A 57671-nucleotide genomic window follows, 5' to 3' on the forward strand; every position below is an offset into this window, starting at 1 on the left:
TTGGGATGATCGCCGCCGTGGCCGTGATATGGCTCATCCCTCCACGTACTTCGCGCGAAGGAAGAACGCAAGTCGCAGCGGAGTAGAGCTATTCGCGATAAAATTTTCCTTGGCATGGAACTGCAAGGCTGCGGCACCGCACTCATTACACCTTTTCGCCCCGATGGCACGCTTGACGAAGCGGCCCTGGTGGCGCACGTCAATTGGCAGATTGCAAACGGCATTAACCTGCTGATCCCCTGCGGAACCACCGGCGAAGCGGCAACGCTGAGCGAGCAGGAGTGGCTCCGCGTGATCGAAGTGACGGTGCAAACCGCTGCCGGACGTGTTCCCGTATTCGCTGGCGCGACGCACAACGCCACGCATCAGGCCGTGCTGAACGCGAAGAAGCTGGCGGGCATCGACGGACTGACCGGCATTCTGACGGCGAACCCGTACTACAACAAGCCCGGACAAGAGGGCCAGTACCAACACTTCAAGGCCATCGCGGAAGCCGTAGACATGCCCATCATGCTCTACAACATCCCCGGCCGGACCGGCACCAACCTGCTGCCGGAGACGATCCTGAGGCTTGCAGAGCTGAAGAATGTTGTTGCAGTGAAGGAGTCGAGCGGCAACATGGTGCAGATCACCGAGCTGCTTACGCAGGCCCCGCGCTCGCTGCGCGTGTTTGCCGGTGACGACTCTCTGGCTCTGCCGACGATCGCTGTTGGCGGCACAGGGTTGATCTCCGTCGCGTCGAACGCGATTCCTCAACAAATGTCCGCCATGGTGAACGCTGCCGTCGATGGTCACTGGGCAAACGCCCGTCGCATCAACCGCACGTTCTTTGAGTTCATGCAGGCAAACTTCATCGAGCCCAGCCCTGCCCCGATTAAAGCCGTGATGACACTGCTGGGACGTGGCAACGAAACTCTGCGGCTGCCGATGGTGCCCGTGAGCGCGACGACGAGACGCAAGCTGGAAATGATTCTGGGCGAACTGGCTTTGCTGCCCGAGACGCCGCACGCCGGCAAACGAATGTTCTAGCTCCGAAGACACGAGAAAACGCTAACGACCAGCAAGCGCTCAACTGCTCCAGATACCGCGGTTGAAGAGGGAGCGCTGCGCTGAAGAGAAACGAAGGAGAAAAATATGAGCACGAATACGACCTTGCAGGAAACGATTGAGCATTGGTTCGCCGCTGGCGCCGAGGCTGTGGGCAATGCGGACGCGATGACGGCGTTCCTCCAACTGCGCGATGCGCTGGAGGCTGGTGAGCTTCGCTCGGCGGAGCCCGATGCTTCGCAGGCAATCGGCTGGCGCGTGAACGCGTGGGTGAAGCGCGGCATCCTGCTGGGCTTCCGCCTCGGCTCGCTGGAAGAGATGAACGGCAAGCACGCAGAAGGCGGCTCGATTCTGAGCTTTGTCGACAAGGGCACCTACCCGGCACGCCGCTGGGCTCCTGAGCAGGGCGTGCGCGTGGTTCCTGGCGGATCAAGCGTCCGCTCGGGTGCCTACCTCGCCAAGGGCGTCGTGATGATGCCGCCTGCGTACGTCAACGTCGGCGCGTTTGTCGACGAAGGCACGATGGTGGACTCGCACGCCCTGGTCGGCTCCTGCGCGCAGATCGGCAAGCGTGTGCATCTGTCTGCAGCAGCGCAGATCGGCGGAGTGCTGGAGCCAGTGAACGCCTCCCCTGTGATTATCGAAGACGATGTGCTGGTAGGCGGCAACACTGGCGTTTACGAAGGCACGATCGTCCGCACCAAGGCTGTGCTCGCTGCCGGAACGATCTTGACGCGCGGCACACCGGTCTATGACCTGGTGAACGGCACCATTCTGAAGGCGACCGCCGAAACCCCGCTCATCATTCCGGCAGGAGCCGTTGTGGTTCCGGGTTCGCGTGCCGTTTCAAGCGGCCCGGGCAAGGAGATGGGCGTCAGCGTCTACACACCTGTCATTGTGAAGTACCGTGACGAGAAGACAGACCTGTCGACGGCGCTCGAAGACCTGCTGCGGTAGTCGACGAAGCGAAAGTATCGCAAAACGATTCAACAGTTTTTCACACAAACCTTAAGCCCAACTGAATCTTGCCGTTTCCTCTATTCGTCACACGGGGAAACGGCATTTCGTTTTGCCCCGCCCGGAGTCGAGGGTGAGTGTGTTCTCAGGAGAAAAAATATTGGCTAAGCGATTAGTGCTGGCTACAGGATTGGGGCTTATCACCGCCCTCCTGTCAGGATGTGGCACGACCTCTACGGTGACGAACTGCCCGGCTCAGCCGCTGGCGAACACGGCAAGCTCCGGCAGCAACTTCACGCTTACGCCGTCGAACGCCATCGTCACGGTCTACCCCGGAGAGACGACGAGCATCCCTGTGAACGTGAACTCCGTAAACGGCTCGACGGGAACCGTCACACTCGCGCCGACAGCTCTGCCCCAGGGCGTGACAATCAGCGGTGGTACAGCGACCATTGGGACGACCACCAACCTTACGATCACCACCTCGATCGATGTCGTGAAAGCGTGCTTCACGGGCCAGATTGGCTACTGGACCGCAGACCGTGCGCTGACGATCTCCGGCTCAAACTCCACTGGAACGGCGACGACGCAGCTGGATATGGATGTCGAGCTGGAGAACAAAACGTTCCAGCCTACGACCAACTACCTTCCGGTGATGCGTATTACGACGACCGATGCCGCCCCGGTCACGAGCGAAGATGACTACGTTACAGGGTCGATGACAATTACGGATTCGACAGACACCTCCAACAACTACTCCGGCACGCTCGGCATTAAAGGTCATGGCAACACGAGTTGGGAAGAGCCCAAAAAGCCCTACCGTCTGAACCTGGACTCCAAGGCCGCCCTGATAGGAATGACGTCAGACAGCAACTGGATTCTCCTGGCGAACTACGACGATAAAACGATGCTGCGCAACGATGTCAGCTTCCAGATGTCCCAGCTCTTCGGGATGGCGTGGACACCAAGCAGCGTCTTCGTTGAAATGTACATGAACGGCGAGTATGAGGGTGTTTATGAGTTGACCGAAAAGGTCGAGGTATCAAAGGCCCGTTTAAACATCGGCTCCATGGATGACACCGACATCAGCGGCGAGGACCTGACAGGCGGCTATCTAGCCGAGATCGACCACTACGATGGCGAGACACTCATGATTCTTAGCCAAGTAGGCTTGCCCATTGGGCTCGACGACCCGGACCCGCCAGCAACCGAGCAAGCCACCTACTTCACCACGGCCCTGAAATCTGCTGAAGGCTCAATGTATGACGAGACAAACTGGCGGAGCACAACCAACGGCTGGCAGGCTTACTGGGATTCAGGTTCCGTTGTGAATTGGTTTCTCGTTGAAGAGTTAGCAAACAACCTGGACGCCTCCGACTCTTCGAGCGATTACTTCTACAAACCGCGTAGCGACCCCAAGTTCTACCGCGGACCTGTTTGGGATATGAACCTGGGCTACGGAAACATCAACTACTCTCCAACTGTCAGCCCAACAGATAACTACATTCGGTATAACGCCCTCTGGTACAAACGTCTTTTCGATGATCCAGCGTTTACGAGCATGTTGAACGCTCGCTGGCAGGTTGTGCGCACAAATGCCCAGACATTGAACAGCTATATCGACACTCGCGCGGCTGTTCTGCAAAATGCGCAGGCGAACAACTTTGCACGTTGGCCTAACCTCGGCGAAAGAGTGTGGCCGAACCCTGTCGCCCTCGGCTCCTATCAGGCAGAAGTAGACGCCATGAAGACGTGGATCACAAAGCGTCTGGCGTACATGGACAGTACCTACGGCACAAATTAGTTCCCGTACTCTTCAACGCAACAAGGCCGCCCCGGTTTTAGGAGCGGCCTTTTTGTATTGAATCGTTTTGCCTAATGCTGGATCGTCACCGTGCCATCCAGGGTGCGGGTGAACTTGTGCAACAGCGCGCCGTTGGGATCGAGATGACGAAGAATCATCTCTGTTTCCGTAACCTGCAGGTGGCTGAATCCATGGATCTCCTGGATGTAGCCTGAGTGCTTCTTTGGCGGAATCGGATAGAGCGTTGCGCCGCCACCGCCGGACATGAAGAAGCTGGTGGCAAGCCCGGATATCTCGATGTGCTGCATGTCATGGTCATGCCCGGCAATGTAAAGCGGCACGTTGTACTGCTGAAAGAGCGGGCCCCAGTCACGGATCAAGGTCTGGTTATCCCCGTGCTGTCCGTTGGAGTACAGAGGATGATGCCCGAGCACAACCGTGAACGGTGTGGTCGTGGGCAGAGCAAGCTCAGCTTCCAGCCACTCGATCTGCGCCAGTCGCTGCGCATCGGACATGACATAGTAGTTGCCCGAAGGAGGAGGCTGCGCCGGTTCGTTCGGCATGTTGCTATCGAGGCAAAGGAACGTGACGAGCGGGTTTGTCGCAGGCAATGAGATGCGGTAAGACTGCGCCGGCATCGTCCAACGCGTTGTGTTGTCGAGCGCGTACTGCAACTCGGCCTGATACTTGCTGACTGGCGCGACCTGATAATCGTGGTTGCCGGGAATCGCAAGCGCGGGGCAATCGAAGATGTCTTCTGGATACATGGCTTCGAACTGCGTGATGAAACGCGAACTAGCCGACCCGCCTTTGAGGTTGCCGTAGAAGTTATCGCCCAGCAGCAGCAGACCATCCGGCGTGAAGCCGTGCGTCTGCACGTAGCTCTTCATGCCAAACGCCACGGAAGCCTGATCGTTCGGCGTACCGTCTTCGCCCCAGTCTCCCACCATCAGGAAGTGCGAAATGCCGCCGGTTACGGGATCGACCTTGCCCGCCGTGGCGTTGATACCAGTACCGCAGCCTGCGAGCAGGCTGGCCGCGCTGAAGGCAAAGGAACGTTCCAGAAACTGGCGACGGGTTATCTCTTTTTTCGGATCGTCAGGCATAAGCAGGGTTCAGAGGTAGCTCTATTGTAGGAGTCGAATCGCTTTCGGTGAAGCCTAACGCGTAACGGTACGCAAACGTTTTTCCGGGAACTTCGCAGCACCACAACGCGTACCTGGAAATGTAAGACGTGCTGGAAGAGCTTCCGGTGTACGTCTCCAAGGAGTGACACCATGCGGCTTTTGCTCTTCATCCTGCTGCTGATCGTCTGCTGGCCCGCAGCTCTTGTCGTGGCGGTGCTCTACCCGATCCTCTGGCTGCTACTGCTTCCTTTCCGCCTTATCGGCGTCGTGACGAGCGGCGTTTTTGATCTGCTCTCAGCGATTTTCACGTTACCTTCGCGCGTTCTGCGCGGAGCCTAAGTGTTTCCAAGACCGCTGCAGTTCAGCGAAGTACGTTGTGATCCACTGCACGTCTCTTCGACGGGAGGAAAGTGTTACGTTGCTCACGTCTCATTGAGTTGTGCGCAGAGTCATCCTGCTGCGATAAACTGAAGATCCATGGCTAGTGAAAAACTGCAAGTAATCCCGCTCGGGGGCCTAGGTGAGTTCGGTATGAACTGCCTGGCGCTGCGTTTTGGCGACGATATTCTCGTCATTGACGCGGGCCTCATGTTCCCCGAAGAAGAGCTGCTCGGCGTCGACATCGTTGTGCCCGACATCAGCTACCTGATCGAGAATCGCGACAAGGTTCGCGCCATTTTGCTGACACACGGCCACGAGGACCACATCGGCGGACTGCCGTGGATCCTCAGCGAGCTGAACGTGCCAGTCTATGGCACGGAGTTCACGCTGGCTTACGTCGAAGGCAAGCTCGAAGAGCATCGCCTGCTCGATGATGCCGATCTCGTCGAGATGCTGCCCGGACGGCAGTTCACAATTGGGCCCTTCTCGGTTCGCCCGATCCGCGTAACGCATTCGCTGGTGGACTGCGTCGCTCTCGCGATCACGACGCCCGTCGGCATCGTGCTGCACACCGGCGACTTCAAAATCGATCTCAGCTCTCCGGACGGCCATCCGTTCGACCTGCAGGCGTTTGCTGACCTCGGCAAGCAGGGCGTCCTGCTGCTGCTGCAGGACTCCACGAACGTCGATCGCTCCGGCTTCACGCCGGGTGAGCGTTCCGTGATCCCACGGCTCGACGACATCTTTGCCGCGACCAAGAAGCGCCTGTTCTTCTCCTGCTTCTCGTCCTCGATTCACCGCATCAAGATCGCGATGGACCTGGCCTACAAGCACAATCGCAAGGTTGCGCTGATCGGTCGCTCGATGGATAACTCCACCGAAATCGCGCAGGACCTCGGCTATATCGAACCGCCGCCAGGACTCATCATCCATCCCAGCAAGATCCGCGAGTATGCCCCGCACGAAGTGTGCGTGATGATCTCCGGTACGCAGGGTGAGCCGATGAGCGCGCTCTCGCGTGCAGCTGTGGACAACCACAAGTTCGCGAAGATCGAGTCCGGCGATACCGTGCTGCTGTCCTCGCGCGTGATCCCCGGCAACGAAAAGTCCATCTATCGCGTGATCGATCACCTCGAACGCCGCGACGCACGCGTGATTCATGACGACGGCACAAACGGCCTGATCCACGTCTCCGGACACGGATCAAGCGAAGAGCTGCGCATGATGATCAACCTTGTGCGCCCGAAGTTCTTTGTGCCCGTGCATGGCGACTACCGTCACCTGAAGCGGCACATGGAGTTGGCTATCTCGACCGGCATCCCGGAAAAGGTGATGCTGCTCGAAGACGGAGATGTCTTTGAGACGAACGGCCGCGAGGGAGAAAAGGTTGGCAAGGTAACGACTGGACGGGTTTGCATCGATAACAACTCGACCGCAGACGTTGTGCTGGATACGGTCATCCGTGATCGTAAGCACCTTGGAGCCGATGGCCTCTTCCTGCCAATCATTGCGATTAACAAGCGTACTGGCCAGATTGAGGGTTTGCCCGAGATTTCGACGCGCGGCTTTGCGGCGGATGATCCTGAGCTGCTGCGCAACGCCCGCGATGTGGTGTCGCGTACGATCGAGCAGTCTTCCCACGAAGAGCGCCAGGACTATGGCGTGATGAAGGACAAGGTTCGCGGCGATCTGAAGCGCTTCCTACAGAAGAACGCGAACCGTCGTCCGCTGATCATGCCGATCATCCTCGAACTCTAACTCCCTGTTCTAAACACACAAAGGCCGCGCTTCTCAGCGCGGCCTTTGTGTGTTAGTTCCCTACTCTTCGTTCGAGGTAAGCGTGGGCGCTTGCTCCAGCGGCTTACGGGCGAAGTAGTACAGGCTGTAGGCCAGCGCGGCGAACGCCAGCACGCTCACCCAATCCTTGTGCAGCGGATTGCTTTCGCTGAAGCGCGGAATGGTTTTTTCCGTGGCCGCCTCGTAGAGCTTCACGCAGACACCGAGCAGGCCCATGATGCCGCCCGCTGCAATAAGCCCGGAGGCGTAGAGCGAGCCAGGAGAAACCTCTTCGCTCAGTTCGTCGTGCGCAGTCTCTCCGCTCGAACGGCGCACCGCCTCGTCTACCAGCCAGCGCACGACTCCACCGCAGAAGATCGCGAGGGTTGTGCCGATCGAGAGATAGGCTCCGACCGCAAAGGTCAGCGAGCGGATGCCCAGCAACTCAATGCCGATCACGAGCGTGACGCCAAGCAGCACGAGGCTCCACGGCAGTTTGCGGCTCAGGATGCCGTTGATGACCGTAGCCATCAGACGACCTTGCGGTGCCGCAGCCTTTTCGCTGCCAATGCCCTGCACCCACTGCACTTCGATCTCGTGCGTTGCCGGGTTGTAGAGGTACTTGCCGTCCTCAAGCGTTGTCGATCCGATAGCGTTCAGCAGAACGTAGCTACGAGCGTTCTGCATCTCGGTGTGCGAGGTCTGGCCGCCGGGCGACTTCAGCGTCAGCGTAAAGTGATCGCGCTTGAACTGCCCCTGATTGGAAACGCCGTCGGGCAGTGCAGCCAGTGAAATCTGGCGCGCGACGGGAAGCTTCTGGAAGCTTTCAAGCCCCTTGTTCATCGCGTTCAGCGTCGCTCCGATGGAGAACGTCGAGATGATGACGCCGATCATCAACGCGACCTGCTGCTTCCACGGCGTTGCGCCGATCAGGAAGCCGGTCTTGAGGTCCTGCGAGGTATCTCCGGCGTTCGACGCGGCGATGCAGACCATGCCACCGATGGTGATGGCCAGCGCGCCGAAGGCGGGCGCGGTCCAGCCTTTGACGAGGAAAATGGCAGCCGTCGCCATCAGCGTGGCGATCGTCATGCCGCTGACCGGCGAAGAGCTAGAGCCAACGATGCCCACAATGCGCGCCGAGACTGTGACGAAGAGGAAGCCGAAGACCAGCACCAGCAGCGCTGCGGCGATGTTTGCCAGAAGGCCGACCTGAGCGCCGGGGACGGGCTTGAAGTGTAAGAAGATCACGATCATCAACAGCAAAACGGCGCTGCCGCCAAAGATCACCCAGTTGGGCAGGTCATGCTCGGTGCGCAGAGTCGCGCCTTCCTTCGTCGCCGTCGCAGACTTCTTGCCGAGCGAGCCTTTGAGGGCTCCGACGATCGTGGGGGCCGTACGGCAGAGCGTAATGAGACCGCTGGCGGCCACCGCTCCCGCGCCCATCGGGCGAACGTAGGTCTTCCAGAGCGAAGAAGGGTCCATCATGCTGATGGGAATCGTTCCGGGATAGAGCGGGCCAGCCAGATGCTTGCCGAAGAAGACGATAGCAGGCATCAGCACGAGCCAGGAGAAGACACCTCCCGCGAGCATGACTGCCGCAATGCGGATGCCGATGATGTACCCCACGCCGAGGTACTCCGGCGTGACGTCGGCGCGGATGGCAGCCCCCTTGAGGATCTGCTGGCCGCTGGGGTCAAAGTTCGGCTGATAGTTTGGGGTCGCCGGAAAGAGGCTGAGCAGACTCTCGTTCTGGAAGAGCGTGTAGAGCCCGCCGAGGCCGAGGCCAAGGAAGACCCGGCTGGCGAACGACCCACCCTGCTCACCGGCCTTCAACACATCGGCGCAGGCCGTGCCTTCGGGATAGGTCAGCGTGCCATGCTCTTCGACAATGAGCTGACGACGCAGCGGGATCATAAAGAGCACACCGAGCCAGCCACCAAAGAGCGCCAGCGCAAAGATGCGGAAGCTCTCCAGATCGAAGCCTAGGAAGATCAGAGCAGGCAGCGTGAAGATGACGCCGGAAGCGATCGACTGGCCCGCGTTGCCGGTCGTCTGGACAATATTATTTTCGAGAATCGACGCCTTGCCAAAGGCGCGCAGAATCGAGATCGAGAGGACCGAGATAGGGATGGAAGCGGCTACTGTAAGTCCAGCACGAAGACCGACATACACCGTAACAGCACCAAAGATGATGCCGAAGATCGAGCCAAGAAAGAGCGCGCGGAAGGTTAGTTCTTTGGGGCTCTCACTGGGGGGGACAAAGGGGCGAAACGTGGTGCGCTCGGCCATGGTGCAGGCATCTCCTAGCAACGGTTGCGTTTGCAGGGAGTGTATCAGTGAGGGCTTAGTAAAGCCCTGCCTTTGTCTGGTTTAGCTCGCCGCTTCCAGCGTCCGGCCGAAGCGGCTGACGATGGCAAGGCGCTCCCCACCGAGGATGCGCTTGGTCTGGGCGCGTGCATGGTTCGCCCACGGTCCCTGCGGGTCCAGGTGTGAGTACGCCGTCCAGTGCTTCAGCGCGCGACGCGGCTCCTGCAGGCGTTCAAAGGCCAGCGCAAGGTTGTAGTGGGCGTCGGCATACTGCGGAACGAGCACGAGAGCGCGCTCATAGGCTTTGATCGCCTCGGGCAGCTTCTGCATTTCGTCCAGCACGTTGCCGAGATCGAAGAATGCCAGCGCGTAATCAGGATCAGCCTCGGTGGCCTGCCGGTAGAAACGCTCTGCGGAGAGGAAGTCTCGCTCGTTGTAGAAGATCGTCCCGAGGTTGATCGACGCAGCAGCATGCCGTGGATCAGCGACCAGGATCTCCTTATAGAGCTTCTTGGCTTCATCCAGCGTGGTGGGAGCTTCTTCCAGACGCACAGCCCGCAGGAACATCTCCTGCAACTGACCGGGATGAGGAAGAGCCTCAAACGCGTTGCGCTGCACGACAGCGATCTTCTGTGAGGTGTAGTCGAAGTCAAAGCTGAGCTGGCGGGTCATGGGGTCAACCAGCGCCCCACCTTGCCGAAACGCGACGCGCGAACCGTTCGAAACGGCCACGGACTCCATCAGAGGGTTCGCCATGCCGGCGACACGCTGCATGGCGTGGACCGACTCGCGAATGCTCTTGACCGAGATGCGGGTCTTGGCAAGGTCACGAAGCTTGCGCAGCTGCACCAAGTGATCGAAGGTGTACTGCTCAGAGGCTACGACCAGACCGGCACGCTCCCAGGCGGCCAGCTGGCGGGAGGGCAAGCGAAGGATACGGAGAACGTCTTCCCGGCGATATCGGCTCACGGCGCTCGTCTTTCGGATGCTCAGGTTCAACAACCACTCCCAGCCGAATCCCGCTTGGCTGGATTCCTTGAGATGGAGTATGCGGGGAGTTATTGCCACATTCAAGCGTTTCATGCATGGCAAAGCAAGATATCCGTGGATAACTCGAACCAAGCGTGGTTCCGCATGGCTTTTCAACAGAAAACGATGTCGCTGGTGATGTCAGCCGCTTTCCGCAGCCAAGGAACGTAGACTGTGCCGGTGATGAAGAAGAAGACATGGCACGCCGTGTTGGTCCTGGGAGTCAGTTCTCTGCTGATGGGATGTCAGTCGCCTGCACCGGTGAGAACGAGCGGTGGCATCGAGACGCATTACTCCCCTGCCGAAAACCTCGAAGCCATCGACACGGCGTTGATTCGTTCTGCCACGAAGACGATCGACCTCTGCGCGTACAGCCTGACGGATCATGCGCTGGGACAGTCGCTGATGGAGGCCGCAGGGCGCGGCGTGCAGGTGCGGATCTACATGGACCAGGTGCAGACGCAGGGTGAACTCGCGCGCGAAGACCGCAAGAGTTCCACGGAAGACGATGAGGCCGACACGACGAGTTCGCTGCTGGTACTGCGCGCACTGCAGAAGACGTCGAACGTCCAGATCGAAGTGAAGCATTCGAAGACACTGATGCACCTGAAGAGCTATGCCGTGGATGGAGCGACGCTGCGTTCAGGCTCGGCGAACTTTTCGCCTACAGGAGAGAAGCGTCAGGACAATGACCTCATCCTGACGCACGATGGCGCGTCCGTGGATCGCTTCGAGCGGAACTTTGCCGTTCTGTGGGCGCGACGGGATAACGTCGGACTCGATGAGCTGAGAAAAAAGTAACTGCGCGAAGAAGAGCCCCTGCTACTCGGTAGAAGGAGGGCCATTCTTCCAGGTGCCTTCACTCTTATGTTTGCCGAGAGTCTCCTCAGCCGCGTGGCGGTACTCGAGAAGATGCGTCTTGCACGCCGTAAGGTCCGTGCCGTCGATGGCCTGAATGCGGCAGGACGTGAGCGTAAACATCAGGCTGTCGATGGCAGAAAGAACAAGCTTCTCGTTGTCGGTGTAGGCCATGGAGGCCAGGTTGGTGCGCGTGGTCTTCAGATTCGCCATCTGTGAGTCCAGAGCAGCAGGCGCAGCACCAAGATCCACCGCTTCGGCGGCATCAAGCGTACTTTCTGCAGCCGTGACGTAGGTGTTGCTCAGGGGATCGTTGGCTGGCCTGGGTGGAGGGGCAAGCTGCGCCATCGCCGCTGAGCAACCAGCCGCAAAAACGAAGGAAAGGAAAATGATTTTCATGTACGGCAAATCTCCTTCAGACCACTCGCAGAATACTGCGACACGCCAGTGTCAGACCCACGGAAAGCAGCTCAGGTTGCTCTAAGTGCCATCATTTGGATTTCCACTGCCTTTCCCGTAGAATGGTCTAGGAGCAATTGGCCGACGTAGCTCAGTTGGTAGAGCAGCTGATTCGTAATCAGCAGGTCAACGGTTCAAGTCCGTTCGTCGGCTCCATTCTGCTTCATCCCCTCACAAATTACTCGATCAGCTCGATCTCGCTCCGCTTCATGGTTTGCGATGCGGTGTTTTCGTGCATCTCACTGTCTCGAGGGTATTTGCGATGAAGAATTCACTCCATAAGACGGTCGCGTCTGTTGCTATTGCTTCCTGCATGGTTCTAGCAGTTGGCTGCAAGAAGACAGCAGACAACTCCTTGAACTACCGGACAGCCATCAACGACTACTACACGGCACATCCAGCCTGCCTGTGGTCCACTCCGCAGAAGTTTCCGATGCAGATCGACACCTCCGACGCCGAGAAGACCGGAGGCTTTGATGCCCTGTTCAACCAGGGCTTGCTGAATCGAACGACAAACGAGAAGAAGACCATGATCGTGATGAGCAAGCAGGTCACAAACTATGATCTCTCCGACAAGGGGCGCGCAGCCTGGACAGCGGATACGACCGACCCCAGCTCTGGGAACTTCTGCTACGGACATCGCAATGTGTCCTCGATTGACAGCTCAACGCCGAACAACGGTGACGTAGGCTCAACCACTCAGGTGGGCTACCACTGGGCCTTCGGAGATGCCGCCGGATGGGCAAAGGCTGCTGGCGTGCAAAGCGCCTTCCCTGCCGTCGCCACAAACATGGCTGGCAACGGTGCTGCGACGAAGACGCTGACCGATACGAGTTCTGGCTGGAAGGTCACGAGCCCGGCTTCCGCCGCTGATGGCAGCATTGTGGAGTAAGCGTACGCACCAGAAGAGAAAGGCCGCCCAGAAGATGGGCGGCCTTTCGTTCGTCTGCACGAAAACTAACGCATCGGCACAAACTTACCAGCGCAGGGATCGGGCAGGCCGCCCGTTGGTGTGGTGACGTTGCCAGCGCTCATCTGCAGATGAACACTCGGGTTCAGCTTTGCGGCCGCTCCAAACGGGATGTTCGTCCACGGCACCAAGACCTTCAGGTCAGCGAAGGCTACGTGGACCTGCTCCGGCTTGATGCCCTTGATCGTGACGTCGCGCAGCGTCACCTCGGTGCGATGCTCGTCGTTGAGGCCAGAGATCAGAACGTCGCCGGGCGTTTCGCTGTAGATGTTCTCCAAAGAGATGCGCTTGTAGTCGGGGATTTTGTCACCGGTATACTTCGGGTCAGCAAACGGTTCGACCGTCTTGTTGGTGTACCAGGGCGAGATGGCGATTGGGATCGGTACATCCCGCATGCAGACGTTGCGATACACCAGATCGTGCACCGGGCCGCCGCGCTTCACGTTGCTTTTGATACGGATGCCGGAGGTGGTGTGGTCTTCGACAAGGCCGTCGACAAGCAGGAAGCTCTGCCCGAGCACGGTCTCCGAGCCGATGCTCATTCCGTGGCCAGAGTAGAAGTGGTTATCGAGCACGCTCATATGGCTGACACCCTGCTTGATGGCGATATTGTCGTCGCCGTTGTCGATCCACGAGTGTGCGATGGTGATGTTGGTAGAGGTTCCGGGATCGATGCCGTCGGTGTTGCGAGCGTCCTGCGTCTTGTCCGTCGGCGTCTGCAGGTGGACTCCCCAGGCGGTGAAGCCGTCGGTGTGACCCACGGAGACGTGGAAGTTCATGCTGTTGTGCAGGGTGATGTTGTAAAAGGTCAGGCCGTCGGCGTGATCGGCGACGATCAGCTTCGGAGCGAAGTAGAGGTCGTCGTGTGGCTCGGACTTGCGAGCGAGCTGCCACCAACTGTAGTCATGGCCGACGAGTTGGTGATAGCCGCGACCGTCAATGACGCCGTCGCCCATCAGCCCGGCGTTCTTTGCGTTGCGGATGCTGAGAAACGGTCGGCAGCCACCTTTGGGGCGAGCAGCCTGGTTGGTGGAGAACGTGGGCAGGTTCGTCGGGCGAGGTATAGCCGTACCACAGAGGCCCAGCTTCTTGCCATCGACCTCCACGTCGTAGTCGGCAGGGTTAACCGAGGCGTAAAGCGTTACCTTCTTGTCGATCAACAGCGTTACGCCGTCCTTCAGCTCCAGCGGGCCACTGAGGAAGCTGTTATAGCCGGGATTCCGCAGAACCGGGTCTTTCAGCACAGGCATGGCCAGCTCCACAGCTTTTCCTGCGCCACAGGTGTCTATCGCCTTTTGGATCCGCTCCGTGTCCGCGTGATCCTCACGCTGGACAAAGCCGCCTTTGCTATCGGCGGTCAGCGACGCGACAAGACGGGTACAGACCGGCGGCACCTTCGGCTCAACCACTGCGCGAGTGTCCTGAGCGTGTGTAACGGCTGCGAGAGAAGCAAAACAGAGAGCGGCGACAAGAAAGGTTCGCATGGCACCTGACAAACTAGCACATTGCTGTCAGACAGGTCATGCCGTCAGCGGCCCGCCCTCCTCGACGTCCTCTCCCTGAACGCTCCTCACCGCCAAGAGGCAGGGAGAAAAGATCATCAGCAAGGCGGCAAAGAAGACGGCAAGGTTGTGCATGGACTCTCCGGGGCGCGTGCGCGTGCGCTTTCGGAGTTATCGGCGAGCAAAAGCATCTGATGAGCCGCAGTTTCTGCCGCGTTTTCCACAACGCTTCTGGAAAGCGAAAGGGCCGCCCGGCAACAGGGCGACCCTTTCTTCTATGGGAGGCAGTTCCAACGGAGGCAAAGCCATTAGAACTCTCTAGGTGCAAGAGTATGGTCGGTGGTGGGTCATGTCAAGGTATTCCTTCTGGAAAACGCAAGGCCTTTTTTTGCAATTACTTAGCTGAAATAGCTACGTCATTCCCCATTTTCTTTGGGTTTTTCCGGGGCAGCTTGGGAATTCTCCTTCTGGAACTTCGGCGGGGCATTCTGGTTGGCCAGATGCAGGCGGAGGAACTCAGGTTCTACCGCCGCAGGCTTGCCCCGGAGCACGCGAATGGCCGCTCGGCCACCTCCGAGGAAAAGTCCCAGAAGAACCGCTGCCGAGCAAAGGATGCCGGCAAGGACGGCGATGTTGGCCAGCAGGCTGGCCGTCTTGCGAACCTCACTCTGGAACTCCGGAGGAGGCGCTCCTGCGTCTGTCGTCGCCATCATCTTGAGATGGATGCCGGCGATGAACTTCGTCGCCACTTCCCGCGGATAGGTTCCGCTGGCGACCAGAACGAGCGTGCCATCACGACGCGCGCTGACCTCCGTGAACTTCGACCCCAAGCCAGGGAAGATACCGTTCAGGTGCTTCAGGTTCGCGTCCGCGATCTGCGGCGTGGGGTAGAGCAGCAGCGTGAGCGTTTCTTCGCCGTGCTTGTCCTTGTAGGCTGCGGTAACGGCTTCAGCGCTCTTGTCCCAGCCGAGGTTCGCAGCAGGCAGCACACCGCCCTGCGCCGAGTATGTCGCAGGGCCGAGAGCGTAGCGAACGCTGCCAGGGAGGAGCCATTTGCCCGGAGGAACGTTGGGAAGCAGAGGCGGCAGAGCCTGCGCTCCGCGGACAGCAGGAAGCGAAGCCGCCAGTGCCTTCAGGTCGCGAATGCGGGCTTCGTCCTTGGTCGTAGAACCGGTGTCACGAGCGACGGGGAAAGCGAGCACGACGACGGATCCCTGCTGGAAGAGCAACGCGCCGTCAGCATAGGCACTGTGTGCTCCAAGGAGTTTGTCGTCAGCCGAACCGGACGTACGCAGCAACGTGAACGCCGCGAAGGCTCCCGAAAAGTCGGCAAATTGGACAGCTTCGACGTGAAGCTTGCCGTCGGCGTTCTGGAAATCCGACACCTGAGAACGCTGAGGATTGTCTTCCGCGAGCGCAGCTTTGTTGGCGTTCACCAGCGACATCGCAGGCTCATCAGGAGCGGACGCAGGCGTCGCGGTCTGCCAGCTTCCAAAGCTGGGAGGCAGCAACGAGTCGTGCGCCGGAACAAGATTCGTGGTGGTGCTTTGCGCGGTCGCGACAGAGGCAACGACTGCAAGAAGGCCGAGAGAAATAAAAGAGCGAGCAAGCTTCATACGCTATGGGAGAGAGTACACCGCAGGTCCTTCCCTGCCCGGCGGCGACAGCTAGTGCATTAGACACCGGAGAGGTCGAGTTAGAATCAGGCTTATGGGTATGCGCATCGGTCTCGGGTTTGATTCACACGCGTTCAAGGCGGGAGTTCCGCTAGTCATTGGCGGTCTCAAGATCGAACATCCCGAGGGCCTGGCCGGACATTCTGACGGCGACCTGTTGCTCCACGCCATTACCGACGCCTTGCTGGGCGCAGTTTCAGCTGGTGACATCGGTACGTTCTTTCCGCCGACCGATCCCAAGTGGAAGGGTGCGGATTCGACCGTATTCCTGCAGACGGCGCTGGAAGAAGTCGCCCTCGCGGGCTACAAGATCGTCAACCTGGACTGCGTGCTGATCATGCATCGGCCGAAGATTGTGCCGATCGCCGAAAAGATGCGCGAACGCGTCGCGGACCTGCTTGAGATCGACATCAAGAACGTCAGCCTGAAGGGCAAGACGCCTGAAGGCCTGCCGCAGGATGGCACGGCCGTGGCACACGTTGTCGTGTTGCTGGAGTCGATTAAGCTGCCGGACGAGCACAAGAAGCTGACGCTGCACGCAGAGACGCCCTCTGATGCTGATATCGACGGCGTGTTGAGCACGATCGCGACGCAGCCACATGACATCTCCGCGCTGGGCCGCAAGGTTCCGGCGTTTGATCCTGAGGATTTGACCTAGGTCCGAAGCGTACGAACGCCATACTTTTTGAAGATGGCATCACTGGTCACGATCACAAGACCTTCAACCTGCGCCTGAGCGATCAAGAGGCGGTCGAACGGATCTTTGTGATGATCCGGCAACTCAGCGGCGACTTCACAATGCGAAGCCTGGATCGGAAGCATGGCGAAAGCATTCTTCGTCGCTACTTTTTGCGGGGAGCCGCTAAACGCTAACTTGCCTTTTGTTCGCTTGGTCGAAATCTCCCAAGAAGAAACTGCACTAAAAAAGACCTCGTTGGAGAGGTCGCTAATCTCATCTCTCCATACCGCAGGCAGGCGAGTGGAATCCTGAACGTACCAGAAGAATGCGTTCGTATCGAGAAGAAGCTTCACGGTTAAAGGCCCATCTCTTCCAACTCGTCATCGGTCCAGACGGGTTCCTCAAAGTCAGGTGCCACGTACGTCACACCGAGCTGGTTCTCGCCCCAGTCACGCCTCTTCTTCAGTTCAGGCGTACTGATGATCGGCACGAGCTTTGCCATGGGCTTACCGGCTTTTGCAATGACAATTTCTTTGCCACCTGCAGCCTCCTCCACCAGGCGGGACAGGGCCGTCTTTGCTTCATAGAGGTTGTAAGACGCCACCGCTGCTTTCTTAGCCATACCTGAATCATTCGCCGACTTGGTCAAGTTGGTCAAGCTGTATTTTGACTGGAATCGTTTCGCTTTCTCGGGTAGATTGGCTTCATCATCAGGAGGATGTCCAGATGGACCCGGTTCAGACGCAGCAGCAAGCCATGCACGCCTTTGCAGTTCTTATCCCGATGATTCTGATCTTCTGGTTTGTCGCGGCAGCCATCATCATCATTCCTTTCTGGCAGATCTTCAAGAAAGCAGGCATGGCTCCCGCGCTTTCGTTTCTGATGATTCTTCCGCTGGTGAATCTAGTGATGATCTATGTGCTGGCGTTCTCGCAGTGGAAGGTGATTCCGGCGATGCGGATGCCGTTCGGCCAGCCCTATCCGCCGCAGCCTCCGTACCCACCACAGGCTTACCCACCACAGGCTTACCCGCCGCAGGCCCCTCCGGCGTATGCTCCGCCGGCCGCGTACGCTCCGCCAGCCGCCTATGCGACGACGCCTGTGGCGGCTCCGGACACTCCTGCACAGGTTCCTGAGTCCCAAAACCCGCCAGAGGTGTAGGTGCGAGTAAGATCAGGGGTGGAACGATTTATCAGCAATGACCTCTGAAATGACCCCTGCCTCCTCTGCGCGCAAGACGCGCGTTCGTATTGCGCCCTCGCCTACCGGCGATCCGCACGTCGGCACGGCCTATATCGGCCTGCTCAACTACCTATTCGCCCGGCAGCGCGGCGGCGAGTTTGTGCTGCGCATTGAAGACACCGACCGAACCCGCTTCGTCGCCAGCAGCGAGCAGATGATCTTCGACGCTCTGCGCTGGGTCGGGCTGGAGTGGAACGAAGGCCCCGATGTCGGTGGCCCGTTTGGCCCCTATCGCCAGAGCGAGCGCACCGAGATCTACCGCGAGTACTGCGACAAGCTGCTCGCCAGCGGCCACGCCTACCGCGCGTTTGAGACGCCGGAAGAGCTGGACGCGGAGCGCAAGGAACAGCTCGCCGCCAAGCAGCCGCCGCGCTACAACGGTCGCTCGCGCTATATGAGCGACGAAGAAGTGCAGACTGCGCTGGCTGAAGGCAAGCCCTTCACCGTGCGCCTGAAGGTGCCGTCGGAAGGTTCGATGACCTTCCGCGACGAGCTTCGCGGCGACATCACGTTCGAATACTCGAACGTGGATGACCAGGTGCTCCTGAAGTCTGACGGCTTCCCAACCTATCACCTGGCGAACGTCGTTGACGACCATCTGATGCAGATCACCGACGTGATCCGTGCCGAGGAGTGGATCTCATCCACGCCGAAGCATGTGCTGCTGTACAAGGGTTTTGGCTGGGAGATGCCGAAGTTCTGGCACATGCCGCTACTGCGCAACGTCGACAAGTCCAAAATTTCCAAGCGCAAGAACCCGGTTTCGCTGAACTACTACCGCGACTGCGGTTATCTGCCGCAGTCGATGCTGAACTTCCTCGGCCTTCTGGGCGGCGGCATGGCGCAGCTTACCGAGCAGCAGATTGTTTCGAGCGGCGCAAGCACGAAGGAGTCAGACATCTTCTCCCTGCAGGAGATGGAAGAGCGCTTCGACTTCGCACGCATCTCGCTGGGCGGACCGGTCTTCGACATCGTGAAGCTGAAGTGGCTGAACGGGGAGTACCTGCGCAAGCTTTCGCCGGAAGAGTTCTTCACCGAGATGCGCAAGACCGTCTTCTCCGACGAGTACCTCCGCGCTATCGCGCCGCTGGTGCAGAACCGTATTGAAACGCTTGGCGGCTTTGGCGACATGACCTCGTTCCTGTTCAGCGACAACGTCATGCCAGCCGAGAGCGTCTGGCTGCCGAAGAAGCGCACCGTCGAAGAGACGCTGGCGTTTGCAGGCGAACTGCTCGCGACGCTTGAAAAGGCTGAGTGGGACGGGCCCTCGATTGAAGCAGCGATGAAGCAGCTTGGCGAGGCTCAGGCGTGGAGTGTGAAGGAAAACTTCATGCTGCTGCGTGCGGTCCTTACCGGCTCCGCGCAGTCACCACCGCTCATGGAGTCGCTGATCGTCTTTGGCAAGGCACGTTCGCTGGACCGCGTTCGACGCTTTATCGAGGCACAGAAAAAAGTTCGACGGTAGCAGCATCTGAAGGCTATGCTTGCGAAACATGAGCCTTCAGACGCTTTCACCGATCGGATTCATTCCGACCAACTATCCAGCCGAAGCCCGAGCCTTCTACGAGAAGACGCTCGGGCTTTCGTTTGTCTCGGATGACGGCTACGCGCTTGTCTTTCGCATGGCTGGCGGGGTGATGCTGCGCATCGTCCGCACAGGCGCCTTCACGCCACTCCCCTTCACCGTCTTTGGCTGGGAGACGGCGCAGATCGAATCTGACATCGACGAGCTTGCCGCAAAAGCTGTGGTGTTTGAACGCTTCGGGTTCTTCGAGCAGGATGCTCGAGGTATCTGGACGGCGCCGAACGGCAATAAAGTCGCGTGGTTCAAAGACCCCGACGGCAATACGCTGTCACTATCGCAGCACTAACTATTGCGCCTGAACGGTGAACGTTACAGGCAGCGTTCGCGGCGGGAAGCAGCTCGCCGTATCGCAGGCCTGATAACGCAACGTGCCGTGCACGATCGTCGTACCTTTGGCGGCCTGCACACGCAAGTGCACGCGGAACTCACCCTCGTACACATCCAGCAAAGCGCCTGCGCCGATATTCAGCTTGAAGGGCTTGCCAGCTGGGTAGTCGATGCTCTGCACATGCACCCCGGCGGCCAGGTCGAGCTTCAACACCGTTGGCAGCATGAGCTCGTCCTTCGGCTTGTGCGAGTTGATGTGCAGACCGGGGCCGACGCGAAAGCGAAGCTCCAGATCGTCGCCCCGATTGGCGGTGACGAGAAAGTGATCGTCGATCAGCTCCACATGCTGACGAACGCCAGGGCGCTGTGCCGACGGCGTGTCAAAGTGAATCTCCTGTGCCACAGCTGGTACAGCCAGCAGGGCGAGAATGGCGAGCCGCTTCACTGAATGCCCAGCGCCTTCTTGATGTTTGCCTCGACCTCGTCCTTGGACGGAGCGCCGGGGGTCTGCACCACGACGCTGCCGGAAGCATCGACGTAGTAGGTGCTCGGCAGGTAGTCACCCAGGCCAAAGGCCTTCTCGATGTCGCTGTCCGCGATCAGGATCGGGTAGGTTACGCCGGTCTTCTTCACGGCTGTGGCGATGTCGTCGTGGCTCGCGCCTTCTTCATCATCGATGCCAACCACGCGCAGCCCCTGAGCTTCGTACTTCTTCGAAAACTCCTGGAACCACGGCATCTCCAGCTTGCAGGGGCCGCAGTACGTTGCCCAGAAGTTGATGATCACCGCATGGCCCTTCAGGTCTGCCGAAGAGAACGACTTGCCGTCGAGCGTCTTCAGCTTGAACGCCGGTGCAGCCTTGCCGCGGAGGTCACGACCAAGCGAGTCTGAAGGAGCATCGCTGGTGATCGTTCCGTTTCCGTTGGCGTCCTTGCTCAGAGTCAGGTGCGTGGCACGCGCGTGCTCCATCTGCTCCTGACGCTGGTGATAGTTGTAAATACCTGCCCAGACGATCAGGCCAAGGCCGGACAACATCAACACAACCATGCTCGCTCGACGCAACACTCGGAGACACCTATCCTTCTGCGCCGGTCCGCAAGGAGGGCGCGAACTTAAGTGTACCGCTCTGCTAGCATCAGCTTGCGTCCGATGAACGATTCAACCGAAACCGTGAACGACTCTCCTGCCGCGCTGGTGCGCGTGGAGATTGCTGCGCTCGAAGCCCTGGCCGAACGCCTGGACGGCCCGATGCGCGAGGCGTTCGACCGCGTCATCAACCTCTTTGTAGAGGCTGTGCGCTCGCGGCGCCGCGTCGTGCTGACCGGCATCGGCAAAAGCGGGCTGATTGCACGCAAAATTGTCGCCACGCTGGTTTCCACCGGCACACCATCGCTGTACCTGCACCCGGCAGAGGCTTTGCATGGCGACCTGGGCTATGTGCGGCGCGGCGACGTGCTGCTAATGCTCAGCTACTCCGGCGAGACCGAAGAGCTGGTGCGTTTGCTACCCGCCATGCAAAAGATGGGGCTGACGCTGGTCAGCATCACCGGCGACACGACTTCGACGCTCGCTACCGCAAGCGCACAGGCGCTGAATGTGGCTGTGGACCGCGAAGCCTGCAACCATCAGCTTGCTCCCACCGCTTCCACGACAGCCATGCTGGCGCTGGGCGATGCGCTGGCCATCGAAACAAGCCGAAGACTGGCGTTTCAGCCTCAGGATTTCGCAAAATTCCACCCCGGCGGCCAGCTTGGCCGCAAACTCGTTACGGTGCGGCAGTTAATGCACAGCGGCGACGACCTGCCTGTCGTTCCTCCGACCGCGGCCATGCCGGCGCTGATCCACGAGATGAGCGCCAAGCGGCTGGGCATGACCACTGTGCAGGCCAAGGGCAAGCTGCTGGGCGTGCTGAGCGACGGCGACCTGCGCCGCCTGATGGAGCGCAACGGCCCACACACTTTCCACAAACAGGCCAACGACGTGATGAACACCGAGCCGCGCACCGTTTCGCCAGACACCCTGGCCGGGGACGCGCTCGCGATCATGGAAGAGCACAAGATCACGGCGCTGGTCGTGACCGCCGACGGAACGCCGCACTCTGCCGTGCTGGGCGTGGTGCATCTGCACGATCTGTGGGAAGTCGGACCAGCAAAGAAGTAACGCACGGCCCGGCTTAGTACAATCAACGCTGTATGCAACGTTGGTCGCAACTCTTCATTCCTACACTCCGCGAAGCTCCGGCTGACGCGGAAGTCGCCAGCCACAAGCTGCTTCTCCGCGCCGGATACGTGCGCCAGCTCGGCGCTGGCATTTACAGCTACCTGCCGCTTGGGCAGCGCTCGCTGAACAAGATCATCGCCATCGTCCGCGAAGAGATGGACAAGATCGCGCAGGAGTTCTTCCTGCCCGCGCTGAACCCCGCCGAGGTATGGCAGGAGTCCGGACGCTGGACCGGCATGGGCGACAATATGTTCCGCCTGAAAGACCGCAAGGGTGCCGAGCTCTGCCTCGCGATGACGCATGAAGAGATCATGACCTCCATCGCTCGCAACGAACTGCGCAGCTACAAGCAGCTCCCGCAGATCTGGTACCAGATTCAGACCAAGTTCCGCGACGAACCACGTCCTAAGAGCGGCCTGCTGCGTGTGCGCCAGTTCACGATGAAGGACGCCTACTCGTTCGACCTCGACCAGGCTGGTCTGGACATCAGCTACGACAAGCACGACCGCACCTATCGCCGCATCTTCACGCGCTGCGGTCTGGAGTTCGTCGCGGTCGAAGCCGACTCCGGCTCCATGGGCGGTTCGCAGTCGCAGGAGTTCATGGTCTATACCGAAGCGGGGGAAGACCTGATCGCGTCGTCTGCCTCCGGCTACGCGGCGAACCTGGAGAAGGCTACATCGAAGCTGGCGGTCGTCGCCGACCTCGAACCGACAGCAGAAGCTCCCGAAGAAGTCCACACCCCGGGCTTCCGCACCATTGACGAAGTGGGAGCGTTCCTCAAGACACAACCGCACCACCAGATCAAGACGATGGCCTACATCGTTGAACATCCGGAGTCCGATCAGAAGCAGATCAAGACCGTTGGTAAGACACGCGCTGTCGTGGCCTTCCTGCGCGGCGACCACACGTTGAACGAGACCAAGCTGGGCGCGATTGCGCTGGGTGAAGTGCGTCCGATGACGTCCGAAGAGATTGCAGAGACCTTCAAGGCTCCTGCTGGCTACCTGGGCCCGATCGGCCTGGAGCCTGCGCCGCACCCGCGCAAGCCCGGTGTGCTCGTCGTTCTCGACGCCTCCCTCGAAGGCCGCACGAACATGGTCGCCGGTGCGAACAAGGAGGAGTACCACCTCCGGAACGTGACGCCGGGCCGCGACTTCAAGCCCACCGTTATTGCTGACGTGCGCAACATCAACGAAGGCGAACTAGACCCCGTGGGCGGCGAACCGCTGCGACTGGGTAAGGCTGTCGAAATCGGCCACATCTTCAAGCTTGGCTATAAGTACTCCGACGCCATGGGCGCGCGCGTGCTCGACACGAACGGTAAGGAAGTTACGCCGATCATGGGTTCGTACGGCATCGGTCTCGAGCGCATCCTGACGGCTGCCATCGAATCAAGCGCAGCCAGCTTTGCCGCAGCGAGCAAGGACGATCCCAAGGCCACAGAGCAGTATGCTCTGCCGCCTTCTATCGCTCCGTTCCAGGCAGTGGTCTCCGTCACCAACGTGAAGGAAGCTGATCTGGTTGCCGCAGGAGAGCGGGTTGCCAGCGACCTAGATGCTGCACGCGTCGACGTTCTGCTGGATGACCGAGACGAGCGCGCAGGCGTGAAGTTCAAGGATGCCGAGTTGATCGGCGTTCCCTTCCGCGTGAACATCGGCAAGAAGCTGAGCGAAGGTCTCGTTGAAGTCGTTGATCGCCTTGCAGGCACGACGACCGACGTTGCTCTCGAAGCAGCCGCCGCACACGTCCAATCGCTGATCGCCGCGAACACGAAGTAGCGGCGCATCCAACTCTTCAGCAGCGAGGCATTCCCGGCATGGCAGTGAAAGTGAAACTCGGTAAGAGCGGCCACTCCATCTGGTGGCGGTTGCTGCGCGCGTGCCTTGTGCTCGTGCTGGCAGTGGCAGTCATCGGTGGAATCGTGTTCGCGGCGTACTACCACCAGTACGAAGGTCTGGTAGATGCACGCTTGTCCGCGGGGCCGCTGTTTGCGTCCACAGCGCAGATCTACGCCGCGCCGGAAGAGGTCCGCACCGGACAACAGCTCTCTGCTGAAACCATTGCTTCGCAGTTGCGGCGCGCCGGGTACAACGGCAATCCGCAACTCGGCAGCTTCAAGCTGCAGGGCGACTCGATCCTCATCAAGCCGGGCCCGCAGAGCTACCTCGCCACCGACGGTGCCACCATTACCACCAGCGGCGGCGTAGTGCAGTCCATCACCGCGGAGAACGGCGCGGCGCTCGCCGGATACAAGCTCGAGCCACAGCTCATCACCGCCCTGAGCGAAGACAAGAACCGCACCAAGCGCCGCCTTATCACCTACAACCAGATTCCCCCACGGATGGTGCAGGCCGTGCTGGCGATTGAAGATCGCCGCTTCTTCGAGCATGGCGGCATCAACTACGTTCGTACCGTCAAGTGCGGTGTGCAGGATCTGCTGAGCGGCCACAAGGCCTGCGGCGGATCAACACTCACACAGCAACTTGCCCGTGGCTTCTTCCTTTCGCCAGAGAAGAAAATCTCGCGCAAGATTGCCGAGATCATGATCACATTCCAACTCGAAGGCCGCTTCAACAAGCAGCAGATCTTCGAGATGTATGCCAACCAGATCAACCTGGGGCAGCGTGGCTCCTTTGCGATCAACGGCTTCGGCGAAGCCGCACAGTCGTACTTCGGCAAAGACATCAGGCAGCTGAATCTTCCGGAGTGTGCGCTGCTTGCGGGCATGATTCAGCGGCCAAACTACTTCTCGCCGTATAAGCATCCTGACCGCGCGATGGAGCGCCGCAATATCGTTCTCGACTCGATGGTGGAGACCGAAGCCATCACGCAAAGTGAGGCAGACCACGCCAAAGCAGAGCCCATCCGCCTTGCTCCGCCGAACGTAGACGCCAGCGAAGCACCGTACTTTGTCGATATGGTGCATGACCAGATCGTGCAGCGCGTCGGTGACTTCACCACCTCGCACTCACAGCTTCGCATCTACACTTCGCTTGATCCGCAACTGCAGCAGGTTGCTTCCGAAGCCGTGGAAGCAGGCATGCCCCATGTAGATGAGCTTGTGCGCAAGCTGCATCGCAAGAGCGACACGGCCATCACCTATCCGCAAGTTGCTCTGATCGCGATCAATCCGCACACGGGCCAGGTGCTCGCGCTGGTGGGTGGACGCAACTACGGAACATCGCAGCTCAATCATGTGATGGCCGAGCGCCCGACAGGCTCAATCTTCAAGCCGTTCGTCTACGCAACGGCGTACAACACGTCGCTGAACGGCACAGCGTTGAGTGGTGGCGGCGTCTTCACCGCGCTGACGCGCATCAACGACGACCCTACGACCTTCTACTACGACGGCAAACCATACACGCCCGGCAACTTCGAGCGCGGCGAGTATCCCGGTATGGTCACCGCAGCCGATGCTTTGGCTCACTCTTTGAACATTGCGACGATCGCGCTTGCCGAGAAAGTGGGCTACGGAAACGTTGCTTCTCTTGCTCGCAGTTCAGGCATTGTGAACGCTCGCCCCACACCTTCGATGGCGATCGGCACCTACAGTGCGACGCCACTCGACATGGCCGGGGCTTACACGACCTTCGCCAACGGCGGCGTTCACATCAAACCCTGGCTGCTTTCGAGCGTACGCAATCAGCAAGGCGATATCGTCTCTGACTTCACGCCGGACGCAAAGCAGGTGCTTGACCCGCGCGTAGCTTACCTCACGCAATCGCTGATGGAAGGCGTTATCAACCGCGGCACAGCGGCTCGCGTTCGCAGTCTCGGCTTTACCGCGCCTGCCGCTGGCAAGACCGGCACCTCGCACGACGCATGGTTTGCGGGATACACCTCCAACCTGCTCTGCATCATCTGGGTCGGCAACGACGATTACACCGACGTCAAGCTGCAGGGCGCAGATGCCGCCGCACCCATCTGGGCAGACTTCATGAAGCGTGCCGCCAAGCTGTCGCAGTACTCCGACATGAAGGGCTTCACCGCTCCTGAAGGCGTGCAGATCGTCCCCATCAATCGCGCTACCGATCTGCCTGCGGATGAAACCTGCCCCGGCGACAGCCTCTCGCTGGCGTTCCTTGTTGGCACCGCACCTGCAGGTACCTGCTCGCACATGGGTGAAGACCCGCAAGCACTCGGTGATCGCATCTTCAACACCGATGGCACTGGCAACACCGATGAAAATGGGCAGCCACACAGGAACGTCTTCCAGAAGATGTTTGGCTTAGGCAAAAAGAAGGAAGACGAAGCTCCTCCACAGTAGCTTCAGCAACCGGTGCGACGGCGAGGGCCTCTCGTCGTCGCACGTCCCACTGGAGCTTTGGAACTCTGCCCTTCTGCGGCGATCCAAGGCTGGCATTGCGGACACCAGTATGTAGGGCGCGCCTGCTCACCCTGCAAGCGTCGCTCGATAAGAGCACCGCATCGGCGGCACTCCTCCCCCTGCCGACCATAGACCCACAAGCGCTCTCCCGCATTCATGCTGTGCGTCGTGCGGCGATTGCCGCTGTACGTCACGATGCCCTCGCTTGAACCATCCTGTACATTCGCCTTCATGTAACGCTGCGCAAACTCTGTCATCGCCGCAAGCTCCCGCTCGGTGAGCGTGCTGAGATGCCGAAACGGGTTGACTCCGGCCGCAAACGCGACCTCGCTCTTGTAGACATTCCCAAGCCCCGCCAACACACGCTGGTTCAGCAACGTCACGCCCAGCTCTACGTCAGGATGCGATTGAGCATAACGTCGCAAAGCATCGACACCGGCCTCTGGAGTAAACGTATCGGACAACACATCCAGTCCAAGCTTCGGCACCTGCGAACTTCGTTCTAGCGAGCGGGCCGTATGAAACTCCGCTATTTGCGCGTTAAACAACACGGCCTCAAAAGCATCTCCACTCGAAGCGTTAGCCTCAACGCGAAGAGCCACTCTCATCCGTGAGTGCGGGAGCATCCACTTTTCTCCTGCGCGATAAATATGCCAGGAGCCGGACATGAGCATGTGCGAAACGAGGATCAGATCGCCGGAGAAGAAGATCAAACACCACTTCCCTCGCGCCTCCACCTTCTCCACTGTTCGTCCAGCTACCGGCGAGTCATCGTCAACGCTCGCCAGCTTCGCTACACCTGTCTCGAACGCGCTAACGATCTTGCCCGCCAAAGCTTTTTGTAAGGCTCGCGCCGTTCGATAGATGGTGTCTCCTTCAGGCATTGGAAGCCTCCACCACCGCTGCACGCCCCGGCAATTGCGGAAGGTTACGACGCACATTGAAGCCCATAGGGGATGCCTGGAAACCAGCATCCAGAAGGAAGCGCGAGAACGGATGCTCCGCCACAGGCGTCCCATTCACCGAAGCGATCAACACGCCACTGCGGTCACCAATCGCATCTTCGCGCTGCCGCTGCGTGTCTCGCACAAAGAACTCTGCAAGAGAACGTGCCACCTGCGAGCGTTGCGGTTCATCTTCAGGCAGCAGCAGCTGTATGTTCGGATTGCCGCGACGCATATAAGCCGTCAGCGCACCGTTCACCAGCACGACACGCGCACCGACGGACCTCGTTAAAGAACTCCCCGCTTCCGGCGCGGCAGGCCAACGTAGCAGCGCGCCGTAAGGATTCGCCGGATCGGTCGCCGCCAGCATCACAACCTCCTGCGAGTCCTGATTCTCCTTGCGCAAAGAGCGAAGGAGATCGACAGCCGCAGGCAACGCGAACTGGGTCGCACCAAGGTCCGCGGCAAAGTATCCGCGACGCACGCGACCAGACTCTTCAAGAGCTTTGAACACGTCGTAGACAGCGGAGAAACCACCCGGCAAATTTTCTGCATGTGCCGTCTCGCGGAAGACGACACCATACCGCGTCAGCATCTGCTGAGCCACACCATGCGACCACTCTGTCAGGCGGGCAGCTTCTTTGCGTTTGGCATCGAAAGCCACCTCGTTGAGACTCCACCGGCCTTGTGCTGTTGGAGGTGTCGTGCGACGCGATCGAAAAGCATTCTGGTTATGCACGCGGCGTGGAACACGCGCCGCGCGTCCCGTAGCTGCAGGCTTCTCGCTATACGCTCGCAAGGCATGAAGTGCATCGTTCGAGAGAAGCCCACGCCACACCAAGGACCACAGCGCATCGATGCACTCCCCCGGATAGCCGCCGCCTGTTCCTTCTAGCAAAGGCTGAAAGAACGACGCACCATTGCTCTGCAGATACTCAACGATCTTCTCTTCGCGCTCGCTTAACTTGTCTTCTTCTTTCGCAGAGCGCGCACTCGGCTGATAGATGCGATCCGGCGGCCAGAGCAAAGGCAGCTTTTCTGCCAGATACAAACCTACGCGGCCATCGCGCTCACCAAGCGGCTCGAGCCCTACCCATATCACTTCGCCTGCTGCAATCAGCGTGTCCAGATCAGCAGGCTTATACCCTGCAATGCGCGCCGGAAGGACTTCCGACTCAAGCAGCGAGGCCGCCAGCGGCGCTCCCTGCAGGTTCTCGATGACATCGAGCAGCGCATCCAGCCCTCGCCGCGGAGTAACCGTTCCCTGCCAGCGTGTAAACAGCCGTGCCAACGTTTGTTGCGCGACAGGCTCGATCTCTTTGCGAAGCTTCGCCAGCGACTTGCGGCGGATCGTACGCAATACTTCGGCATCAATCCACTCACGCGCAAGCCCACCCGGACGAAAGCCTCCTTCGACGACGCGTCCCATCCCAACCAGCCGCTGCAACACAGCTTCCACCGAAGGCTTTGGCAGGTCATATCGCGCGGTCACGTCCTGCGTCGTGAACGGTCCATGCGTTCTCGCATAGCGCCGCAGAATATCCACGAGTGCCTCTGGCACTGCTTCCAGAAAAGCTGTCGGCAGCCCCGGTGGTAACGGAACGCCCAGCGCATCTCTCACGCGACCTACATCTTCCACCGCGATAAGCCGCTTCTCGCCACTCACACCAAGCTCAAGCACGCGTCGCGCTTTGAGCAGCCGGTCCACGCTCTTCGCCAACTCCGGCGACTCACACCGCTGCGCCAACTCAGCACGCGTAAGGTCTCCCAACCGAAGCAACAGATCGTGGATCGCATCAAGATTACGCGCCTTATAACCTTCGACCACGCACTGCAACTGCTCTTCCGTCTCTTCAATCGCTGCCGGGTCGAGCAGCTCTCGCAAGTCGGCATCTCCCAGCAACTCACGCAACTGGTCCTGGTCAATCGCCAACGCTTGCGCTCGTCGCTCTGCCAGCGGCGCATCACCGTCGTAGATGTAATTCGCAACATAGCTAAACAGCAGAGCGCCCGCAAACGGCGACGGCGTGCGTGAGTCTGTCACATGTACGCGTATGCTTCGATTGCTGATGGCACGCAGCGTTTCAACCAGAGCAGGCATGTCAAAGACATCGCGCAAGCACTCTCGATAGGCCTCCAGAATCATCGGAAAGCCCGCGTAGCGCGACGCCACCGACAGCAGGTCATACGCTCGTTTGCGTTGCTGCCACAAAGGCGTTCGCCCCTCTGCGCGACGTCGCGGCAGTAGCAGCGCGCGCGATGCTGCCTCACGGAACTTAGCGGCGAACAACGCCGTTGAACCGAGTTGCTGCATCACCAGTTCGCTGGCCTCTTCAGCCTCCATCAGAAGAAACTCAATGTCCGGAGCGGACTCGCTTTCGGGGAAGCGAAGAACGAAGCCATCTTCGCTCCACATCGTCTCTGCGGCCACACCAGCCGCACTCAACTTCGCGCTTGCAGCCATCGCCCACGGAGTATGAACCTTGGATCCAAAGGGCGTGAGCACGCACACTCGCCAATCACCTAACTCATCCCGCACGCGTTCAATAACGATGGTCCGATCATCCGGCACCTGCTGCGTTGCAAGTTCCTGATCGGCAAGGTAGCGCAGCACGTTCTCCGCTGCACGCACATCAAGATCGTGGTCCTGCGTGAGCTTGGTGATCGCAGCCGTGCGCGGCATCTCGCGAAGCTGCCGCACCAACGATCCGACGCGGCGTCCGAACTCGATCGGACGCCCCGCCTGGTCACCATGCCAGAACGGCATCTTGCCCGGCTCACCGGGAGCAGGCGAAACCAACACGCGATCATGCGTAATTTCATCGATGCGCCACGTCGAAGCACCCAGCACAAAGGTCTCGCCCGTACGCGCTTCGAAGACCATCTCTTCATCAAGCTCACCCACTCGCAGCGGTTTGCTTGCTCCTGAAAGAAAGACTCCGTAGAGGCCACGATCAGGAATCGTGCCACCGTTCAGGATCGCAATACGCTTCACACCGTGGCGCGGCGTAATCCAGTTCCGCTGCCGGTCCCACGTCACCCGCGGACGCAACTCCGCAAACTCGTCCGAGGGGTAGCGTCCGGCAAGCATGTCGAGCACGCCGTCAAAGACCGCCACCGTCAGGCCCGCAAACGGAGCCGCGCTACGCATCGTTGCAAGCAACGCAGCATAACTCACGCCCGCAGCCTCATCCTCGCTTTCGGCGGAACGACCCTTACGCCTCTCCACTTCGTCTACCGGCAACGGTGGATGAGCGATCATCGCGACCATCTGCTGTGCCAGAACATCCAGCGGATTACGCAGAAAACGTGTCGACTCTACATGGCCTTCGTGCATGGCTTCCGTCACAGCGGCACACGCAATCAGGTCAGCTCGATACTTCGGAAAGATGATGCCGCTCGATGGAGCACCGACCTGATGCCCGGCGCGGCCAATTCTCTGCATGCCACTTGCAACAGATGGCGGCGCTTCAATCTGCACTACAAGATCAACCGCCCCCATGTCGATGCCAAGTTCCAGAGACGAGGTGCAGACAAGCGCCTTCAGCTTGCCCGCTTTCAACATCTCTTCAATCTCTGAACGCTGCGCTGCAGCTAATGATCCATGATGTGCGCGAGCGATCGGTTCGCCAGCAAGCTCGTTCAACGCACCCGCCAATCGCTCGGCGACACGCCGAGCGTTCACGAAGATCAGCGTGGACGTACGACCACGAACAATCTCCAACAAGCGCGGGTGGATTGACTGCCAGATGCTCGTACGCTTCGGCCCCTGCGAGGCAGGGCCGCTGGGAAGCTCGTCAATCTCTCCCAGCTTCGCCATGTCCTCCACCGGGACTTCCACCGTCAACTCCAGCGTCTTGCGAGCCCCAGCATTCACAATCGTCACAGGGCGAAACACAGGCCCCTGGGCCTCACGTTTCTCTGTCTGATCGCTTGTCTCTAACGCGTTTGTGAACTGCTCCACCGCTCCCTGCGAAGCGTTGGCGTCTTTCCCCTTCTTCGGCTTTGCCTGCGAAGCAGATCCGTGCTCTACCCCTTCTGCACCACCCAGGAAACGCGCCACCTCTTCTAACGGCCGCTGCGTTGCCGACAGCCCAATGCGTTGAATCCTCCGTCCGGCAAGTGCCTCCAGCCGCTCCAGCGACAACGCCAGATGCGCTCCGCGCTTGGTCGGCACCAACGCATGAATCTCGTCGATGATCACCGTCTCAACGGAACGCAGCGTCTCGCCGGCGTCGCTGGTCAGCAAGAGATAAAGCGACTCTGGCGTCGTCACCAGTATTTCGCCCGGATGTCGTTTGAAGCGTGCACGCTCTTTGGCACTCGTGTCGCCCGTACGCACGCTGATCTCCGGAGTGTGTACCGGGACACCATCGCGCTGCGCCATATTGGCGATACCCGCGAGCGGCGAACGCAGGTTGCGCTCCACGTCTACAGCCAACGCCTTCAGCGGAGAGATGTAGAGCACGCGGCAGCCTTCAGCCTTTGGCGGTTCGCGCAGCATCAGTTTGTCGAGACACCACAGAAACGCCGTCAGCGTCTTGCCCGTACCGGTAGGAGCGAGAATGAGCGTGGATTCGCCGCGAGCAATCGCAGGCCAGCCTTCGCGCTGCGGAGCCGTAACCTCCTCAAACACCGCGCGAAACCACTTAGCCGTTACGGGATGAAAAAGGTCGAGCACATGCGGCTCAGCCACAGCGGGCTTCTTCCCCTTCGCCATCTTCTTTTCCTTTGCCACGGCCACCCGAGAGCCACTCCCTTCGCTCAACCTAACTGTATTGGATGCAAATTTCTCTTTCACCCAATGCCAGGAGCGAACATGGAAGTTCCAGAATCGTCCCTTCGGTGGCCAAAGAAGCTACAGCCACGCGCCAAAGAGCCCTTGCCTACAGGCGAGGAAGCGACTACGCTAGACGACTCGACTATGCCATTGGAAAATCAACCCGCAAATACTCTTTCGGCTGAGAAGAAAGCTGAATTACGCCGCCTCGCGACCGAGGTTGCTGCTCACTCTTACTCCCCCTACTCCAAGTTTCGCGTCGGTGCAGCCCTGCTGCTGAGCGACGGCTCCGTCGTCAGCGGCTGCAATGTGGAGAACTGCTCCTATCGCCTGACAAGCTGCGCAGAGCAGGCCGCCATCGCGCGCGCCGTCTCAGAACGTGGCCCCGGCATCCGCCTGCTTGCTGTAGCTGTGGCCAATCTCAACGGCGCCGCCTCCATGCCCTGCGGCGCCTGCCGTCAGACGCTCACCGAGTTTGGCAGCGACGAAATCCCCGTTCTCTATCCCGGTGAAGGTGGCAAAGACGAGGAAACAACTCTCGGCGCGCTCATCCCCCAAGCTTTCCGCGCAGAATTTCTCCAGTAAGAACAAGGCCCATGAGCGAAAACGCAATTCATCCCCTCGATATCGTTATCAAGAAGCGCGACGGCAAGGAACTGACGCAGGCTGAGATCGCTCACCTCGTCCGCACCGTCGTACTCAACGGCGAAGCCAAGCTGAACCCCGACGCTGCTCCTCTTGCTGCCACAGACAAAATCACCGATGCACAGATTGCAGCGTTCCTGATGGCGACGTTCTGGCGCGGGATGTCGCGGGAAGAACTCGCGCATCTGACGACAGCGATGCGCTTCTCCGGAGAGGTCTTCGACACCAAGCAGCTCAATAGCTTTACGGTCGACAAGCATTCGACCGGCGGCGTCGGCGATAAGAGTTCACTGCTCATCGCACCCACGCTGGCCGCTGCAGGTATTGAGGGCAAACCGTCCATCACGGTCCCGATGATCAGCGGCCGGTCGCTTGGCCACACCGGCGGTACGCTCGACAAGCTCGAGACGATCCCCGGCTTCAACACGCAGCTCACGCTTGACCGCATGATGGAGGTGCTGAAGGAGTGCCACGCCGTACTCGTCGGCCAAACACCGAAGCTGGTGCCCGCCGACCGAATGCTTTACGCCATGCGCGACCACACCGGTACGGTCGAATCGCCGTACCTCATCACGGCAAGCATTATGAGCAAGAAGCTCGCCGAAGACCTCCAGGGCCTTGTGCTCGACGTCAAGGTTGGCTCCGGCGCATTCATGCCGACGTATGAGCTCTCCAAATTCCTCGCCGAACTAATGGTCTCCACTGGCGAGCACTCCGGTACGCGCACCGTCGCCGTTCTCACCACCATGGACGAGCCGCTTGGCCGGTTCTCCGGCAACTGGGTCGAGGTCTGGGAGTGCGTCGACATCATGAAGGGCAAGCGGCATCCCATGTCCGCCGACCTCATCCAACTCTCAAACGTCCTCTCTGGCTGGATGCTCTTCTTCGCAGGCAAGTCGGAGACGCCGGAAGCAGGCGCGAAGCTCGCCGATGAGATCCTCGCCAGCGGTGCAGCGTATGAAGCGTGGCTCAAGCTCACTGCCGCGCACGGCGGCGATATCTCTGTCTTCGATGACCCCGCAGCCTTCCACAAACCAACGGCGACACGCGTGCTGAAAGCAAAGCGCAGCGGCTACCTCGCAGGCATGGACTGCAAGGAAGTCGGTTGGGCCGTCCAGCGGCTGGGTGCGGGTCGCGCTCGCCCGGGCGACCCAGTCAGTGCCCACGCGGGCATCGAATCCCACGTCAAACTAGGTACTTACGTGGAAGAAGGCCAGCCACTCTTCACCCTCTTCAGTGAGGACGAAGCACTCCTCGGCCCCTCGTACAAGATGCTCGACGACACCCTCGAGATCAACGACAAGGCACCCCGGCTTCAACCGCTGATCCGCGAAATTGTGAAGCAGTAAACCGAAGCAGCCAGCAGGCCGAGCGACTCACGCTCGGCCTCTGTCTTTTTCTGCAACGCGTAGCAGACGCCGCCAGGAAGCGAATCCCTGCGGCACAAGGCCCCGCAAAGCAGTACACTACACAGCATTCATCCCCTTTTCCACGTCACGGACGGAGATCACCTTTGGCACGTTTCACCGGATTGCTTGGCCTCATTGTTTTTCTTGGCATCGCCTACGCGCTCTCAACGGACCGCAAAGCGATCCGCTGGCGCACCGTAGCCTGGGGTCTGGGCCTGCAAGTATTCTTCGCCTTCATCGTGCTGCGCGCCTCGTGGGGGCAACGCGTTCTGAAGACCGGTGCTGATGCTGTCGCCTCCTTGCTGGGGCATGCAGCCGACGGCTCCGCCATGGTCTTCGGCCACCTCGGCGACCCGCACTCCCCCCTGGCGGTCTTCGCCTTCGCCGTGCTGCCCACCATCATCTTCGTCTCCGCGCTCTTCGGTGCGCTTTATCACCTCGGCATCATGCAGCAGATCATTAAGGTCGTTGCCTGGGTGATGCAACGCACCATGGGCACCTCTGGTGCAGAGTCCACCAACGTTGCCGCGTCCATCTTCATGGGCCAGACCGAAGCCCCACTCACCATCCGCCCCTACCTCAACGACGCTACGCGTTCTGAGCTCATGACCATCATGACCTCTGGCATGGCGCACGTCTCCGGCGGCATCATGGCCGCGTATATCCTCTTCGGCATTCGCGCGCAGGACCTTCTCTCCGCCGTCATCATGACCGCACCCGGCACCATCCTCATCGCGAAGATGCTCGTGCCCGAAACCGAAGTGCCCCGCACGCTCGGCACCGTGCAGATGACCGAGAACGAAGAGCACAAGAATGAGAACCTCATCGGATCCATCGCACGCGGCACCATCGACGGCGGTCAACTCGCCTTCAACGTGGCGATCATGCTCATCAGCTTCCTAGCCATCGTCGGCCTTATCAACGCCATCATGCTCAGTACCTCGAACGCGCTGTGGATCCATCACATCCGCTTCCCGCACTCACTCGGCAACGCTCTCGGCGTGCTCTGCGCTCCAGTGGCGTGGCTCATCGGCATTCCATGGCATGACGCGCCGATCGTCGGCAACCTCATCGGCACGCGTGCTGTGCTCAATGAGTTCATCGCGTACAACCAACTCGGCGTTCTCGCAAAGTCTGGTGCGATCTCCACGCGCACACTGGCCATCACGACGTTTGCCCTCTGCGGCTTTGCAAACCTCGGTTCGGTGGGCATGCAGATCGGTGGCATCGGAGCCCTCATCCCGTCACGTCGCAACGACCTCGCAAAGCTGGGCCTCCGCGCCATGCTCGCAGGCACGATGGCGAACCTAATGTCCGCTGCGATCGTCAGCATGATGATGAAGTAGCCCAGTCCAAGCAAAAGAAACGCCCGCAGTGACCACCGTCACTGCGGGCGTTTCTACGTCAGCGCAGCATTGGAGTCATGAGAGCCGATGCCCATTCTCTCGGAGTGCATCCGTACTACACACACATCGCGGCGTTCTGCGACCTGCAGCAGCGATCTCTTACACGCGGCACTCTTACTGTTTTGACGGGTGTCGCCGTAGCTACCGTGCTTTCGCACTTCCCTGCCCTCCGGCCGAATCCATGGATTACCCTCCCAACGCTTGCCATCGCCTACGGCACTTGGGACACAGCACGCAACCTCCGCGTGCGCTGGGACATGCGACAGGCCGGAGTGGTGTTGTGCGTTTATATGGACATGATGGCTCTCTTCCTCGCGCTCTTCCTTCTTCTGTGGCCATTTATCGATCTCGGGGCAGGGTCTCTCTAACCACCGATGAACTCATACGACCAAGGACGCTCGAAATTTGTTATCCGCCAAACCACCGAAACGCTTGCTGCGGCGTCACACATCCTGTGAACTCAGCTCTCGCCTTTTCGATTTCAACGCCCGGTTGGCTGGAAAGCCTCAGTGACGGGCCCAGGCACGCTCTGCTCTTCAATCTCTTCAAGATTGGTGGCGTAAGCGTTACCCCTGTCTTCCTGATCAAGGCGTTCATCTTCCTCGTACTTCTGGTCGGGCTCTCTCATCTTGTGCAGCGCGTTGTGCTTGGTCGCCTGCTCAGGCGGATGCACATATCGGATGGCGCAAAGTTCGCGCTGGGCCGTTTTACCACCTACATCCTCTTCCTCGGTGGTCTCTTCATCGGGGTGCAATCGCTCGGCGTCAACCTTAGTTCGCTTGTCGTCTTCGGCGGTGCTGTGGGCGTCGGAGTTGGCCTCGGCTTGCAGAACGTCGTTTCCAACTTCGTCGCCGGACTCATTCTGCTCATCGAGCAGCCAATTCGTATGGGCGACCGCATCGAGACTGGCGACACGCTCGGCGATGTCGTGCGCATCGCCGCACGCTCTACTTGGGTTCGCACAAACGACAACGTCGTCATCATCGTCCCAAACTCCGAGTTCATCAATAACCCGGTCACAAACTGGACAGCGAACGATCCGAACGTGCGCATAAGCATCGACGTAGGTGTGGGCTACAACTCCTCACCCGAACGCGTGCGCATCATCCTGCTGCAAGCAGCACAATCCAACGAGAGCGTACTCGTTCATCCTCTCCCTGACGTCCTCTTCACCGGCTTCGGGGACAACAGCCTTAACTTCACGCTGCGCGTCTGGACCGCGAACGCGCATACGCCAACGATCCTTAAATCCGAGCTCTACTTCGACCTCTTCCGCCGCTTCACCGAAGCTGGCATCGAGCTCCCCTTCCCTCAGCGCGACCTGCACATACGCTCGTCAGATATCCCGCTGCCGTTCCCAGGCCCAGAGAGCAAAGAGTAGAGCAACGCAGAGGAGGCGCTCCTGGGAGCGCCTCCTCTGCGTTGCCTTGTTGTTCCTTAGTGTCCGGAAAACATGTCGTTAAACTGCTTCACGAACGCGTGCTCGTTCGGCCCTGCATTGTTGCGCAGCGGCAATACACGCTCCACCAGAATCTCATCGTGGCCTTCGTTTAACAGCTTCATCGTTTCAGCAATGTACTCATCCAGCGGCATCGCACGCGGATCAGCCTTTTGATGCTCTCCCATTAGTTCGGTCTGCACATACGGCGGCGCAATTTCAATCACCTTCACACTCGATCCCTGCAACAGATACCGCTGCGAGAGTGCATACGAATGGATCGCCGCCTTCGTCGCGTTGTAGGTAGCCGTCGGTGCCAGCGGAGTGAACGCAAGCCCTGAGGTAACGTACGCAATCGCCGCTGCAGGCTGAGCCTTTAAGTGCTCAATGAACGCCGACGTGATGCGGATCGGTCCCAGCAGATTGGTCGTCACGATCGACGTGACCTGCTTGTCATCGACAGGCTTGTCCACGCCGTCCATGCTCATGATGCCGGCGTTGTTAATCACCGTATTCAGCGACGGGAACTTCGCGATCAACTCCTTCGCAACAGAAGCAATGCTCTCAGGGCTTTCAACATCAAGCACGATCGAGTGCATGCCGGGGTTCGCCGCCGTCACCTCATCCAGCTTGTCCTTGCGACGGCCGGAGATGATTACCGTGTTGCCAGCCTTCTGCGAAGCCTCTGCCAGCGCGCGTCCAATGCCCGATCCGCCGCCTGTAATGAAAATCGTATTTCCTGTGTGCTTCATAACTTTGCTCCGTTCTGCATCGGCATTCCCCGGTGCTAGGATGAATCTAACGCCTACACTCTCTTTTGGGAAGTAGGCACTATTTTCTTTCATAGTTACCTAAAGGAGAGCGTCCATTGCCCGCCAACAAGGTCAAAGGTCACGCAGCCGTCTGCCCTATTACAAACCCGCGAGTTGAAGCCCTCGTTACAGAGATCATCGGCCGCGTCGCCGACAAGTGGACCATGCTCATGCTCGAAGCTCTCGAAGAGCACGGCACGCTCCGCTTCACCGAACTGCGCAAGCACGTCCCCGGCATCAGCCAGAAGATGCTGACGCAAACGCTGCGTCAGATGGAACGCGACGGCCTCGTGCTGCGCACCGTGCACCCCGTCATCCCGCCGCACGTCGACTATCAACTCACTGATCTCGGCGGCTGCCTCGGCGAAGCCTTCTGCGGTGTCTGGCAGTGGGCCGAAAAGAACTTCGCGCGCATCGAAAAGTGCCGCGTAGCCTTCGACAAACGTGCAGAGAAGGCGACGAAAGCCGCGCTAACGCGCTAGACTGTCTTCTCCATGAGCGATCAGAACCAGCAGCCACTCGACCAGTTCACGCGCGCCACACAAGCGCTTACGCACATCTTCCTCAAGACAGAAGTGAAGCCTGTCGTCGGCATCATCCTCGGCTCGGGCCTCGGCAACTTCGCCTCGCAGGTTGAGAACGCTGACGTCATTCCCTACGAAGAGATCCCCGGCTGGCCGCTCTCTACCGTCGAAGGCCACAGCGGCAAGCTTGTGCTTGGCACCATCGGCGGCGTGCCCGTCGCTGTGATGCAGGGTCGCGTCCACGCCTACGAAGGCTACGACATGAATGAGGTCGTCTTTCCCACGCGCGTGCTCGGCATGCTCGGCTGCAAGAGGCTCATCGTCACCAACGCTGCTGGCGGGATTAATACAAGCTACGGCGAAGGCGCTCTGGTCAACATCACCGACCACATCAACCTCACCGGCCGCAACGCCGCCATCGGCCCCAACGACAAGCGATTCGCCGTTGCCAACGGTTTCGGCCAACGCTTCTTCGACATGTCGAACGCCTACTCGCCACGCCTCAACGCGCTGGCCAAAGCAGAAGCGACAAAGCAAGGCATTGCGCTGCACGAAGGCGTCTACCTCGCGGTGCTCGGCCCCAGCTACGAAACGCCTGCAGAGATCCGCGCCTTCCGCACGCTTGGGGCCGACCTCGTCGGCATGAGCACGGTGCACGAAGTGATGATTGCGCGCCACATGGGCATCGAAGTCCTCGGCTTCTCGCTGGTTACGAACATGGCCGCAGGCGTGATGCCCGAGGCCAACATTAACCACGAAGAAGTGATGGAAATCGGCAAGCGTCTCGAACCGCAGTTCGCCTCACTCGTGAAGGCGCTCGTACCGCAGGTAGCTGCCGCGTCCTAACCCATCAATGCAGTGCGCCCACATCTTGGAGGTATGGGATGTGGGCGCACCGCGTTGTGGCGAATCAAGCGTTACACTAGCGTCAATGCCCACCGAACCGGAACAACTCACCTTCTTGACGAAGCCCATCATCATCGGCATCGCAGGCTGTTCGGGCTCCGGCAAAACAACCCTCGCGCGTGAGCTCTCCACCCAGCTTGACGCCGCACTCTTCCCCTTCGATTTCTACTATCGCGATCTGGCACACCTGCCGGTAGAAGAGCGTGCGCTCCAAAACTTCGACCATCCGAACTCTCTGGAACACGAGCTTCTCGTAGAACACGTTCGCGACCTCAGCGAAGGCAAGTCCGTGCAGCGTCCCGTCTACGACTTCAGCACGCACAGCCGCGTGCCCCAGGAGTACGACGAACTCGCACCTCGCCGCTACGTCATCGTCGAGGGTATCCTCGCGCTGCACTACGCCGATCTGCTGCCGCTCTACGACTTCAGCATCTACGTCGACGCGCCCAACGAGGTTTGCCTGAACCGCCGCATATACCGCGACATGCGTGAACGCGGCCGCACAGAAGAGTCCGTCCGCATACAGTTCGACGCCACGGCCAAGCCCATGGCCGAGCAGTACGTTATCCCCTCGCAAAGCTCCGCCAGCCTCACAGTCCAGGGCACTGAGAATCTTGACTGGTCGATCGAAGTGATCCTTCGCCAGCTCCACGAGCTTGGGCTCCCTTAGGCGTTCCTCATGCAGTCGATCCACATCTCGGGGCAGCTCGATGCACTGGTAATGGGTGTTCGCCGCGGTCAGCTTAAGAGGCTCTCTTCCGACTTCTATCGCTTTGGATCACGGTCTGTCACCCTGTGGCTCACATCGGGCGATGGTTTCCGGCTGACGTCACAGATGCATGATCTAGCAAACCGCACCGAAGCTGGAATACTCTGCATCGAGCAACTCGTGCAAGCTGATCCCAAGGAAACAAGCGTCGACCTGCCCTGGCAATTCAAAAAAGGTGGATCCGCGTCAAAGCTTATCGTTCGGGAAAGCGGCTGGCAGTTGGAGTCCGGCCTGCTCTTCGAAAGCCCTGACGGGGATGAGGTCAGCATTCTCCCCGCGGCGTTCCCCTCCTATCTGTGCGTGCAAGGGATCGAGACGCCGCCACAGGAAGTCACCTCAGAGTACCCACTGGCACGCTATACGCGCCTCTTGCTTTAATTCATCCGTGCAGCACTCTCACTTGAACAATGGCCAAAACAAACGGCGAGCCCAAAGGCTCGCCGTTTGTATATAGCATGAAGCAGAAACTACACAGCTACCGGCTGTTCCAGCTTCTCAGAGAACGCCTTGCCCGTACGACCAGCCTGCGCGTTCTTATGAAACGCATAGCCAGCGATCAGCGGGAACGCGATCGTTGCTTCTGCGAAGACCATCTGCTCATAAGTCAGATCGACCTTGCCCCACGAGCTGGCTTCCTTCAGGGTCGAACCCGAGAGAGCGCCATCGCGCGAATCAGCCACCGTGATCTGGATCGCGTACTTGTGCATCGAAGCCTCAACGCCCAGGATGTCCGCCGCAACGACGATGTCCTGTGCGAAGTTCTTGGGTACGCCACCGCCGATCATCAGCAGACCAGTCGTCGGGTTCGCGATCTTGATCTGCGTCAGTTCGTAGAAGTCCTTACCCGAGTCGATCGACACAACCGGCTTGCCGGCATTCGCATGCTGGTGAGCCACGATGCCAAAACCGAACGAGCAATCCGAGAACGCCGGGCAGAAGATCGGCACGTTCAGCTCATAGCAGGCGTACACGATCGAGTCAGCGTTGCCAGCCTCAGGCGTGCGGCCATTGTCCTTCAGGTACTTGCCCATCGCAGCGATCAGCTCACGCGACGAGTACGCACGCGGCTCGAGCGAGTTGATGATCTTCTCGGTCGTGTCGTCGCAGATACGAAGCTCTTCCTCATCGATGAACGTGTCGTAGATACGATCGATCATCATCTCGCGGAGTTCCGCATCGCCTGCGCCGTACTTGTACTCTTCGCCTGCAACGTAGTGCTTGTAGCCAAGAGCTTCGAAGAAGTCCTGGTCCACAATGTTCGCGCCCGTCGAAACGATTGCGTCGACCATGTGGTTGCGCACGAGGTCGATGATGACCTTCTGCAGACCGGCCGAGATCAGCGATCCGGCAAGGCACAGAACCACGCCGCACTCCGTGTCGCGAAGCATCATGTCGTAAATGTTGGCAGCGCGCGCGAGATCGCGCGACGAGTAAGCCATCGAAGCCATCGCATCCACCAGCGGCACGACGTTGTGCTCGGCAATGTTGATGTGCTTAATCGGGGTTGTCAGAAGTTCCTGTTTGGTCGCCATATCGTCGTCTAGTTTATCGCGATTTCAGTCAATGCTGACGCGGGATTCACGCAATTTTCACTCTGCGCAAATCTGCCGCCACAAGCGCCGCGCATCTCGACTTTGCGAGGGCAGTTTCCGGCCCTGACCGCCACTGGAAAACGCTTCGACACAAATTTAGCCTACGCACGCGCTACCGGCGCGCACAACAGAGCAATTCCAGCAAGCACGAACATTACCGAGATCACATACTGAATCAACTTCATCGCCATTCCTCACCTCGCAAGCATCTTTAAGCCGCGTTCGATCCAACCGCCGCACAGAACATCTGTCACGCGCAGCCTTCCGTACGTCGCACTCGAACCATCAGCACGATCAACCGGATCGCACACACCAACATCACCGCGGCCCACAGCCAGCCAGCCCGCGGATGACCTCGCAGCAACAAAGGTCCCGAGCCGCTCATCGCAGCCAAAGCACCCGCCTGTGCAGCCAAAAGCCTTCTCTGCCGACTCATCTTTCGCATCACGTCTCCTCCAGTAGTTATTAGTTGTCCGAAAAAATCGACTCGATCGACAGCCCAAAGAGCTTCGCAATACGAAACGCCAAGGGCAGCGAAGGATCGTACTTCCCTGTCTCGATCGCGTTCACGCTCTGCCGCGAAACCTCAAGCTTCGTAGCCAGGTCAGCCTGCGACCATCCCCGCTCCGCACGCAACGTGCGCAGACGGTTATTCATCGCTGTCCGCCCGGTTCCGCAGCTTCAACACGACCTGCGCACCCGCCATACTCAGCCAGAAAACGATGAACTCCGTAAACGGCGGCGGTGCGCTCATCGCGCCGTACGAACGCAGGAAATCGCTTACGGTCGACACCGCCAGCGTGATCCCCACAGCCCACACAATCGCCTGCACCACGAGCCAGCGCTTGAACTCGTCCTGCTCATCGCGCAGATACAGGCCCACCACCGCCAGCAGAGCGATGATCGGAATCGCAGGCAGCAGAGACACCGCCCACAACTTCGGCCCGGTGAAGTGGTGCGAGCGCACCAGCGCAGTCACCTGCCACACCGCACCCATGTAGCAAATCATGATTCCGATCGCTCGCCGCGAGTACTCCCGCGCAGCCTTGCTGCGCTCTTTGCAGATCAATCCACTCAACACTGAAGCCATCATTCCCCCTCAGGAGTGCCTCAATCGCCCACCTGGTGACAAGCAAACTTTACGTCAAGCTTCCTTGTCATGTCAAGCAAGCTTGTCTAGCATTTGTCGAAATTATTCTCCGCCTGTCGTACGCTCAAAGAACTGCTATGAACGTGAACTTCGCCGAGCGCGCCCACAACCACAACTTCAAGCTCGACCCCATCGTGCGTTCGCTGCTCGACACCGACTTCTACAAGCTGCTGATGCTGCAGTTCGTCTGGAAGAACTTTCCCCAGACACACGTCACCAGCGAGATCCACAACCGCACCACGCGTGTCCGCCTCGCCGACCGCATCTCGGCCTCCGCACTGCGCGATCAGATGGAGCACGTCCGCGGCCTGCGTTACCTGAAGTCCGAGCTTGTCTGGCTGGCGGGCAACACCTTCTACGGCACACGCCAGATCTTCGAGCCGGCCTTTCTCGACTGGCTTGAGCACAACCACCGCCTCTCCGACTACGAGATCCACGAACACGAAGGCCAACTCATCATCCGCTTCTCCGGCCTCTGGACAGAGGTAACGATGTGGGAGGTCTACTCCCTCGCCATCGTTAGCGAGATGAAGACCCGCGCCGCGCTCGCTGAACTCAACGAACTCGAACTCGACGTCCTCTACGCTCGCGCCAAGACGCGCCTCTGGGACAAGATCGAGCTGCTGCGCAAAGTCCCCGGCCTGCGCCTTTCTGACTTCGGCACACGCCGCCGCCACAGCTTTCTCTGGCAGGAGTACTGCGTTCAGGCCCTCGCCTCCGCGCTGAACTCTGACCCCGCAGATCCGCGCCTCACCGGCACCTCGAACACCGCGCTCGCATACAAACACAACCTCGAAGCCATTGGCACCAACGCGCATGAGCTGCCCATGGTGCTCGCCGCGCTGGCCTCACGCGGTACGGATGAAGAGCTTCGAGCCTCGCAGTATCGTGTGCTCGAACTCTGGCAGCGCAGCTACGGTGGCGAACTCCTCATCACGCTTCCCGACACCTTTGGCACGACGCAGTTCCTGCAAGGCGCACCACCGTTCGTGGCGAAGTGGACGGGCGAACGCGTCGACTCCAAAGACCCGTTCGTGGCGGGCGACGAGTACATCGAGTGGCTGCTGAAGCGCGGCGAAGACCCGCGTAAAAAACGCCTCATCGCAAGCGACGGTCTCGACGTCGATACGATCGTCGGCCTGTACGACTACTTCAACAAGCGCATTCGCTTCTCGGCTGGCTGGGGAACGCTGCTGACCAACGACTTCCGCGACTGCCACCCGCGTGGCGAAGACACGCTGGAACCGATCTCACTGGTCTGCAAGATCACCAGTGCGGACGGCACCCCCACCGTGAAACTTAGCGACAACCCCGCAAAAGCCACGGGCCCCGCTGAGATGATCGAACGCTACCGCCGCGTCTTCGGCTCGCCCGTGCTCGAAGAACTCCCTGTGGTGGTGTAGTGACGAGCGTGGCGTCGGACCGATCGCCGCCCCTGCAAGTACCAATCTTCTTCCCCATAAGAGAATCGCGATACAGCGCCCTCTTCATAGCCATTGGCACGAATCTCCTTACGACCTTTGGCACGCACGGCAGGCGAGTCATGCGTGGCGATCTGTAAGAACGCAGATCCCTTCGGCAATTGCAAGCCAGGAAGGCTTCGAAACAAAACTCGCCGTATACTCCCCCCATGCGCTTCCCCACCATCCCTCGCATAGCCTCCGCCGCAGCTCTCGTCACACTCTTCGCACTTCCTGCAGCAGCCTGGGGTCCTGACGGCCACGAGTGGATCAATCTCATCGCCGCGCAGAATCTTCCCTCAGACGTGCCCGCCTTCGTCCGCGACACCAACGGTCTCAACGTCATCGAATACATCGGCCCCGAGCCCGACCGCTGGCGCAACAAAGCAGAAGGCGAACTCAACGACACGCAGGCCGCCGACCACTTCATCCTCCTCCCGCTCGCGGACCGCGTCGGCCCACTGCCGAAGATGCGCTACGACTTCCTCCGCGAACTCAGCCAATTGCAAGCCGCGCATCCCAACGAAAAGCTCACCGCCGAAGCCGTCGGCATGAACCCCTGGCAGACTGAAGAAATCTGGCAGCGGCTCAAGGTTGACTTCCGCGAGTACCGCGCACTCAAGGCGGCGCACAAAAACACCGCTGGAGTCGAAGTCGCCATCCTTTTTGACGCTGGCTGGCTCGGTCACTACGTTGGTGACGGATCCCAGCCTATGCACAGCTCTCTGCAGTACGCCGGGTGGGTCGGCCCAAACCCCAACGGCTACACAACCAGCCACAAGATCCACTGGCAGTTCGAAAACGACTTCGTCATCGCCGCGGCAAACAAGCAGCAAGTCAGTAAGCTCGTAGCCCAGGCAAAGCCACAGCTTATCGGCGACGAGTGGACCCAGTACCTCGCCTACCTTCGCAGCAACAGTGCGAAGGCCGAGCAGATCTACAAGTTTGAGAAATCGGGTGCGCTGCAAGGCAAAGGAACAGCCGACTCTCGCGCCTTCGTCGATCAGTGCCTCGCCACCGGAGCCATCGAGCTGCGCAACATGATCTACACCGCCTGGGTGCGTTCCGCCGACCCCGTCGAAGGCTTCAAAGGCTAACCGCGCTCATTACGCCGGAGCATGCACGTGCTTCTGAGCGCGTCGCAACGTCGGCGTGATCGCGTAGGCCAACACGGGAACCACCACGCACATCGTCACGGCCCACACGATCAGGCCATGCCACTCCCACGTCCAAAGCGCCTTGGTCGTCTCCCATGGATGATGCTTTACTGCCTCCAGCAAAGCGTCCTTGCTCAGCGGCAGTCCCCTCGTGTGGAAGAGCATCGAACCCACCTTGATCCAAACAGGAAAAAGCAGCAGCTCCAGCGGATACACCGCGTGGTTTGAGATCTGCGACGCGACTACGTTCAGCCGAAACACCGCCGCCAGCGCCAGCGCCACCACGGTCGTTGAGCCAAGCAGCGGGTTCACGCCCACCGCAAAGCCTACAGCCAGCGACCACGCCAGCCGCTCAGGCGTGGCGCCGCCCTGCAACAAGCGCAGCAACGGACGAACGATCTTGTTTTGCACCACACGAAGCACGAGACTTGAGGATACCCTCTCTGCATCAAACACAGGACGTTCGCCGTTCACGACGAACATGAGCGATACACTGCTCGCACATCGCAAGTTCGCAAAAAGCGAGCGCAGCCAACGGAGTTCTGCTTGACCTTCTTCCGCCAGTTATTTCGTGCACCTCTCGTTGTTCTGATGTTTCTCATCTGTTTTGCCGAACTGCTGCTCAAGCGTCCGCGGACTCGTCCCGAGCGCGCAGCCTGGCTTTCGCGACTCTGCCAGCGCGTCCTGCGAGTCGCGCACATGTCTTATTCCGTAGAAGGCCCCGTGCCGATGTCTGGCGCCGTCATCACCAACCACCTCAACTACACCGACATCCTCGTCCATGCGGCGATACGGCCCTGCGTCTTCGTCTCCAAGATCGAACTGCGTAAAGTTCCAGTGCTCGGCTGGGTCAGCATGATGGCCGGCACGCAGTACGTTGAGCGCGGCGCAGGCGGCTCCGCAGAGAAGGCTGCACAAGGCATGGCGAAGGGTTTTCGCGACGGCCTGCCCATCGTCTTCTTCCCCGAAGGCACCACCGGCATCGGAGAACTCCCGCTGCTTCCCTTCCGTTCCGGACTGCTCGCACAGGCTCTCATGGCCGAGCAGCCGATTACCGCAGGCTTTCTGCACTATGAAATCAGCGAAGAAGACCTCGCCCGCGGCTGCTCCACCATGCACGATCTGCACTGGGGCAAACAGAGCCTGCTTGCTCACCTTTGGACGCAACTCAGCATCAAGTCAAGCCACTGCAACATACGTTTCGCGCAGGCCCCCATTGATTTTTCGCCCCAGGCTATCAAAGATCGGAAGCTAGCCGCAAAAGAAGCGCACCAGGCGGTACTCTCGCTTTCCGAGCCCATTCAACCCGCCTCAGGAAGCTGATCTGCACCGAAGTACTCATCCGCGCTGACACCTTTGTGTACTTTTCGATCTCGTCAACAAGTTGTATGTCGACTAGCATGGTCATATCCTCTTTCCGATCTGCTGAATGACCTTGTTGAACCTAGCTTCGATCGCCGTCCCAACCACCGCTGCTGCGGTACTCGCCGGTGCGTACATGCGCGAACGCGCCGCTCAGCGTCGCCTCCGACAGGAACTGGCGGACATGCAGCAGGAGCTCCTTCGCAACAAGGCCGCTCTCGCTGAGCAGAAGCAGCTCGACAGCATCAAGGATGAGTTCATCTCCAACGTCTCGCACGAGTTGCGGACGCCACTCACCTCCATCCGTGGCGCATTAGGCCTGCTCTCTGCCGGTGTGATGGGCGCGATGGACGCAAAAGCCAGCAACCTGCTGCGCATCGCCAGCAACAACACCGACCGCCTCGCACGCCTCATCAACGACATTCTCGATCTCGAACGCATGGACTCCGGCCGCGCAACGATGCAACTGCGCGCCTGCAGCCTCCGGGAACTCATCGCGCAATCCGTCGAAACCATGACGACGATGGCGAACGAAGCCGATGTCCGCGTGGACGTCGTCCCCGAACCCGGCGGCATGCCCACGGCGTTCGAAGGCGACCCCGACCGCATTCAGCAGGTGCTGGTCAACCTGCTCTCCAACGCCATCAAGTTTTCCCCGCGCGGCTCCTCCATCCTCATCACCTCCAGCTTCGACAACGATTCCCTCAACTTCCGCGTCGAAGACGCCGGACGCGGCGTTCCTGTCGACAAACTTGAGAGCATCTTCGGCCGCTTCAACCAGGTCGAGACCTCTGACGCCCGCCAGAAGGGCGGCACCGGCCTGGGCCTGGCCATCTGCCGCACCATCCTCGCGCAGCACAACGGCTCCATCGTCGCCCGCCGCAACGACCAGGAGAACGAAGGCCGCATCGGCACAACGTTCCTCGTTCAACTGCCAAGGTCTGCCGCCGCAGAGGCCGCAATGGAACCCCACGCCAACGCTGCCATCGGGCCCGTTTTGGTCTGCGACGATGACAGCGAACTGCGCCACATGGTTGCAGAGCAGCTACGTCGACATGGGTTTGTCGCCATCGAAAGCTCCGGCGGAGAACAGACACTGGAAATTGCCGCCAGAGAACCGGTGGAAGCCATCCTGCTCGACCTTTCCATGACCGGCGTCTCAGGCTGGGAAACGATTGAACGCCTGAAGAGCGATGAGCGAACCGCAAAGATTCCGGTCGTCGTCCTAAGCGTGCTGGAGCAACGCGAAAAAAATGATGCAGGAACCCCTTCGAAGGCCGATGGCTGGGTGCAAAAACCCTTTGGCGAAAAGCGGCTGTTAGCCGAACTCGGACGCGTACTTCATCCCGGCTCCGACCCCAGCCGTGTTCTATTGGTCGAAGACGATACAGACCTTGCCGCCATCGTGATCTCCAGCTTCGAGCAGGACACCGAGGCAGACTCCATGCGTGTCCTTCATGCTCGCTCTCTGGCAGATGCGCAATCGGCCTGCCGTGCCATGCCGCCCGATCTCATCATCCTCGACCTGAAGCTCTCCGACGGCAGCGGCTTTGCCCTGGTGGACTGGCTGCGCGGCCAACGCGATCTTCGCGCCCTGCCGCTGATCGTTTACTCCGGCCTCGACGTCTCGGCGGAAGAGAAGATACAGCTTCGTCTCGGCCCCACAGAGTTTCTGGATAAAGCTCGAGTCTCACCCCAGGAAGTCGAGCAGCTGGTCCTTGCCATGATGCGGCATTTGCGAACCGCTGCAGCTTAGTCTTCGCGCTCTTCGCTTCGTCGTCATACAATTCAACTCGCGCAACACTTTCTGAGCCTATCTATGCGACACATCCTCATCATCGACGACGAAGACGACATCCGCGAGGTCGCGGCGCTTTCGCTGGAGTCCGTGACAGGCTGGCAGGTCTCCACCGCAAGCTCAGGAGCAGAAGGCATACGCAAGGCCATCGAACTCAAGCCGGACGCCGTTCTCATGGACGTGATGATGCCCTCCATGGACGGTCCGACCACCTTCAAAGAGATGCAGAAGGTTCCCGCGCTCGTAGGCCTTCCCGTCGTGCTGCTGACAGCCAAGGTGCAAGGCGTTGACCAGCGCCGCTTCGCTGGCCTGGGTGTAGCCTCTGTGCTCTTCAAGCCGTTCGATCCGCTGACACTCGGCGACCAGATCGCAGCCGCTCTCGGCTGGCAGTAAGCCAACATCACCCAAGCGATTTCCGCCCATGTCAAATAAATTTGATTTGAGCCAAACAAAAGAAGTGCGTACAGTCGTCCTAACTTATCGTGAGCGAAAATCCTGTTACCAATGCGGCTGAGCAATCTGCTGCGCTTCTGGCCATGCTGTGGGAGCGTGGGCTGCCCCGTCTGCATGAACGCCTTGAAGAGCTTGCTGCCGTCATTGCGTTGCGTCGCTCCGGCAGCTTCGACGCGCGCGAGCAGGAGCACGCAGCCGCCACCGCACACAAGCTCGCCGGTTCGCTCGGAATGTTCGGCTACCCCGCCGGGACAGACGCCGCTCGAGAGCTGGAACATGAGCTGGAAGCCGGTGAAGAAGCAGACCTCGCCATCCTCGAAGAACAGTACGCCGCGCTGCGCAAAGCGCTCCCTCTCTGAAGCTTCACCTCACTGACACGCCAGTGCCGTCCACACACCCGCCACGGTGGACGAGGCTCCGTCGATCCGAAGGTCAATGAAGTTCCCCGCAGGGATCGTCACCGACCCCGACGCCGGGCAACTGCCGCTCGTCGAAGGGGTGCAGGAGAGCGCCGTGTCCGCCATACTCGTCGCGGAGCCGCCGCTGCGCAGCGTCACCGTAATCGCTCCCGTCTGCAGCGAGCTCACATACAGCTTCGTCGCCGTGCAGCCTAGCGGCACCCACGTCAGCACCGCTCCAGACGTCTCCGTCAGCGCTGCGTTGGTCATGTTCACCGAGTAGTACAGCGTCGCGTAGTTCACCGCGTGATACACCGCGGCAAAACTCCCGCTCGACGTCGACCCACCACCGACAGCGCTGCTCCCCGCGGCCCCTTGTGGGATGCCAAACTCCAGCACCACCGCCTGCGCCGTGCCCGAGTTCGTCACCGTAGCGACCGAGCCAGCAGGCAAGGTCGTCGTCGTGTGTACGGTCACCGTAGCAGCCGCTCCCGCTGCCCCAGTTGGCCCCGCGCCGCCAGCCTGGGCCAGTACCGTCCAGCTCTGCGGCGAAGCGTCCGGCTGCTGATTGCTGTTCGCCGTAAGCGCCAGCCACGTCGAACCGCTCCACGTCACCGCATCGTTCGTCGAGTAGTACGTCAGCGCATTCCAGCCCGAGCGAAAGTTCATCCCCGCCGCCCCCGTAGGCCCTGCTGGCCCCGTAGCTCCCTGCACGCCGCTCAACCCTGTAGGCCCAATCATCCCCTGAACGCCCTGCGTACCAGTCGCCCCCTGCAAGCCCTGCGGCCCAACCAGTCCCTGAGCACCTGTCGGCCCGGCAGCCCCAGCGGCTCCAGTCGCGCCGGGAGACGAGAACATCGACCAGAACGTAGGCGAAGCATCCGGTGCGTTCCCATGATTGCCTGCCACAAGCGAAACATACCCTGCCCCCTGCCACAGCACGCCATCGCCCAACGCATAGTTGCCCGCCGACTCATAGGCTCCGCGAAACGACATGCCAACGCTGCCAGCCGCACCCGCAACACCAGTGGCACCCGTAGCTCCAGTCGGCCCGGCAACCCCCTGCACTCCCTGAGCACCCGCCTGTCCAGCCACTCCTTGAGTCCCCGTCGCTCCCTGGCTCCCCTGCGCTCCCGCAGCACCCTGCAACCCCTGAGCTCCTGCCGGGCCCTGTGGTCCGGTTGGCCCCTGTACGCCTTGAACGCCCTGCGGCCCGGCAACACCTTGTACTCCCTGCAAGCCTGTCGAGCCTGTGCCTCCGGCTACGCCCTGCGGCCCAACGCCACCGATCGCCGCCAGCACTCCCCACATCGAGGGCGAAGCATCCGGCGTGTTGCCGTGGTTGTTCTCCACCAGCGACGCATAGCTGCTGCCGCTCCACAACACCACATCACCCAGCGCATAGTTCGTCCCGGAGGCATAGCTTCCGCGATACACCAGACCGGCAGCTCCCGTGGCTCCGGTCGAACCAGTGGCACCAGTCGCTCCTGCCGCACCCGGCGCTCCGCTCAGCCCTGCGGACCCCGTAGCCCCGGTTGGGCCAGCCACTCCGGCCACACCGTTCTGCCCCGCCGCTGCAAAGAGCGCCCACATCTGCGGCGAGCTGTCAGGCGTATTGCCGTGGTTGTTGTCCGTCAGAGAAACCCACCCAGCCCCCTGCCACAGCACACCACTTCCCACGGCATAGTTCTTCGTCGAGTCATACACGCCTGCAAAGCTCATTCCCACCGGCCCAGCCGCCCCTGTAGCGCCCACCACTCCCTGCGGCCCCGTTGGTCCAGCCACTCCGGCAATCCCCTGCGCGCCTGCCTGCCCTGCGACTCCCTGCAAGCCCTGATCGCCCTTCTCACCCGCTGGCCCAACCGGCCCCAACGCACCCGTGGAGCCCGTCAGACCTGTCGGGCCCTGCAAACCGGTCGCACCCATCGGCCCAACGCTGGCCATCACCGCCCACATCGTCGGACTCAGGCTCGGGGTATTGCCGTGGTTCCCTGCAATCAAAGAAACATAGCTGGACCCAGCCCACAGCACCACATCGCCCAGAGCGTAATTCGTCGTGGAAGCATACGCTCCCTGATACACAAACCCTGCCGCGCCAGTCGGGCCGACAGAGCCTGTGGCACCGACAGCTCCCGTCAATCCTGCTGGCCCTTGCAAACCCATGACACCAGTAGCACCGGTGGCTCCGACAGAGCCATTCGCTCCAGCCAATCCCGCAGGCCCTTGAGGCCCCGTAACGCCAGCGGCGCCAGTACTCCCCGTAGCCCCTTGAACACCCGTAGCCCCGGTAGCTCCTTTCGCCCCCGCTGAACCAGTAGCGCCAACCGCTCCAGCAGGACCCTGAACGCCTTGAACGCCCTGAGGTCCGGTCGCGCCCTGAGGCCCCTGCAACCCCTGCGCTCCGGTTACTCCGGTCGCACCTGTTGCGCCCACAGCACCCGCTGCGGTCGCACTCGCCAAAGCAATCTCCAGCGCCGGAGCATGGGCCGTCTGGTCGTTCTCCTTCGAATCGAACTGCACCACGGCATTCGCTGCCGAAAGCGCAAAACCATTGTTCGACGCGCCGCCCGAAAGCCAGGCCTGCACCGCAGCCGTCACATCGAAGGTCACAAAGCTGCCCTCTGCCACAGTCGCCGAACCCAGCACAGCGCCAGACGCAGGCATCGACGCATACGTAACGCCGGATTCGATCCATCCGCCGCCAACCATCGCTAGCGAGACCAGTCCCGGCGTATCCGCACGATTGCAGTAGAGCCTCAGCGTCGCCCGGCTGACCTGCTGGGCCGTCGTCCCGCTCGGCAGCGTGCTCAGGTCAAACTGCACCAGCGCCGTATACCCGCCACCAACGTTCAGATTGGATAACGAACCAGAGTTCACCGCAGGCCGCGCGCTCGAGACATGCGCATCCGCCAGCAACGTCGCCTGCTGCGCCGTCGCCCAGACTGGCATCACCGCCAGCAGCATCCCAGCCGCGCAGAAACGCAGCGTCTTCTTCAGGCGCAACCCTGCGCCATCCGCCAATATCCATCCATCTCGCTGCAACGATCCCTGCTCAACTGTGCACATTGCCGCACCGGAAACGTCTCCGGCAAACGGCCCACAAAAGGAATGATGCCTCCCGTTTTAGCAGACTCTTCCCAAAACGCAACCCCAAACCCTTCCCATCGATCTCATCACCATGGATTTCACACCTAACAAGCACCCCGAGTATGCTGGCGGCATGTCCGTGAATACGAATCCCGATGCTCAGCTCAATACTCCCGGCCACCACGCTTCCCCTGACAAGCTGGTCAACCTGCCGCGCCTGCTCACGGCGTTCTATGCGAACCACCCGGACCCCGAAAATCCTGCCGAGAAAGTCAGCTTCGGCACCAGCGGCCACCGCGGCTCGTCGCTGAACACCAGCTTCAACTACGCGCACATCCTCGCCATCACCCAGGCCATCGTCGAGTACCGCACCCAGCAGAAGACAACCGGCCCGCTCTTCCTCGCGCAGGACACCCACGCCCTCTCCGAGCCCGCCTTCATCTCCGCGCTCGAAGTCCTCGGCGCCAACGACGTCCCCGTCTTTTACGACAAGGACATGGGCTACACGCCCACACCTGCGCTCTCGCACGCCATCCTCACCTATAACGCAGGGCGCAAAGACGGACTCGCCGACGGCATCGTTATCACGCCCTCGCACAACCCGCCCGAAGACGGTGGCTTCAAGTACAACCCGCCCAACGGCGGCCCCGCCGACACCACGGCCACCAAGTGGATTCAGGACCGCGCGAACGAGCTGATCGCCAATCGCCTGCAGGGTGTCAAGCGCCTGAACGTCGGCAAGGTGATGGCGCTCGACACCACCAAAGAGTTCGACTACATCAGCAACTACGTCAACGATCTCGGCAACATCATCAACTTCGACATTCTCAACGGCACCGCCCTCAAGCTCGCCGTCGATCCCCTCGGAGGCGCTGGCGTAGCCTACTGGCCGCGCATCGCCGAGCAGTACAAGCTGCCGCTCGAAGTGTTGAACCCCTACGTCGATCCCACCTTCCGCTTCATGACCCTCGACTGGGACGGCAAGATCCGCATGGACTGCTCCTCGCCCAACGCCATGGCCTCCATGATTCAGAACAAGGACAAGTTCGACGTCGCCTGGGCCTGCGACACCGACCACGACCGCCACGGCATCGTCTGCAAATCCGCTGGCCTGCTCAACCCGAACCACTACCTTGCCGTCGCAATCCAGTACCTCTTCACGCATCGACCGGAGTGGAGCGAGAAGGTCGGCATCGGCAAGACACTCGTCTCCTCCTCGATGATCGACCGCGTCGCCAACGGCCTCAACCGCCCCATGCTCGAAGTCCCCGTCGGCTTCAAGTGGTTCGTCGACGGCCTCATCGGCGGCACGCTCGGCTTCGTTGGCGAAGAGTCCGCCGGAGCCAGCTTCCTGCGCCGCAACGGCACCGTCTGGACCACCGACAAGGACGGCCTCATCATGGGTCTGCTCTCTGCCGAAATGACCGCCCGCACCGGCAAAGACCCCGGCCAGCTCTACGGCGAACTCACCGCAAAGTACGGCTCGCCCGTCTACCAGCGCGTCGACGCCGCGGCCACCAAGGAAGAGAAGGCCAAGCTCGGCAAGCTCTCGCCTTCAGCCGTCACCGCAAAGACTCTCGCCGGCGAGCCCATCACGCAGATCCTTACCGAAGCCCCCGGCAACCACGCTGCTATCGGCGGCCTGAAGGTCGCCACCGAAAACGGCTGGTTCGCCGCCCGTCCTTCTGGCACCGAAGACGTCTACAAGATCTACGCCGAAAGCTTCAGCGGCGAAGACCACTTGAAGCAGATTCAGGAAGAGGCCCGCAGCGTGGTAAAGGCTGCGCTCGCATAGGTCGACGAGTTAGCCGTTTCAGCTACGTTGTTCTTCAAGAAGAGGTCCCTGCTCACAGTGGGGACCTCTTCTTTTGCGCACCCATAAAGGCAGCCAGAGCAAGCTGCTCGCACCACAGACTATCGAAAGATAGTCCGCTAATCATTGCAAAGTCAGCAACCACGGGAATAGCATCGGCTGCCAAATACCGGGCCTTACTTTTTCCGAGGAACACGTTTCCATGAAGCTCAAATTCTTATCCCCCGCCGCACTGTTGGCGCTGGTCTTCGTCGCTTTCTCAGCACACGCTGACAAGAACTCGAACCAGGCAAACTTCGAAACCTTTCAAGGCAGTAAGAAGACCGCAGACTCCACCTACGTTCTCGACAAAAACAAGAACGGTATCAAGGTACGCTCCAACGTCACCTACCTCTCCGCCACACAGGGCGCGAGCAGCAACTCCTACAAAGTCGGTACCGATGGCATCATCGACGACGCCTCCATCAGAACGTCTGCTGACAAGACGCTCATGATGTTCACACCCAACAAAGCCAACGACGAACTCTCCATCGATCTGCTGCAGGACGGCAAAGCGATCGGTGGACACAAAGTCGCCATGAAGGCCCCTACCGACTTCATCATCGCCTTCCACGACGACCCCAGCGCCTTTCAGGTGCTCGTAGACTCGCTCAACGCGCACCCCCATGCCGACGGAATCTACATGCTGATGGTTCCACCCAAGGGAACAAAAGCTGGTCGCTTCGAGCCGTACATGATGAAAGACAAAGCCGAGGCCAAGGGCAAGTTCAACGGCGAAGAAATCACCCTCACGGAGTACACCCTGCGCTTCAACTCAGGCCTCAGCCACATCTACACAGACAAAGACGGCAACCTGATGCAGGCCGAAATCAAACCGCTCAACATCCGCCACACCCGCAAGAACTTCGAGCTTGTGAAGTGAGGCTGCAAGCAAACAAAAAGCCCGCTGCTCACAAGGCAGCGGGCTTTTTTCATTCACCAAACGCTTACGGCAACTGCGCCAGATCAGGCTTCAACTGCGGCTCCAGCTTCAGGAACTCTTCTTCGACGATCTTGCCGAAGACAGCCTGCCCATACGGGTTCAGATGTGTGCGATCGAGCTTCGGCTTTGCCTTGCCAGCGTTCTCGGCCTTCTCGTCCGGATGGCCCACAGCATTGAACGTGTCCGCATCCTCCTGCGTCCCCTTCGCCAGCAACGCCTCGGAAGCCGTCAGCAGATCGAGATACGGCACGCCCTCTTCCGCCGCCACAGCCTTCGACGCATCGCCATACAAACGCAGATCGGCGTTCGAAGGCTTGCCGTCCTTGAACGTGCGCCGCGCCAGCGGCGAAAGCAGCACCGGCACCCCGCCCTGTGCCTTTACCTCGCGCACCATGCGGCGCATATTCTCGGCAAACGTCGTCTGCGGGTCCGTGTGACGATCCGGCTTGGGCTTCTCATCGTTATGCCCGAACTGGATCAGGTAGTAGCTTCCTTTGGCCGCAACAGCTTTCGCCCACGCTCCTTCGTCGATAAAGCTCTTCGAGCTGCGCCCGTTCAGCGCAAGGTCGGTGCACTTCACCTGCACCACAAAGCGTGCGCAGAACCCTGGGCCCCACCCCCCTCCCGGAGCTGTCGTGGAATCGCCCACCAGCACGATGCTCGTGCCCTTCACCTGCTCCAGCGTCACCGGCGAACCCGCCGGAACACTCACAGCCTTCGGCTTCACATACGCAGCCAGCGCAGGCACAGCCTTCGCCATATCCGTCGCCACGATGCGTCCCATCACATACGATCCCGCAACGTTCCAGTGCGTCTTGTCCGGCATTGTCTTGCCGTCCTGAACCTTCGTGCGGCCCCACATCGCCTGCGCCTTCGGCCCGGTCTTCTCCAGCAGCGCTTCGCTGTCCGCGTGCAGATCAATCAACGGCACATGCATCTCTGCCGCAATCGTCTTCACCGCAGCGACGTGCGCATCCAGATCATCGTGAATCTTGCCGTCCGGCTGAAAGTACTCACGCGCAATGCTCGTCACCAACACAGGCTCAATGCCCGCCGCACGAGCTTCCGTAACGAACGCACGCATGTTCGCAATGTACTCATCAAGCGTTGTATTGCGCGGCATCGGCTTCTTCGGGTCCGTCACATCGTTGTGCCCAAGCTGCAGCAGCAGATAGTCGGGATGCGCCGCCAGCGCCCGGGCCCAGTACCCATCCGCACGATACGTCTTCGAACTCACCCCGCCCTTTGCCAGGTCCAGGCAATCAACGGCTGCAATCACGTTCGCGCAAAAACCCTCCGACCAGCCTGCATCGCGCGTCACGGTCGAATCCCCCGCCAGCACAATCCGTACCGGCTTCTGCGCCACAGCCGTTAAAGCCGAAACGCCCGCCGCCAACACCGCCAATCCAGCCGTCCACTGCAAAAACTTCATCGCCAAGCTCCTTGACCAGCCAGTCTAAGCGTCCACGCTGACCGCTGACCATTCCTGTCATGCAAATTTTCCTGCTACTTTTCGAAACCCCGCGCCTTGACACCGCATCTCATCGCCAGTAGGGTTAATAACTGAATGAAGCAGAATTACACCATCGTCGTGACCGCCTGTTGCATGTGTTGTTGCATGCCGCGCTGTTGCGCCGGTGTTTGTCTGCTCTAAGCGACGTCTCCTACCTCGATCGCTTACTTCCAGGCTCCCAAGCACCCACGCAATGGCTCCCCGCCAGCGTGGGTTTCGTATTTACGGGCAGAAACCTGGACTCTTCACTACACAAGCTCAAGGCAGTACCGGTTTTCGGAGTCGCATCACATGTCACCTCGCATCCAGCCAAGCAAAGTAATCGCCCACGCACAGGCCCGCCTCGGTTTTAACGCCGACGCCGCCGCCATCGCGCTCGCGCTCGCACTTGCCGCTCTCATTCGCCTCAATGTGATTCACCACATCGGCTGGTAACTGGAGCCGACGCTACTTACCGTGACCACCTCTTCGCCAAAATCTGCCGCCGACGCTGGCAGTCCAACACAGCCCCCTGCCGGGACCCTGCTTTCTCTTCTGCCAGGCACCCTGCTGTTGTTTGGAATCGGATTTCTCGGCAAGCTGCTTGAGTCTCTCGGGACAATTCTTCCCAAACGTTTCGGCATCCCCTTCCCTCACATCGAGTACGTTCTCTGGGCCATCATCGTCGGCCTCCTCTTCTCGAACATCTTCACCATCCCCAAGATCTTCCGTCCCGGCTTTGCCACCTACGAGCTCTGGCTGAAGCTCGGCATCGTGCTTATCGGCGCTCGCTTCGTACTCAGCGACCTGCTGCACATCGGCGGCCTCGCCATCGGCCTCGTCTTCGTAGAGCTTGCCCTTTCGCTCACAGTGATGACGCTGCTGGGCCGTATCTTCGGCCTCAACCCCAAGCTCACCTCGCTGCTCGCCATGGGCTCGTCCATCTGCGGCGTCACCGCCATCATGGCCGCACAGGGCGCCATCGAACCGGACGAAGAAGACACCTCCACCGCCATCG

General features: G+C 60.1%; 54 protein-coding genes and 1 tRNA gene (2 of these 55 running past the window's edge). 35 read left to right on the forward strand and 20 right to left on the reverse strand.

The window, feature by feature from the left end; all coding sequences use genetic code 11:
- The 4 genes from PW792_11905 to PW792_11920 form a co-directional block, all read left to right on the forward strand.
- Window positions 1–86 carry the final stretch of a TMEM175 family protein gene (locus PW792_11905; GenBank protein ID MDE1162635.1) on the forward strand. The gene continues 511 nt to the left of window position 1, outside the view, so only the last 86 of its 597 coding nucleotides appear in the window; its start codon lies beyond the left edge, outside the window; it ends in the stop codon at window positions 84–86.
- A 28-nt stretch (window positions 87–114) separates the two neighbouring features.
- Window positions 115–1029 carry a 4-hydroxy-tetrahydrodipicolinate synthase gene (gene dapA / locus PW792_11910; protein MDE1162636.1) on the forward strand — a complete coding sequence of 305 codons (915 nt, stop codon included), beginning with the start codon at window positions 115–117 and terminating at the stop codon, window positions 1027–1029.
- Window positions 1030–1134: 105 nt separating this feature from the next.
- Entirely contained in the window at window positions 1135–2004 is an 870-nt protein-coding gene (locus PW792_11915; protein ID MDE1162637.1) for a 2,3,4,5-tetrahydropyridine-2,6-dicarboxylate N-succinyltransferase, read from the forward strand.
- A gap of 160 nt (window positions 2005–2164) precedes the next feature.
- Window positions 2165–3808: a CotH kinase family protein gene (locus tag PW792_11920; GenBank protein MDE1162638.1), complete on the forward strand. Its 1644-nt coding sequence runs from the start codon at window positions 2165–2167 to the stop codon at window positions 3806–3808.
- A gap of 71 nt (window positions 3809–3879) precedes the next feature.
- Here PW792_11920 and PW792_11925 read toward each other — a convergent pair whose 3' ends face one another.
- Window positions 3880–4914, reverse strand: a complete 1035-nt coding sequence (locus tag PW792_11925; GenBank protein MDE1162639.1) for a metallophosphoesterase — start codon at window positions 4912–4914, stop codon at window positions 3880–3882.
- A 171-nt stretch (window positions 4915–5085) separates the two neighbouring features.
- On the opposite strand from PW792_11925, the gene PW792_11930 reads away from it, so the two are divergent.
- Together PW792_11930 and PW792_11935 are read left to right on the forward strand one after the other, a co-directional pair.
- Window positions 5086–5274, forward strand: a complete 189-nt coding sequence (locus PW792_11930; protein ID MDE1162640.1) for a hypothetical protein — start codon at window positions 5086–5088, stop codon at window positions 5272–5274.
- A 138-nt stretch (window positions 5275–5412) separates the two neighbouring features.
- Window positions 5413–7074, forward strand: a complete 1662-nt coding sequence (locus tag PW792_11935) for a ribonuclease J (GenBank protein ID MDE1162641.1) — start codon at window positions 5413–5415, stop codon at window positions 7072–7074.
- Window positions 7075–7134: 60 nt separating this feature from the next.
- Here the strand turns inward: PW792_11935 and PW792_11940 are convergent, their stop codons facing one another.
- Both PW792_11940 and PW792_11945 read right to left on the reverse strand, forming a co-directional pair.
- Complete coding sequence (locus tag PW792_11940) at window positions 7135–9381, reverse strand: oligopeptide transporter, OPT family (protein ID MDE1162642.1); 2247 nt, start codon at window positions 9379–9381, stop codon at window positions 7135–7137.
- An 81-nt stretch (window positions 9382–9462) separates the two neighbouring features.
- On the reverse strand, window positions 9463–10368 hold the full coding sequence (locus PW792_11945) for a tetratricopeptide repeat protein (GenBank protein MDE1162643.1): 906 nt from the start codon (window positions 10366–10368) through the stop codon (window positions 9463–9465).
- Window positions 10369–10611: 243 nt separating this feature from the next.
- Between PW792_11945 and PW792_11950 the strand changes: the two genes are divergently transcribed.
- A complete protein-coding gene (locus PW792_11950) occupies window positions 10612–11229 on the forward strand; it encodes a phospholipase D-like domain-containing protein (protein MDE1162644.1) in 618 nt (205 codons plus the stop codon).
- Window positions 11230–11250: 21 nt separating this feature from the next.
- Here the strand turns inward: PW792_11950 and PW792_11955 are convergent, their stop codons facing one another.
- Window positions 11251–11685, reverse strand: coding sequence for a hypothetical protein (locus tag PW792_11955; protein ID MDE1162645.1), 435 nt, complete (start codon window positions 11683–11685; stop codon window positions 11251–11253).
- A 140-nt stretch (window positions 11686–11825) separates the two neighbouring features.
- On the opposite strand from PW792_11955, the gene PW792_11960 reads away from it, so the two are divergent.
- Both PW792_11960 and PW792_11965 read left to right on the forward strand, forming a co-directional pair.
- Window positions 11826–11901: transfer RNA gene (locus PW792_11960), tRNA-Thr, on the forward strand.
- Window positions 11902–12007: 106 nt separating this feature from the next.
- Window positions 12008–12637, forward strand: coding sequence for a hypothetical protein (locus tag PW792_11965; protein MDE1162646.1), 630 nt, complete (start codon window positions 12008–12010; stop codon window positions 12635–12637).
- Between the two features lie 65 nt (window positions 12638–12702).
- Here the strand turns inward: PW792_11965 and PW792_11970 are convergent, their stop codons facing one another.
- A complete protein-coding gene (locus PW792_11970; protein MDE1162647.1) occupies window positions 12703–14199 on the reverse strand; it encodes a glycosyl hydrolase family 28 protein in 1497 nt (498 codons plus the stop codon).
- 434 nt (window positions 14200–14633) lie between these two features.
- Window positions 14634–15833: a hypothetical protein gene (locus tag PW792_11975; GenBank protein MDE1162648.1), complete on the reverse strand. Its 1200-nt coding sequence runs from the start codon at window positions 15831–15833 to the stop codon at window positions 14634–14636.
- A gap of 94 nt (window positions 15834–15927) precedes the next feature.
- Here PW792_11975 and ispF point away from each other — a divergent pair, with 94 nt between their 5' ends.
- On the forward strand, window positions 15928–16551 hold the full coding sequence (gene ispF / locus PW792_11980; protein MDE1162649.1) for a 2-C-methyl-D-erythritol 2,4-cyclodiphosphate synthase: 624 nt from the start codon (window positions 15928–15930) through the stop codon (window positions 16549–16551).
- Here ispF and PW792_11985 read toward each other — a convergent pair.
- Window positions 16548–16925, reverse strand: coding sequence for a type II toxin-antitoxin system VapC family toxin (locus PW792_11985; protein ID MDE1162650.1), 378 nt, complete (start codon window positions 16923–16925; stop codon window positions 16548–16550). The two genes, ispF and PW792_11985, sit on opposite strands and share 4 nt — an antisense overlap.
- A 2-nt stretch (window positions 16926–16927) precedes the next feature.
- Window positions 16928–17194 (reverse strand): type II toxin-antitoxin system prevent-host-death family antitoxin, encoded by a 267-nt coding sequence (locus PW792_11990; GenBank protein MDE1162651.1) that lies wholly within the window; start codon window positions 17192–17194, stop codon window positions 16928–16930.
- A gap of 104 nt (window positions 17195–17298) precedes the next feature.
- Between PW792_11990 and PW792_11995 the strand changes: the two genes are divergently transcribed.
- From PW792_11995 to PW792_12005, 3 genes are read left to right on the forward strand one after another with little or no spacing between them, the layout of a single operon-like run.
- Window positions 17299–17733, forward strand: a complete 435-nt coding sequence (locus tag PW792_11995; GenBank protein MDE1162652.1) for a hypothetical protein — start codon at window positions 17299–17301, stop codon at window positions 17731–17733.
- A 37-nt stretch (window positions 17734–17770) separates the two neighbouring features.
- Window positions 17771–19279, forward strand: coding sequence for a glutamate--tRNA ligase (gltX, locus tag PW792_12000; protein ID MDE1162653.1), 1509 nt, complete (start codon window positions 17771–17773; stop codon window positions 19277–19279).
- Window positions 19280–19307: 28 nt separating this feature from the next.
- Window positions 19308–19685, forward strand: coding sequence for a VOC family protein (locus PW792_12005; GenBank protein ID MDE1162654.1), 378 nt, complete (start codon window positions 19308–19310; stop codon window positions 19683–19685).
- Here the strand turns inward: PW792_12005 and PW792_12010 are convergent, their stop codons facing one another.
- The gene (locus tag PW792_12010) at window positions 19686–20171 is read right to left on the reverse strand and encodes a protein-disulfide reductase DsbD N-terminal domain-containing protein (protein ID MDE1162655.1); all 486 of its coding nucleotides are present in this window, start codon (window positions 20169–20171) and stop codon (window positions 19686–19688) included.
- Window positions 20168–20791 (reverse strand): TlpA disulfide reductase family protein, encoded by a 624-nt coding sequence (locus PW792_12015; GenBank protein MDE1162656.1) that lies wholly within the window; start codon window positions 20789–20791, stop codon window positions 20168–20170. The genes PW792_12010 and PW792_12015 overlap by 4 nt, the downstream gene beginning before the upstream one ends.
- Before the next feature lie 84 nt (window positions 20792–20875).
- Between PW792_12015 and PW792_12020 the strand changes: the two genes are divergently transcribed.
- The 3 genes from PW792_12020 to PW792_12030 are packed head-to-tail and all read left to right on the forward strand — an operon-like array spanning window position 20876 to window position 26216.
- Entirely contained in the window at window positions 20876–21886 is a 1011-nt protein-coding gene (locus PW792_12020; GenBank protein ID MDE1162657.1) for a KpsF/GutQ family sugar-phosphate isomerase, read from the forward strand.
- A 32-nt stretch (window positions 21887–21918) separates the two neighbouring features.
- Window positions 21919–23727, forward strand: a complete 1809-nt coding sequence (locus PW792_12025) for a proline--tRNA ligase (GenBank protein MDE1162658.1) — start codon at window positions 21919–21921, stop codon at window positions 23725–23727.
- Window positions 23728–23765: 38 nt separating this feature from the next.
- A complete protein-coding gene (locus tag PW792_12030) occupies window positions 23766–26216 on the forward strand; it encodes a PBP1A family penicillin-binding protein (GenBank protein MDE1162659.1) in 2451 nt (816 codons plus the stop codon).
- A gap of 2 nt (window positions 26217–26218) precedes the next feature.
- Here PW792_12030 and PW792_12035 read toward each other — a convergent pair whose 3' ends face one another.
- Window positions 26219–27160: an Fpg/Nei family DNA glycosylase gene (locus tag PW792_12035; protein ID MDE1162660.1), complete on the reverse strand. Its 942-nt coding sequence runs from the start codon at window positions 27158–27160 to the stop codon at window positions 26219–26221.
- Window positions 27153–31940 (reverse strand): crosslink repair DNA glycosylase YcaQ family protein, encoded by a 4788-nt coding sequence (locus PW792_12040; protein ID MDE1162661.1) that lies wholly within the window; start codon window positions 31938–31940, stop codon window positions 27153–27155. Before PW792_12040 ends, PW792_12035 begins: the two co-directional genes overlap by 8 nt.
- Window positions 31941–32039: 99 nt before the next feature.
- Between PW792_12040 and PW792_12045 the strand changes: the two genes are divergently transcribed.
- The 5 genes from PW792_12045 to PW792_12065 all read left to right on the forward strand — a co-directional run bounded on the left by PW792_12045 (window position 32040) and on the right by PW792_12065 (window position 36841).
- On the forward strand, window positions 32040–32585 hold the full coding sequence (locus tag PW792_12045; protein MDE1162662.1) for a cytidine deaminase: 546 nt from the start codon (window positions 32040–32042) through the stop codon (window positions 32583–32585).
- Window positions 32586–32596: 11 nt separating this feature from the next.
- On the forward strand, window positions 32597–33994 hold the full coding sequence (locus tag PW792_12050) for a thymidine phosphorylase (GenBank protein ID MDE1162663.1): 1398 nt from the start codon (window positions 32597–32599) through the stop codon (window positions 33992–33994).
- 164 nt (window positions 33995–34158) lie between these two features.
- Window positions 34159–35400: a nucleoside transporter C-terminal domain-containing protein gene (locus PW792_12055; protein ID MDE1162664.1), complete on the forward strand. Its 1242-nt coding sequence runs from the start codon at window positions 34159–34161 to the stop codon at window positions 35398–35400.
- Window positions 35401–35477: 77 nt separating this feature from the next.
- Window positions 35478–35828, forward strand: a complete 351-nt coding sequence (locus tag PW792_12060; protein ID MDE1162665.1) for a permease — start codon at window positions 35478–35480, stop codon at window positions 35826–35828.
- An 86-nt stretch (window positions 35829–35914) separates the two neighbouring features.
- Window positions 35915–36841, forward strand: a complete 927-nt coding sequence (locus PW792_12065) for a mechanosensitive ion channel (GenBank protein ID MDE1162666.1) — start codon at window positions 35915–35917, stop codon at window positions 36839–36841.
- Window positions 36842–36897: 56 nt separating this feature from the next.
- On the opposite strand, the gene PW792_12070 is transcribed toward PW792_12065, so the two are convergent.
- The gene (locus PW792_12070) at window positions 36898–37650 is read right to left on the reverse strand and encodes an SDR family NAD(P)-dependent oxidoreductase (GenBank protein MDE1162667.1); all 753 of its coding nucleotides are present in this window, start codon (window positions 37648–37650) and stop codon (window positions 36898–36900) included.
- 116 nt (window positions 37651–37766) lie between these two features.
- On the opposite strand from PW792_12070, the gene PW792_12075 reads away from it, so the two are divergent.
- From PW792_12075 to PW792_12090, 4 genes are all read left to right on the forward strand, one after another.
- Window positions 37767–38192 (forward strand): helix-turn-helix domain-containing protein, encoded by a 426-nt coding sequence (locus PW792_12075; GenBank protein ID MDE1162668.1) that lies wholly within the window; start codon window positions 37767–37769, stop codon window positions 38190–38192.
- A gap of 12 nt (window positions 38193–38204) precedes the next feature.
- On the forward strand, window positions 38205–39080 hold the full coding sequence (locus PW792_12080; protein MDE1162669.1) for a purine-nucleoside phosphorylase: 876 nt from the start codon (window positions 38205–38207) through the stop codon (window positions 39078–39080).
- A gap of 85 nt (window positions 39081–39165) precedes the next feature.
- Entirely contained in the window at window positions 39166–39810 is a 645-nt protein-coding gene (gene udk, locus PW792_12085; GenBank protein ID MDE1162670.1) for a uridine kinase, read from the forward strand.
- A 9-nt stretch (window positions 39811–39819) separates the two neighbouring features.
- Window positions 39820–40287, forward strand: a complete 468-nt coding sequence (locus PW792_12090) for a hypothetical protein (protein MDE1162671.1) — start codon at window positions 39820–39822, stop codon at window positions 40285–40287.
- A gap of 89 nt (window positions 40288–40376) precedes the next feature.
- Here PW792_12090 and PW792_12095 read toward each other — a convergent pair whose 3' ends face one another.
- From PW792_12095 to PW792_12110, 4 genes are all read right to left on the reverse strand, one after another.
- On the reverse strand, window positions 40377–41441 hold the full coding sequence (locus PW792_12095; GenBank protein MDE1162672.1) for a deoxyhypusine synthase: 1065 nt from the start codon (window positions 41439–41441) through the stop codon (window positions 40377–40379).
- A gap of 310 nt (window positions 41442–41751) precedes the next feature.
- On the reverse strand, window positions 41752–41937 hold the full coding sequence (locus PW792_12100; GenBank protein ID MDE1162673.1) for a hypothetical protein: 186 nt from the start codon (window positions 41935–41937) through the stop codon (window positions 41752–41754).
- A gap of 29 nt (window positions 41938–41966) precedes the next feature.
- Window positions 41967–42158, reverse strand: coding sequence for a helix-turn-helix transcriptional regulator (locus PW792_12105; GenBank protein MDE1162674.1), 192 nt, complete (start codon window positions 42156–42158; stop codon window positions 41967–41969).
- On the reverse strand, window positions 42151–42594 hold the full coding sequence (locus PW792_12110; GenBank protein ID MDE1162675.1) for a hypothetical protein: 444 nt from the start codon (window positions 42592–42594) through the stop codon (window positions 42151–42153). Before PW792_12110 ends, PW792_12105 begins: the two co-directional genes overlap by 8 nt.
- 134 nt (window positions 42595–42728) lie before the next feature.
- Here PW792_12110 and PW792_12115 point away from each other — a divergent pair, with 134 nt between their 5' ends.
- Together PW792_12115 and PW792_12120 are read left to right on the forward strand one after the other, a co-directional pair.
- Window positions 42729–44054, forward strand: coding sequence for a nicotinate phosphoribosyltransferase (locus tag PW792_12115; protein MDE1162676.1), 1326 nt, complete (start codon window positions 42729–42731; stop codon window positions 44052–44054).
- Window positions 44055–44281: 227 nt separating this feature from the next.
- Complete coding sequence (locus tag PW792_12120; protein MDE1162677.1) at window positions 44282–45208, forward strand: nuclease; 927 nt, start codon at window positions 44282–44284, stop codon at window positions 45206–45208.
- Window positions 45209–45217: 9 nt separating this feature from the next.
- Here PW792_12120 and PW792_12125 read toward each other — a convergent pair whose 3' ends face one another.
- On the reverse strand, window positions 45218–45751 hold the full coding sequence (locus PW792_12125) for a DUF2062 domain-containing protein (GenBank protein MDE1162678.1): 534 nt from the start codon (window positions 45749–45751) through the stop codon (window positions 45218–45220).
- Window positions 45752–45967: 216 nt separating this feature from the next.
- Between PW792_12125 and PW792_12130 the strand changes: the two genes are divergently transcribed.
- The 4 genes from PW792_12130 (at window position 45968) to PW792_12145 (ending at window position 49240) form a co-directional block, all read left to right on the forward strand.
- Complete coding sequence (locus tag PW792_12130) at window positions 45968–46591, forward strand: lysophospholipid acyltransferase family protein (protein ID MDE1162679.1); 624 nt, start codon at window positions 45968–45970, stop codon at window positions 46589–46591.
- 106 nt (window positions 46592–46697) lie between these two features.
- Entirely contained in the window at window positions 46698–48386 is a 1689-nt protein-coding gene (locus PW792_12135; protein MDE1162680.1) for a response regulator, read from the forward strand.
- Window positions 48387–48449: 63 nt separating this feature from the next.
- Entirely contained in the window at window positions 48450–48821 is a 372-nt protein-coding gene (locus PW792_12140; protein MDE1162681.1) for a response regulator, read from the forward strand.
- Between the two features lie 89 nt (window positions 48822–48910).
- Window positions 48911–49240, forward strand: a complete 330-nt coding sequence (locus PW792_12145; protein ID MDE1162682.1) for an Hpt domain-containing protein — start codon at window positions 48911–48913, stop codon at window positions 49238–49240.
- A gap of 9 nt (window positions 49241–49249) precedes the next feature.
- On the opposite strand, the gene PW792_12150 is transcribed toward PW792_12145, so the two are convergent.
- Window positions 49250–52345 (reverse strand): DNRLRE domain-containing protein, encoded by a 3096-nt coding sequence (locus PW792_12150; GenBank protein MDE1162683.1) that lies wholly within the window; start codon window positions 52343–52345, stop codon window positions 49250–49252.
- 154 nt (window positions 52346–52499) lie between these two features.
- Between PW792_12150 and pgm the strand changes: the two genes are divergently transcribed.
- The gene (gene pgm / locus PW792_12155; protein MDE1162684.1) at window positions 52500–54161 is read left to right on the forward strand and encodes a phosphoglucomutase (alpha-D-glucose-1,6-bisphosphate-dependent); all 1662 of its coding nucleotides are present in this window, start codon (window positions 52500–52502) and stop codon (window positions 54159–54161) included.
- A 220-nt stretch (window positions 54162–54381) separates the two neighbouring features.
- Complete coding sequence (locus PW792_12160) at window positions 54382–55101, forward strand: hypothetical protein (GenBank protein MDE1162685.1); 720 nt, start codon at window positions 54382–54384, stop codon at window positions 55099–55101.
- A 64-nt stretch (window positions 55102–55165) separates the two neighbouring features.
- Here the strand turns inward: PW792_12160 and PW792_12165 are convergent, their stop codons facing one another.
- On the reverse strand, window positions 55166–56593 hold the full coding sequence (locus PW792_12165; GenBank protein MDE1162686.1) for a GDSL-type esterase/lipase family protein: 1428 nt from the start codon (window positions 56591–56593) through the stop codon (window positions 55166–55168).
- Between the two features lie 372 nt (window positions 56594–56965).
- Here PW792_12165 and PW792_12170 point away from each other — a divergent pair, with 372 nt between their 5' ends.
- A complete protein-coding gene (locus tag PW792_12170) occupies window positions 56966–57109 on the forward strand; it encodes a hypothetical protein (GenBank protein ID MDE1162687.1) in 144 nt (47 codons plus the stop codon).
- A gap of 87 nt (window positions 57110–57196) precedes the next feature.
- Window positions 57197–57671: the start of a putative sulfate exporter family transporter gene (locus PW792_12175; protein ID MDE1162688.1), read on the forward strand. 557 nt of this gene lie beyond the right edge of the window; 475 of the gene's 1032 nt are visible here — the first part of the coding sequence; the start codon lies at window positions 57197–57199; its stop codon lies off the right edge, out of view.

It is taken from the genome of Acidobacteriaceae bacterium (assembly GCA_028283655.1).
GTDB lineage: Bacteria > Acidobacteriota > Terriglobia > Terriglobales > Acidobacteriaceae > Granulicella.

Coding starts and splice junctions, on each gene's coding strand:
- PW792_12135 (MDE1162680.1), top strand. CDS start 46,698: ATGACCTTGTTGAACCTAGCTTCGATCGCCGTCCCAACCACCGCTGCT.
- ispF (MDE1162649.1), top strand. CDS start 15,928: ATGGGTATGCGCATCGGTCTCGGGTTTGATTCACACGCGTTCAAGGCG.
- PW792_12095 (MDE1162672.1), bottom strand. CDS start 41,441: ATGGCGACCAAACAGGAACTTCTGACAACCCCGATTAAGCACATCAAC.
- PW792_12115 (MDE1162676.1), top strand. CDS start 42,729: ATGAACGTGAACTTCGCCGAGCGCGCCCACAACCACAACTTCAAGCTC.
- PW792_12060 (MDE1162665.1), top strand. CDS start 35,478: ATGAGAGCCGATGCCCATTCTCTCGGAGTGCATCCGTACTACACACAC.
- PW792_12105 (MDE1162674.1), bottom strand. CDS start 42,158: ATGAATAACCGTCTGCGCACGTTGCGTGCGGAGCGGGGATGGTCGCAG.
- dapA (MDE1162636.1), top strand. CDS start 115: ATGGAACTGCAAGGCTGCGGCACCGCACTCATTACACCTTTTCGCCCC.
- PW792_12020 (MDE1162657.1), top strand. CDS start 20,876: ATGAACGATTCAACCGAAACCGTGAACGACTCTCCTGCCGCGCTGGTG.
- PW792_12140 (MDE1162681.1), top strand. CDS start 48,450: ATGCGACACATCCTCATCATCGACGACGAAGACGACATCCGCGAGGTC.
- PW792_11915 (MDE1162637.1), top strand. CDS start 1,135: ATGAGCACGAATACGACCTTGCAGGAAACGATTGAGCATTGGTTCGCC.
- PW792_12030 (MDE1162659.1), top strand. CDS start 23,766: ATGGCAGTGAAAGTGAAACTCGGTAAGAGCGGCCACTCCATCTGGTGG.
- PW792_12125 (MDE1162678.1), bottom strand. CDS start 45,751: ATGTTCGTCGTGAACGGCGAACGTCCTGTGTTTGATGCAGAGAGGGTA.
- PW792_12035 (MDE1162660.1), bottom strand. CDS start 27,160: ATGCCTGAAGGAGACACCATCTATCGAACGGCGCGAGCCTTACAAAAA.
- PW792_11970 (MDE1162647.1), bottom strand. CDS start 14,199: ATGCGAACCTTTCTTGTCGCCGCTCTCTGTTTTGCTTCTCTCGCAGCC.
- PW792_12080 (MDE1162669.1), top strand. CDS start 38,205: ATGAGCGATCAGAACCAGCAGCCACTCGACCAGTTCACGCGCGCCACA.
- PW792_11930 (MDE1162640.1), top strand. CDS start 5,086: ATGCGGCTTTTGCTCTTCATCCTGCTGCTGATCGTCTGCTGGCCCGCA.
- PW792_11995 (MDE1162652.1), top strand. CDS start 17,299: ATGGACCCGGTTCAGACGCAGCAGCAAGCCATGCACGCCTTTGCAGTT.
- PW792_11925 (MDE1162639.1), bottom strand. CDS start 4,914: ATGCCTGACGATCCGAAAAAAGAGATAACCCGTCGCCAGTTTCTGGAA.
- PW792_12130 (MDE1162679.1), top strand. CDS start 45,968: ATGTCTTATTCCGTAGAAGGCCCCGTGCCGATGTCTGGCGCCGTCATC.
- udk (MDE1162670.1), top strand. CDS start 39,166: ATGCCCACCGAACCGGAACAACTCACCTTCTTGACGAAGCCCATCATC.
- PW792_11940 (MDE1162642.1), bottom strand. CDS start 9,381: ATGGCCGAGCGCACCACGTTTCGCCCCTTTGTCCCCCCCAGTGAGAGC.
- PW792_12070 (MDE1162667.1), bottom strand. CDS start 37,650: ATGAAGCACACAGGAAATACGATTTTCATTACAGGCGGCGGATCGGGC.
- gltX (MDE1162653.1), top strand. CDS start 17,771: ATGACCTCTGAAATGACCCCTGCCTCCTCTGCGCGCAAGACGCGCGTT.
- PW792_12090 (MDE1162671.1), top strand. CDS start 39,820: ATGCAGTCGATCCACATCTCGGGGCAGCTCGATGCACTGGTAATGGGT.
- PW792_12150 (MDE1162683.1), bottom strand. CDS start 52,345: ATGTGCACAGTTGAGCAGGGATCGTTGCAGCGAGATGGATGGATATTG.
- PW792_12045 (MDE1162662.1), top strand. CDS start 32,040: ATGGAAGTTCCAGAATCGTCCCTTCGGTGGCCAAAGAAGCTACAGCCA.
- PW792_12040 (MDE1162661.1), bottom strand. CDS start 31,940: ATGGCGAAGGGGAAGAAGCCCGCTGTGGCTGAGCCGCATGTGCTCGAC.
- pgm (MDE1162684.1), top strand. CDS start 52,500: ATGTCCGTGAATACGAATCCCGATGCTCAGCTCAATACTCCCGGCCAC.
- PW792_11955 (MDE1162645.1), bottom strand. CDS start 11,685: ATGAAAATCATTTTCCTTTCCTTCGTTTTTGCGGCTGGTTGCTCAGCG.
- PW792_11975 (MDE1162648.1), bottom strand. CDS start 15,833: ATGAAGCTTGCTCGCTCTTTTATTTCTCTCGGCCTTCTTGCAGTCGTT.
- PW792_12120 (MDE1162677.1), top strand. CDS start 44,282: ATGCGCTTCCCCACCATCCCTCGCATAGCCTCCGCCGCAGCTCTCGTC.
- PW792_11935 (MDE1162641.1), top strand. CDS start 5,413: ATGGCTAGTGAAAAACTGCAAGTAATCCCGCTCGGGGGCCTAGGTGAG.
- PW792_12025 (MDE1162658.1), top strand. CDS start 21,919: ATGCAACGTTGGTCGCAACTCTTCATTCCTACACTCCGCGAAGCTCCG.
- PW792_12100 (MDE1162673.1), bottom strand. CDS start 41,937: ATGAGTCGGCAGAGAAGGCTTTTGGCTGCACAGGCGGGTGCTTTGGCT.
- PW792_11990 (MDE1162651.1), bottom strand. CDS start 17,194: ATGGCTAAGAAAGCAGCGGTGGCGTCTTACAACCTCTATGAAGCAAAG.
- PW792_12005 (MDE1162654.1), top strand. CDS start 19,308: ATGAGCCTTCAGACGCTTTCACCGATCGGATTCATTCCGACCAACTAT.
- PW792_12050 (MDE1162663.1), top strand. CDS start 32,597: ATGAGCGAAAACGCAATTCATCCCCTCGATATCGTTATCAAGAAGCGC.
- PW792_12165 (MDE1162686.1), bottom strand. CDS start 56,593: ATGAAGTTTTTGCAGTGGACGGCTGGATTGGCGGTGTTGGCGGCGGGC.
- PW792_11950 (MDE1162644.1), top strand. CDS start 10,612: ATGAAGAAGAAGACATGGCACGCCGTGTTGGTCCTGGGAGTCAGTTCT.
- PW792_11965 (MDE1162646.1), top strand. CDS start 12,008: ATGAAGAATTCACTCCATAAGACGGTCGCGTCTGTTGCTATTGCTTCC.
- PW792_12110 (MDE1162675.1), bottom strand. CDS start 42,594: ATGATGGCTTCAGTGTTGAGTGGATTGATCTGCAAAGAGCGCAGCAAG.
- PW792_12170 (MDE1162687.1), top strand. CDS start 56,966: ATGTCACCTCGCATCCAGCCAAGCAAAGTAATCGCCCACGCACAGGCC.
- PW792_12160 (MDE1162685.1), top strand. CDS start 54,382: ATGAAGCTCAAATTCTTATCCCCCGCCGCACTGTTGGCGCTGGTCTTC.